Raw genomic sequence first — 57,671 nt, 5'->3', positions numbered from 1 at the left:
GAGCCTTTTAAGGGGTGGTCGCAATAATATTTCGGTAATGTTTTTTCTTCAATCAATAGGCTCAATAGTGTACGCAGTTTATTCATATTTTTACCGTGTTTTTCTACTTTGCGTACGTCACGCTTGAATTGTACTGAACGAATAGGTGTCAGCATATCAGATACCCAAGTCTTTAAATAGCGCGTCTGCGTTTTCGAATGTTTTACCTTTTCCCTCGTCTAGTTCTTTTATGGCTTTGCGTGTGGCGCTATTGGGTACTTTGACATCGAAAGGTAAGCAGCCTTCTTCAGCTCCACGCAAAAATGTCATGCGGATGAGATCTGAAGCACTTAAACCCATACGCTCTAGGGTGATCATTGCTTGTTTTTTCATTTCAGTGGGGATACGGGCGCGAACGATAGAGTCAGCTTTCATGGTAAATTCTTCATTCATTAATCTTTATTATGAGGTAGCTACATTGTAGCTCTAAGTTAACTTTTTATAACTAAAAACACTTTGGACTTCTGGTTTTGCTAAAAAAATACCCCGAAAAGAACTCTTGATTCGTAATAATTGAGGAAAATCATAAAAAGATTTGTTTGAATCAGAAGAAATATTTTTTCTCTAACAGGACTTTTTTGATGCTTACATCCTTTGGTAAAATTTTACGCAAACTTCGCATTGATCACTCCGAACGTCTCTTAGATATGGCTAAGAAATTAGACATATCTGTATCATTTCTATCTTCTGTAGAAATTGGCAAAAGATCTGTTCCTGTAGGACTGGAGGAAAAGATCATAGAGCTCTATGGTTTAGATAAAGCTATGGCTTCTCTCTTAAAAAAAGCAGCCTATTCTTGTCGAAAAAGCATCATAATAAAGCCTTCTACTCCGTTGCAACGTGAAACTGCTGGCATGTTTGTTAGAATTTTAGAGGATTTAGAAGCATTCAAACCATTATTAGAAATGATTAGCGAAGCGCAAAGAAAAGAAAATGCTACTGTTGTAGAGAAATGTTAAAAATCCTATTCCCCAATTTTTATTTACGCATCCCGAACCTTAAAAAAGATATATAATATCAATAACTTAATAGATATATAAAGTTACATGGTGGGCGTGACAGGGATTGAACCTGTGACCCCTACGATGTCAACGTAGTGCTCTCCCGCTGAGCTACACGCCCATTTAATAACGTTGCATACATCACATAGAATGACAAACGTCAATGCCTAATTTAATTTTCTATTTAATTCGTCACGAATAACTTAGAAACATAGCTCCTTTTAAGCAGCTATAAGTATCTTTTCAACTTCATTAACAAGTTCACGCAAGTGAAACGGTTTAGAAAGCACTTTTGCATCAGGAGGGGCATCGCTATTTGAATTGAGTGCAACTGCTGCGAAACCTGTAATAAACATCACGCGTAAATCAGGATCAATTTCAGTAGCGCGTCGTGCCAATTCGATACCGTCCATTTCCGGCATCACAATATCAGTAAGTAGAAGGGAAAACGGTTCTTCCTGTAAACGTTCATATGCGCTCGCACCGTTATCGAAATCGGCGACTTCGTAGCCTGCACGTTCTAAAGCTTTCGCTAGAAAGCGACGCATATCGTTATCATCTTCTGCGAGCAGGATTCGTTTCATGATTATATTCCAATAGCTCCATTCGTCAGAGTTTTTTGCCACATCAATTATACAATATAGAGTATTTATAAAAAAGATGATAAAATGCTCATAATTGGAATGAATAGCAAAATGGTTAATTTTTGCCTTCTTGTCAAGGATATAGCATATTCGTTGTAAGTTAGTTAAATTCGATCTGAATATTTTAAGCGCAATTTCTGTTTCTTTTTAATTTTTCCATTTTGGTAAAAGCTTCGTTGAAGAAGTTGTGGGAGTATCCATTTCAGAAACTGTTTATATTGAAGAAAACAAAAAAGACGTACGAAAAAGATGAGTTTTTATAACTGTTTGTTTTATGTATACTTTTATAAACGTACCATTATATAATATAAAAAAATTAATAATAAACAAGCAATGTAGTAAATTATCTGCATTTTTATTATTTTTATATTGTTAATTATATTTTTTATTAGTAAATATCAATTTATAGATAAATTATCATAGAAAATAAATGCATCGAAGGCAGCCCAAAATTGTTTCTTGTAACTTTCTTCATGCATGACTGTATCAAGTTCAGCACCTGTAATGGTGATACTGTCTGTTAGTCGTGTGTGTTGGCATAACTGTCGCACCTCAATGTTATTCGCAATGTTGTTTTGATTGGCGAGAATAAACAGTGTTGGGATTTGCAAATGTCCGTGAAATATATTTTTTTTCATAGAGGAAATTGCATTCAGTACGGATGCCATCCATCGAGATGTTGGGGACTTTGTTTGTTTGTGTTTTTTTCCACTTTTAGCTGGTACGAATCCCAAGCCTATATCAGAAAAAAATTGTGTTAATTTATGTTGGAAGCCATTTGTTTTATTGCCCAACGGTGCAAAAAGGGGAGAAACGCAGAGCATTTTCTTAAACTGGTGATTAAGAAGATCCAGTCCGCTAAGTGCTATCAATCCTCCTATACCGTAGGTTAGCATATAGTAAGGTGGTGGACAACTAGGATAAATGACATTTCTAAGAAATTCATTTAAGTCATTAATATCATTGTTAATATCGAAATAATGATATCGGCTCTGTTTTCTTGTATTGAATGGTGAATTTTCTCGTCCAAACCAGTCAAATATTGCAGTATGAAAACCACGTTTAGAAATTTCATTTATTGATAAAAAATATTCTTCTAAAGCATTTGTATGGTTTCCGAGAATAACAATTGTTCCCTTGGATTTTTCCATATCAGGGTATGTTGTCATAACACGAACTCCGCGATCCATGGCTATTTTAAGATAGCTATTACGGATATTGGGAGAAACAGAATCGCAATTTGTGTGATAAAGAAATGTTTCCAATTGATAACCTTTGCAGTGTATTTTGCAACTTAGTGAAGTGAGATAACGAGAGGACTCAATATATAATGATAAAGAAGGATTAAGAAACAGTTATGTTGTTTTGTATGTTTTTACAAATTCGAGCGTAAAAGAGTTGAAATAGGATAGAACAGTTACCAGATAAATGATGCGGTCGCTACTCTGGGCCGTTGGTTCACGGACAGTTTGCCATTCGGAAACTTAGTGAGTCAATTAATTGTAGTCGCTCTAAAGGAGGGCAATACTATGCGTCAAGTAGATTTTTCACCATTTTATCGTTCAACAGTAGGTTTTGATCATCTTTTTAACTGGTTTGATTCTAGGACTCAACTTGAGGATGTTTCTTCTTATCCACCTTATAACATTGAGCGTTTAACTGAAGATTCTTATAGAATTTCTATGGCTGTTGCTGGTTTTTCTCAAGATGAAATCGATATCGAAACGCATTGCAATCAGCTGATCGTTAAGGGGCAGAGAAGTCCTGAAAATGATGATGAAGAACGAGAATTCCTTTATCGAGGTATTGCGTCACGTGCTTTTGAGCGGCGTTTCCATTTAGCTGATCACGTTAAAGTTATTGGAGCAGAGCTTGGTGATGGACTTCTTCATATTCAGCTTAAAAGAGAAACGCCAGCTGAATTAAAACCAAAAAAGATAGCTGTGCAGACATCAATATCTGCCATGAAAAATGATAATAATCATACTATGAGTAAAGCAAATTTAGAAGTTGAGAAAACTGAATGATTATTAATTCCTTCTATCTTATTATTGAGGTAGAGAAATAACGCGAGACAGAGGTCTCGCGTTTTATATATTTTCTATCAAAAAAAGAGCTATTTGAATAAAACTACCTATTCCTAGTTTATAGCAATTATTCTACCATATATCGCTGTACATTGAGGAAATGAAACAGATTTTTAAAGCTTCATACCTGCTAAAAGACAATCGTTTCATTCACTGTAGTTTGACAGTAGGTTTTATACTAAGTAGGAAGAGGTGAGATTAGGTAGGAATACGTAGTAATTTATTGTTTTTATGACTATTTTTTATCATTAATGCGCGTTTTTTCAAAATGGGTTTTGACACCTAAAATTACAAAAAAAAGTAGCAAAAATCAAAATTTGGCAGCAAAAATGATAGAAGGCTTTGAAAGGTCTTTGAAAAAGCTTTGAAGATTTTTAAAAAGTCTGTGAAAGCTTAGAAAATTGAACTCTACACTTTAGATCAAGAGGCGGCAGAACTTTCGAGAAAAGAATCAGATGTCTCTCGCACAAATTTTACAATCAAATCTTCTCGTCCGTTAAGTCGTGAAACTGTGGACATGTTTGTTAGACGTTTAAATGTTTTTTCACAAGAGGATTTAGAAGCATTCAAAAAAATATTAGAGAAATTAGCGAAGCGCAAAGAAAATGCTACTGTTGTAAAGAAATGTTAAAAAATCCTATTTTCTTACTTTTATTTAGGCATCCCTCACTTAAAAAAACACGTGAAACATCAATAAGTTAATACGGATATAAAGTTATATGGTGGGCGATGAGAGACTCGAACTCCCGACATCCTCGGTGTAAACGAGGCGCTCTACCAGCTGAGCTAATCGCCCAATGCAATGACCAGCAATTGAATAGACACTCCTTAAGGAAAAATTTTTACAAACGCAAGAATAAAGATAGCATTTGATGATTTTTTTAAAAAAATGCATAAGTCTTCTTGACATAAACGAATGAACACCTTACACGACCGCTTATACCAATAATGAATTGGTTCAAAAGAAGTGCGCGGGTGTAGCTCAGTTGGTTAGAGTGCTGGCCTGTCACGCCGGAGGTCGCGGGTTCGAGCCCCGTCACTCGCGCCATTTCGTAACTCCTTCATGAGATTTCTGTCTTGAACAAAAATATCAGTTATATAGCTGTTAGAGTGCTAGCTTTTAAAATGTTTTTTCGAATTTAGATTCTTTCGTTTTTTATAAGAATAGGACTTGCGTCTTTGTTCTCTCTGCGTTACCTATGCGGGTAGGAAAAGCATCGCTCGGAATGTGCTCCAAGCAGTGTGAGCGGGATTAACAGTGCAGTTATTATAATTACTTATTTAATTTAACGATGTGGAGTAATTGCGTTAATTCGGATCATTTCATTAAGGTGGAAGAGGATTATGACTCATTTATTGGGCTCTTATTTACCAGTTTTAATCTTTATCATTGTTTCAGCAGTTATTGCGGGAGTTCTTTTAATTATGCCCTATATCGTGGCTTATCGCTCTCCTGATCCTGAAAAATTATCAGCTTATGAATGTGGATTTAATTCGTTTGATGATGCGCGCATGAAGTTTGATATTCGTTTTTATTTAGTATCGATTTTGTTTATTATTTTTGATCTTGAGGTTGCTTTTCTTTTTCCTTGGGCTGTTTCATTTGAATCAATAGGTATGTTCGGCTTTTGGTCGATGATTGTGTTTCTAGCGCTTTTGACAATTGGATTTATATACGAATGGAAAAAAGGAGCTCTTGAATGGGATTAATATCTAACAATTCAACGATTACCGCTCCAAAACCAAAAGGGGTTATCAATCCAAATACGGGCGAGTTGATAGGTTCTGACGATGAATTCTTCCGTGATATTAATGCTCAATTATCGGATAAGGGCTTTTTAGTTACTTCGGCAGATGCTTTAATTACTTGGGCGCGTACTGGTTCTTTAATGTGGATGAGTTTTGGTTTGGCTTGTTGTGCTATTGAAATGATGCAGTGTTCAATGCCTCATTACGATAATGAGCGTTTTGGATATGCGCCACGCGCGTCACCCCGCCAATCAGATGTAATGGTGGTAGCGGGTACTTTAACAAATAAAATGGCACCTGCTTTAAGGAAAGTGTATGATCAAATGCCAGAGCCGCGTTATGTGATTTCTATGGGATCGTGTGCCAATGGTGGGGGGTATTATCATTACTCTTATTCAGTTGTACGTGGATGTGATCGTATTGTACCTGTGGATATTTATGTTCCAGGGTGTCCACCTACGGCGGAAGCATTGCTATATGGTATATTATTGTTGCAGAAAAAAATCCGTCGTACTGGTTCTATAGAGCGATAGGGAGCTTTATTCATGGTGAATGAATCATTAGTTGAACTTGCTACCTATTTGAAAAAAAAGTTAGGGGATAAACTTGAAGAAACGATTTTTGCATTTGGTGAATTAACTCTTATATCGCGTCTTAATGCGATTACGGATGTTTTAATGTTTGTTCGTGATGATTCTCGCTGTCAGTTTATTAATATTACAGACATTAGCGGTGTTGATTATCCTTCTCGTGATAAACGTTTTGATGTTTCTTACCAATTATTATCTCCTCGCGAGAATTTGCGTTTGCGTGTAAAGGTCCGTACAGATGAAAATACCCCCGTTGCTTCTGTATGCTCGATTTATCCCGGAGCCGAGTGGTATGAGCGTGAGGCGTACGATATGTACGGAATTTTATTTTCAGGTCATCCTGATTTAAGACGGATTTTAACTGACTATGGATTTGAAGGACATCCTTTGCGTAAAGATTTTCCAGTGACAGGATTTGTTGAATGTCGCTATGATAATGAAGCAAAGAGGGTGATTTATGAACCTGTGGTTTTGCGTCAAGAGATGCGCAGTTTTGATTTTCTTTCTCCTTGGGAAGGAGGGGAATATGTATTGCCGTGTGATGAAAAAGTGGATGTCAAGAAATGATATTTGGAGCTCATAGGGTTCCATAATAAAAGTAATAGAATTGTAAAATAATTAAGTATTTTAGTATGATAAAGTTTTTTATTAACATTTGATATGAAGTAAAAAACTTAAGGGGTTGATTGTGGCTGAGGTCAATGTTCGGAACTTTAATATCAATTTTGGACCGCAGCATCCTGCTGCGCATGGGGTTTTGCGTATGGTTCTGGAATTGGACGGTGAAGTTGTTGAGCGTGTAGATCCACATATTGGATTATTGCATCGCGGTACCGAAAAATTAATGGAAACAAAAACTTATCTTCAAGCTGGTCCTTATCTAGATCGTTTGGATTATGTTGCTCCTATGAATCAGGAGCATGCTTTTGTGCTTGCTATTGAAAAATTATTGGGTGTTGAGGTGCCCAAGCGAGGACAGTTAATACGTGTTTTGTTTTCTGAAATTGGGCGCATACTTAATCATTTACTTAATGTAACAACACAGGCAATGGATGTTGGTGCTTTGACTCCACCACTTTGGGGGTTCGAGCAACGTGAAAAATTGATGATTTTTTATGAGCGCGCATGTGGTGCACGCCTTCATGCAAATTATTTTCGCCCTGGTGGTGTGCATCAAGACTTACCAGAATCTTTAATTGAGGATATTGGTAATTTTATTGATCCGTTTCTTCTTGCTCTTGGTAAACTGGATGCGCTTGTGACGCCAAATCGAATTTTTAAGCAGCGTAACGTGGATATTGGCATAGTGAGTATTGATGAAGCTTGGGCACGTGGTTTTTCTGGAGTTATGATTCGCGGAGCTGGTGTGCCATGGGATTTGCGTAAAAGCCAACCTTATGAATGTTATGATGAAATGGATTTTGATATTCCTGTAGGTAAGAACAGTGACTGTTATGATCGTTATCTGATTCGTATGGAAGAAATGCGCCAATCAGCAAAAATTATGCGCCAATGTGTGGATCGTTTGCTTGGTGCTGAAAAAAGTGGACCAGTCTCGAGTTTGAATCGTAAAATTGTGCCCCCAAAGCGGTGTGAAATGAAAAGTTCGATGGAAGCACTTATTCATCATTTCAAGCTTTATACGGAGGGTTTTCATACTCCTCCTGGTGAGGTATACGTCGCTGTGGAAGCTCCGAAGGGTGAGTTTGGAGTTTATCTTATTTCTGACGGGACTAATAAGCCTTATCGTGTTAAGTTGCGCGCTCCTGGTTTTGCTCATCTTCAAGCCATGGATTTTTTGACTCGAGGTCATATGTTAGCGGATGCTACAGCTATTTTGGGGTCAATAGATATTGTTTTTGGGGAGGTTGATCGCTAATGTCTGTGCGCCGTCTTGCAGATGATATTTACCAACCTGCGGAGTTTTCTTTCACAAAAGAAAATCAGATATGGGTAAAAAATACCATAGAAAAATATCCTGTAGGACGTGAGCAATCCGCTGTAATTCCATTATTAATGCGTGCTCAAGAGCAAGACGGTTGGGTAACACGTGCTGCGATTGAGCATATTGCTCAAATTCTTTCCATGGCTTATATTCGTGTTTTGGAAGTTGCGACTTTTTATACTCAGTTTCAGCTTCAACCAGTTGGAACAAGGGCGCATATTCAAGTTTGTGGTACAACTCCTTGTATGTTACGTGGTTCTAGTGAATTGATTAAAGTTTGCCAGAAAAAAATTCATCATGAACCTTTTGTTACCAATAAAGATGGAACATTATCGTGGGAAGAAGTGGAATGCCTTGGCGCTTGTGTAAATGCTCCTATGGTTATGATTTTTAAAGATACTTATGAAGATCTTACAGCTGAACGTCTTGAAGAAATTATTGATGCATTTGAAGCAGGTAAAGGTTCTGAGATAACAGTTGGTCCGCAAAGTAGTCGTAAATCATCGGAGCCAATTAGCGGTTTAACTTCTTTAATTGATGCGGATGCAGAAAAAAAGAAATTACACAAATTATTCAGAGAATAAAGAATGATAAGAAAATGGGAGTATAATAGGTATTTTTTCTTGAGAAGTTGTCTATTATTCAATCTATTGAAGCAACATCTGGCTAAAAATGAAAAGCTTTGAGCAGTTGTTTAAGAATTGCGTTTGAGGAAATGCTAAAATGTTATGGGCTATAGGAAAGAAGATGGGGTATGCTGGCGGATAAAGATCGCATTTTCACCAATATTTATGGTTTGAAAGATAAATCATTGAAAGCTGCAATGTCACGTGGGCATTGGGATGGTACTAAGGCAATTATTGAAAAAGGCCGTGATTGGATCATTAATGAAATGAAGGCATCAGGTTTGCGTGGTCGTGGTGGTGCTGGTTTTCCTACTGGAATGAAGTGGTCTTTTATGCCTAAAGAGAGTGATGGTCGTCCCCATTATTTGGTTGTGAATGCTGATGAATCGGAACCTGGAACATGTAAAGACCGTGATATTTTACGGCATGAACCTCATACTTTAATTGAAGGATGTGCACTTGCTACTTTTGCGATGGGGGCAAATGTTGCTTTTATTTATATTCGTGGTGAATATATTCGTGAACGTGAAGCACTTCAAGCTGCTGTTGATGCGTGTTATGATGCGGGCTTACTCGGTAAAAAAACAAAATATGGGCATGCATGCGATATTATTATTCATCATGGTGCGGGTGCTTATATTTGTGGCGAAGAAACGGCTCTTCTCGAAAGTCTTGAAGGGAAAAAGGGACAACCGCGGCTTAAGCCGCCATTCCCCGCAAATATGGGAATTTATGGCTGTCCAACAACAGTAAATAATGTAGAATCCATAGCTGTTGTTCCAACAATTTTGCGTCGGGGTGCTTCGTGGTTTTCCTCAATTGGGCGTGCAAATAATGTTGGAACGAAATTGTTTATGGTTTCTGGGCATGTTAATGCACCTTGTACATTTGAAGAAGCCCTTGGTGTGTCTTTCCGCGAATTAATTGAAAAACATACAGGCGGTATTCGTGGTGGATGGAATAATCTTTTAGCAGTTATTCCAGGAGGTGCTTCTTGTCCAGTCGTTCGTGGTGAGGATATGATCGATGCGATCATGGATTTCGATGGGATGCGAGATGTTGGATCTTCTTTTGGTACAGGTGGTGTGATTGTTATGGATAAATCGACTGATATTATCAAGGCAATTTGGCGTATAGCCGCTTTTTTCAAGCATGAAAGCTGTGGGCAGTGTACACCATGTCGTGAAGGTACGGGTTGGATGATGCGTCTTTTGGGGCGTATGGTTGAAGGAAAAGCGCAAAAACGCGAGATTGATCTTTTGTTTGAAGTATCTCAACAAGTTGAAGGACACACTATTTGCGCACTCGGTGATGCAGCCGCATGGCCTATACAGGGATTGATACGTAATTTTCGTTCAGAAATTGAGCGTAGAATTGATGATTATACGCGAAATATAGTTCAAAGAAAAAATATTGCTTTGGAAGCGATTGGGTAGAAAATTTTGTTTTTAAAGTAACAGAATGCAAGTTATGAGTGGATTATCTGCAGGCTGGATAAGTGATGATAAATATCAAAGTTGATGGTAAAGAGATTGAGGTTCCTGATTATTATACGTTGCTTCAGGCAGCTGAGGCAGCTGGTGCGGAAGTACCCCGTTTTTGTTTTCATGAATCTTTATCAATTGCTGGGAATTGTCGCATGTGCTTAGTTGAAGTCAAAGGCGGTCCTCAAAAACCTCAAGCTTCTTGTGCCATGGGAGTTCGTGATTTACGCTTAGGCCCTAATGGTGAAGTACCGGAAATTTTTACCAACACGGAGATGGTTAAAAAAGCGCGTGAAGGTGTTATGGAGTTTCTTCTCATCAATCATCCTTTGGATTGTCCTGTATGTGATCAAGGGGGAGAATGCGATCTTCAGGATCAAGCAATGCTCTATGGGCGCGATTGTTCTCGTTATACAGAAAATAAGCGTGCGGTAGAAGATAAGTATATTGGACCACTTGTGAAAACTGTTATGACACGGTGTATTCATTGTACACGTTGTGTGCGTTTTACGACGGAAGTGGCGGGGATTTCTGAGCTTGGTTTGATAGGTCGTGGTGAAGATGCTGAAATTACGACATATCTTGAAAAAGCAATGACATCTGAGTTACAAGGAAATGTTATTGATCTTTGTCCAGTGGGAGCTTTAACTTCAAGACCCTATGCATTTCATGCACGTCCATGGGAATTAGTAAAGACGGAATCAATTGATGTGATGGATGCGATTGGTAGTGCTATCCGCATTGATAGCCGCGGTCGTGAAGTGATGCGGATTATGCCGCGTACGAATGAGGATATAAATGAGGAATGGATTTCTGATAAGACGCGTTTTATTTGGGATGGATTACGCACTCAGCGCCTTGATAAGCCATATGTGCGCAAAGATGGAAAGTTTCAACCTGTAAGTTGGACAGAGGCTTTTGCAACAATTAAAATGGTGATTTCTAAAACCTTGCCAGAAAAAATTGGGGCAATTGCAGGAGATCTTGCATCTGTAGAAGAAATGTATGCACTTAAAACATTGCTGCTTTCATTAGGGTCAAAGGTTTTTGATTGTCGTCAAAGAGGAATGGCTTTATCCTCTGAATTAGGGCGCTCGAGTTATATTTTTAATCCAACAATTGTAGGTATTGAGCAAGCTGATGCATTGCTCATCGTGGGATCTAATCCGCGTCATGAAGCCGCTGTTTTAAATGCACGTATTTTCAAGCGCCAAAGAATGGGACAATTTCCCATTGCATTAATTGGAGAAAGGGTCGATTTACGTTATCCATATTTTTATCTTGGAGATGGTACTGATGCATTGAGTGCTCTTATTCGTGGTGAAGATGCATTTTTAAATGTATTAAAAGAAGCAAAAAAGCCACTTATTCTTATTGGAGAGGGAGCTCTTTCAGGTAAAGAAGGTTTGTCTGTTTTAAAAAACCTTGCAAAATTAGCTGATAGCGTTGGAGCTCTTAACGAAGAATGGAATGGGTTTGGTGTTCTTCACAATGCAGCATCGGCTGTTGGGGGGTTGGACATTGGTTTTATTTCTGAATTTGGGGTTGCAAATATTATTAAAACCAGTGAAGTTCTGTTTTTGCTTGGTGCGGATGAAATAGAATTAGCCAATACAGAAGCTTTTACAATCTATATTGGGAGCCATGGTGATAATGGTGCACATGCTGCTGATGTTATTTTGCCGGCGTCAGCTTATACTGAAAAATCAGGACTTTTTGTAAATACAGAAGGACGTGTCCAAATGACAAATCGGGCGGGTTTTGCTCCAGGTGAAGCAAAGGAAGATTGGGCTATTTTACGTGCTTTATCAGATGTTTTAGGACGAAAACTTCCTTTTGATTCGCTTTCTCAATTAAGACAGAGTTTGTTTAATGATTATCCACATCTTTGTTCCATTGATGATATAGAGCCTTCTGGTATAAGTAATCTTAAAGCGCTTGGTTCACAAATGATTGCACTGGAGAGACAAGCATTTACTTCTATGGTTAAAGACTTTTATTTGACAAATCCGATAGCACGTGCTTCTGCAGTTATGGCTGAATGTTCATCTTTTGCAAAAAATCGTACTGTGTAAGCCGTAGAGTAAGGGCAAAGGAAAAGGAATAGTGATGTATGATTTCTTTATGACTTGGTTATTGCCATTGCTCATTATAGTTGGAAAAACACTCCTCCTTTTAGTTGTTCTTTTGGTCTTAGTTGCGTATCTTCTTTATGCAGACAGGAAAATTTGGGCGGCAGTGCAATTGCGGCGTGGTCCTAATGTTGTTGGCCCATGGGGGTTATTACAGTCTTTCGCGGATTTAATTAAATTTGTTGTTAAGGAGCCTATTATACCTGCTGGTGCTAATAAGGGTGTTTTTCTTTTGGCACCTTTTATTTCTGCTACGCTTGCTTTATCAACTTGGGCTGTTATTCCAGTCAATGAAGGCTGGGCAGTTGCAAAAATTAATGTTGGTTTGCTTTATATTTTAGCTATTTCGTCTCTTGAAGTTTATGGCGTTATTATGGGAGGATGGGCATCAAATTCAAAATATCCTTTCTTAGGAGCTCTTCGTTCAGCTGCACAGATGGTTTCTTATGAGGTTTCCATAGGATTTGTACTTGTGACTGTCATTTTGATAAGTGGTTCATTGGATCTCACAACTATTGTTCATAAACAAAGTCATGGGTTTGGTACAGCTCTTGGTCTTCCTTTTAGCAGTTTTCTTGATTGGAATTGGCTCGTTCTTTTTCCAATGTTTATTATATTTTTTATTTCTGCACTCGCAGAAACAAACCGTCCTCCTTTTGATTTAGTGGAAGCAGAATCTGAACTTGTTGCTGGTCATATGGTGGAGTATTCTTCAACGCCTTATATGCTCTTTTTTCTTGGAGAATATGTTGCTATTGTTTTAATGTGTGCATTAACAACTATATTATTTTTAGGGGGGTGGTTGCCTCTTTTGGATGTTTGGTGGCTTAATTGGGTTCCTGGTGTCATTTGGTTTGTTCTAAAAGTTTGCTTTGTATTTTTTTGGTTTGCTATGGTTAAAGCATTTGTTCCACGTTATCGCTATGATCAGCTCATGCGCCTCGGTTGGAAGGTATTTCTTCCCCTTTCATTGGCGATGGTTGTGATAACCGCTAGTTTTTTAAAATATATTGGTTTCGCTTAAGAGGAGGTTTTCCTGTGTCAGGTCTTATTCAAGCAGCAAAATCACTCCTTCTTTTGGAATTTGTGAGTGCTTTTTTCTTAGCAATGCGTCAGTTTTTTTCACCAAAGCCTACGATCAATTATCCTTATGAGAAGGGCTTTGTTTCTCAGCGTTTCCGAGGAGAACATGCGCTACGTCGTTACCCAAATGGTGAAGAGCGTTGTATTGCTTGTAAATTATGTGAAGCGATTTGCCCTGCGCAAGCTATTACAATTGAAGCAGGACCGAGGCGCAATGATGGTACACGTAGAACTGTTCGTTATGATATAGATATGGTTAAGTGTATTTATTGTGGTTTTTGTCAAGAAGCTTGTCCAGTTGAAGCTATTGTGGAAGGTCCTAATTTTGAGTTTGCAACAGAAACGCGTGAAGAACTTTATTATGATAAAGAAAAGCTTTTAATGAATGGAGATCGCTGGGAGCGAGAAATTGCTCGAAATATATTGGTGGATGCACCTTATCGTTAAGTGTATCATTGAGTGAGGTGTCGGATAATTTTTCCGATAAATTGTAATCTGGTATGAAATTTTATACCTATTGTTTGGTTAATTGAGGAGAAGCCTATGCTAACGGATCTAGCGGCGGCATTTTTCTATTCATTTGCTTTTATTATGCTTGCAAGTGCAGTTATTGTTATTACAGCACGCAATCCTGTGCATTCAGTTTTGTTTTTAATATTAGCATTTTTTAATGCTGCAGCTTTGTTTTTGCTTGCAGGAGCAGAGTTTTTGGGGCTTATTCTGCTTGTTGTTTATGTTGGTGCTGTAGCAGTTTTGTTTTTATTTGTGGTTATGATGCTTGATGTTGATTTTGTTGAATTAAAAACTGGTGCACTTCGGTATGCTCCTATTGGAGCTCTTGTTGGTGGTATTGTTGCTGTAGAATTGATTGTTGTTTTTGTGAGCAACCGTTTTTCTCCAGCCCTTAGAACACACATTACACAACCTATGCCAGATTTAGTGCAACGAACGAATACACAGGCGTTAGGGGACGTCCTTTATACGGATTATGTTTTCTATTTTCAGATTGCTGGGATAATTTTGTTGACTGCAATGATTGGTGCGATTGTTTTAACACTCCGTCATAAATCAGGTGTTAAGCGACAATCTATTGCGGTGCAGGTTTCTCGGACAGTAGAAAATGCAATTGAAATCAAGCAAGTTGAATCAGGCAAGGGTGTTTAAGGGGGAGGCTATGCACATTGATATTACACATTATCTCATTGTTTCTGTTTTGATGTTTACAATCGGTATTGCTGGAATTTTTCTCAACAGAAAGAATGTGATTATTATCTTGATGTCCATTGAGCTTATATTGCTTTCAGTTAATCTCAATTTTGTTGCGTTTTCAGCATTTCTTCATGATCTTGTTGGTCAAATATTCGCTTTATTTGTTTTAACGGTAGCTGCTGCCGAAGCCGCAATTGGTTTAGCAATTCTTGTCGTTTTTTTCCGCAATCGTGGTTCTATCGCAGTTGAAGATGTTAATGTGATGAAAGGCTAACCAGTGATGTATTATACGATTGTCTTTCTTCCACTTTTGGGCTTTTTGATTGCTTCTATAGGTGGGAAAGCTATAGGGGATCGTGCTAATGAATTGATAACATGTAGCTTTATGGTGGTAGTTGCTATATTTTCGTGGGTAGCATTTATTGATATTGCCCTTGGTCATGCTCCAGTTGTTGATATATTAGTGTTACATTGGCTCACTGTTGGTAGTTTAACTTTTGATTGGTCTTTACATATTGATACATTAACAGCTGTTATGCTTATTGTTGTAAATAGTGTTTCGGCATTAGTGCATATTTATTCAGTTGGTTATATGCATCATGATCCTTCAAGGTCTCGTTTTTTTTCTTATCTTTCTTTATTTACATTTATGATGCTTATGCTGGTGACAGCCAATAACTTGATTCAGATGTTTTTTGGATGGGAAGGTGTCGGGCTCGCTTCTTATTTGCTCATTGGCTTTTGGTTTCAGCGAGATTCTGCTAATAAGGCCGCAATGAAAGCTTTTGTGGTTAATCGTGTTGGAGATTTTGGTTTTCTCTTAGGAATTTTTAGTATTTTTGTTTTATTCCAATCGGTTGATTTTGCTTCTATTTTTGCAAAAGCAGCAGATAATAGCTTCGTACAAAATATGACATTTTTAGGTTGGAAGTTTAATGGACAGACGGCAATTACTGTTACATGTCTTTTATTGTTTATTGGTGCAATGGGAAAATCAGCACAATTTCTTTTACATACATGGCTCCCTGATGCAATGGAGGGACCAACACCTGTATCGGCACTGATTCATGCCGCAACAATGGTGACAGCTGGAGTTTTTATGGTTGCACGTATGTCCCCAATTTTTGAACTTTCTTCAACTGCTTTGACAGTAATTGTTATTGTTGGAGCAACGACTGCGTTTTTTGCAGCCACTGTGGGGTTAGTGCAGAATGATATTAAGCGTGTTATCGCTTATTCTACATGTTCACAGCTTGGTTATATGTTTGTTGCATTAGGTGTTGGAGCTTATGGAGCAGCTGTTTTTCACCTTTTTACGCATGCTTTTTTTAAAGCTTTATTATTTCTTGGTGCTGGCTCTGTAATTCATGCAGTCTCTGATGAACAAGATATGCGAAAAATGGGCGGGTTACGCAAGCATATAAGGGTAACTTATTGGATGATGATGATAGGAACAATTGCATTGACAGGTGTTGGGATTCCAGGAACACTTTTCGGAACTGCTGGTTTTTTTTCTAAGGATGCAATTATAGAATCCGCTTTTGCATCACATAATATTGCTTCAGGATATGCTTTTTATCTTCTTGTTTTTGCTGCTCTATTAACAAGTTTTTACTCATGGCGGCTTATATTTATGACATTTCATGGTAAACCACGAGCTACTGTTGACGTTATGCATCATGTTCATGAATCGCCTTCTGTTATGTTGATTCCACTCTTTATTTTATCTGTTGGCGCAATGTTTGCTGGTGTTGTTTTTCAACCTTACTTTTTTGGTGATTTTTATGATGCTTTTTGGAAGGGAGCGTTATTTACAAGCCGTCACAATCACATTCTTCATGAAGCCCACCATGTATTTAATTGGGTAAAATGGTCGCCATTTATAGCAATGATTTTTGGATTTATGTTAGCCTATTTATTCTATATTTCTTTTCCTTCTCTTCCTAAAAAGTTGGCTGGAGTTATGCCAAGAATGTATCATTTTCTCTACCAAAAATGGTATTTTGATCAATTATATCATTTTTTGTTTGTTCGTTCTGTTTTCAGAATTAGTTTCTTTTTTTGGAAGGTAGGAGATGGTAAAATTATTGATGGTCTAGGTCCGAATGGTATTGCAGCGCGTGTTGTTGATATTACAAATAGAGTTGTTCGGATGCAGACAGGCTATCTTTATCACTACGCATTTGCAATGCTTATAGGTGTTGCATTGCTGATCACATGGATGATGATCGGGGGCATAAACTGATGATCGATTGGCCTATTCTTTCCACGGTTACATTTTTACCACTTGTTGGTGTGCTTCTGATTTTATTTATCAAAGATGACAGCGAGGCAGCACGGCATAATATACGTAATGTAGCATTTTTTACGACTGTGTTTGTTTTTATTATCTCCTTAATTATTTGGGCAGGGTTTGATAGTACAAATCCTAATTTCCAAATGGTTGAGAAATTCAATTGGTTAGGTAGTGGTATTCACTATCATATGGGCATTGATGGTATTTCGGTTCTTTTTGTAGTTCTTTCAGCTTTTCTTTTGCCTTTCTGTGTTTTAGCAAGTTGGGAAAATATTAAAGATAGATTAAAAGCTTATATGATTGCGTTTCTTCTTCTTGAAGTCGCTATTATTGGAGTCTTTTGTGCTCTTGATGCAATGCTGTTTTATGTTTTTTTTGAAGGCAGCCTTATTCCAATGTTTATTATTATAGGTGTTTGGGGTGGGGCACGTCGTGTTTATGCAAGTATAAAGTTTTTCCTATACACTTTACTTGGTTCAGTTCTTATGCTGGTTGCTCTTATGACTATGTACTGGGAAGTTGGAATACTTGATATACCGACTCTACTAAATTATCAGTTTCCCGAGCATATGCAAATGTGGTTATGGCTTGCTTTTTTTGCTTCTTTTGCGGTAAAAATGCCGATGTGGCCTGTTCACACATGGCTCCCTGATGCTCACGTGGAAGCACCAACAGCTGGTTCGGTTATTTTAGCCGGTGTCTTACTCAAATTAGGCGGTTATGGTTTTCTTCGTTTTTCTTTACCAATGTTTCCTATTGCTTCAGCTGATTTTGCTCCTTTGGTTTTCACATTATCGCTTATCGCTATTATCTATACGTCACTGATTGCACTTGTACAAAATGATATAAAAAAACTTATTGCGTATTCTTCAATAGCGCATATGGGATACGTGACAATGGGTATTTTTGCTGCAAATGAACAAGGTATCCAAGGTGCTATTTACCAGATGTTATCTCATGGAATTGTTTCCGCAGCTTTATTTCTTTGTGTTGGAGTTATTTACGATCGTCTACATACACGTGAAATTTCGGCTTTTGGCGGTTTAGTAAATAACATGCCCAAATATGCTGTTGTTTTCTTGATCTTTACTATGGCCAATGTAGGTTTACCTGGAAGTTCAGGATTTTTGGGTGAGTTTTTAACCTTAATAGGCGTTTTTCAAGTGAATAAATTGGTTGCTGTTTTTGCTACAACTGGCGTTATTTTATCGGCTGCTTATGCGCTTTATCTTTATCGGTGTGTAGTTTTTGGTTCTTTGGATAAAGAAAATTTAAAAGTACTTATTGATCTTTCTTCAAGAGAAAAATTCATCCTGTATCCGATGGTTATTCTTACAATATTTTTTGGTATCTATCCAATGCCTATTCTCAAAGCGACGGCGTTTTCTGTAGAAGCCCTCATCAATAAACTGCATTAGATAAGGGAAGAATGCTCATGCAAACTGAAATAATAGCCCAATTAGTATTAATTCTTCCAGAGATTTTAATAGCATTGGGAGGGGTAGTATTGCTTTTGATTGGTGTTTATTCCAATACACGTTCTTTTTTAACGGTGATTGGTTTGGCCATTGCTCTTCTTGTTGCCGCTATTGTTATTATCGTTGTTTTTCCGAAAAGTGGTTTATTTCAAACCAATGCGCTCATTATAGACTCTTTCGGCCGTTATATGAAAATTTTAACGCTTATTGGTGCACTCTTTGCTCTTATTATGTCTGTTGGTTTTACTTGTGCGCAAAAGCTTGATATATTTGAATTTCCAGTGCTCGTTCTTTTAGCAACCCTTGGCATGATGCTGATGATTTCAGCTGGTAATATGTTATCGCTTTATATGGGATTAGAACTACAATCTTTAGCTTTGTACGTTTTAGCCGCAATCAACCGTGATAATATCAAATCTTCTGAAGCAGGTATAAAGTATTTTGTTTTAGGGGCGTTGTCTTCAGGATTACTGCTTTATGGCATTTCTTTACTTTATGGTTTCACCGGTCAAATTGGTTTTCACGAAATTGCTCTTGCTTTAAAAGGTAAGAATTTACAATTGGGGGTTATTTTGGGAATTGTTTTTATTTTAGCGGGTTTGGCTTTTAAAATTTCTGCAGTTCCGTTTCATATGTGGACGCCGGATGTTTACGAAGGGGCGCCGACACCTATTACAGCATTTTTTGCTGGTGCGCCTAAAGTTGCTGCGATGGCCTTAATTATTCGTGTTATTGTTACGACCTTTATTCCACTAAGTAGTACTGATGGTTCTATGCCGGCATGGCAGCAAATTTTGGTGTTTATGGCGATCGCGTCGATGATACTTGGTGCATTCGCGGCAATTGGCCAGATCAATATTAAGCGTTTAATGGCTTATTCATCAATCAGTCATATGGGATATGCACTTGTTGGTTTAGCTGCTGGAGATATTCTTGGGATAAAAAGTGTTATTCTTTATATGACTATTTATCTTGGCATGACGCTTGGTTCATTTGCTTTTATTCTTGGGATGCGGTCTAATGGTAGAAGTGTTGAAAATATTTATGATCTTTCAGGGTTAATAAAGACTAATCCGTTTATGGCTGTTGTGATGACAATACAACTTTTTTCTTTAGCAAGTATTCCGCCCATGGCTGGTTTTTTTGGGAAATGGTATACATTTTCGGCTGCCGTTCATGCTGGACTTACTCCACTTGCTATCGTTGGGATGATAGCGTCTGTTGTCGGGGCTTTTTACTATTTGCGAGTCATTAAAATTATGTGGTTTGATGACGCAAAAGCGCATTTTGCTGTTTTATCGAAAGAGCTTCAATTTTGTCTCGGCCTTTCTGCATTTTTCATTTTATTTTATACGCTTTTTGGCATTTTATTCACTGAATTAGCAGAAAAAGCAGCGGCCGCATTGTTTTAATGAATATGGTTTATATCTTATCAGATTTTGCACAAAAGCAAGGATACACAGTTGAATCTTACGAAAGTGTTGCTTCAACAAATCTCATTGCACAACAAAAGGCACAAGCTGGTCATCAAGGCTATTTATGGGTTGTTGCGCAGGAGCAAATACAGGGAAGAGCAAGAAGAGGTAGGATATGGTATAGTCCGAAAGGGAATCTTTATTCTAGTCTTTTATTAGTTGATGGTATTGTTCATCAAACTTCTGCTCAACTTGGTTTTGTTGCCGGAGTAAGTATGGTAGAGGCAGTAAAACAATTTATAAGAGATGAAAAGCAAACAGACAGTATTGTCCGTTTAAAATGGCCAAATGATATTTTGCTAGGAGGAGCTAAAAGCTCTGGAGTTTTGCTTGAAATTTTTAGATTGACACCACAACAGTACGCATTGATTATTGGTATTGGAATGAATGTAAAGTATCATTATAAAAATGCACCGTATCCTACTTCAAGTTTGAAAAATATTGGTTTACATGTTGAAACAGAACAGTTATTTACGGTTTTGACGGAATATTTTTCTAAAAATTACCTTCTTTGGAAACAACCAAAAGGATGTGATATAATCCGCGAAAAATGGCTTTTATACTCTACGCATCTTGGACAGCATGTCAAAATAGTTAATGGTGAAAAAATCATCGAAGGTTTTTTTGATGGTATTGATAGTGATTTCAACTGCATTGTAAAACAAAAAAATGGTCAGCAAACTATCATAACTGCTGGAGATGTTCATTTTGGTTTGGCTGCTTCTGCTAATGCAGGTCGTGATTAATTTATAAAATCTTATTTTATCATCAGAGTATCTTAATGCTTTAGGAGATGTTTATGGTTGCCGCCAACGAAAATGAATTTGTTTTTTTACCTTTAGGAGGAGTAGGTGAAATAGGGATGAATCTGGCTGCTTATGGATTCGGTCCTAAAAATCTTCGTGAATGGTTACTTGTTGATATGGGGGTTAGTTTTGCTGGTCCTGAATTGCCAGGAGCAGATCTTATTTTACCTGATATTCGTTTTCTAGAAAGCGAAAAACATAATATATCTGGTCTTGTTTTGACTCATGCTCATGAAGATCATTATGGTGCTGTTCTTGATTTATTACCAAAGCTTAAAGTTCCGCTTTACTGTACTTCTTTTACAGCAGGACTATTGGAGAGTAAAAGACAATCAGATTTTGAATCTCATAAAATCTCATTTAATATTTTTCAAGCTGGTGATTGCTTTCAGGTTGGTTCCTTTTCAATTGAGGCTATAGCCGTTAATCATTCGATTCCGGAATCTGTATCTTTGGCACTTACAACATCTTTAGGAACTGTGATTCATACTGGTGATTGGAAAATAGACCATACACCTTCGCTTGGTCCTGTAACAGATGAAAAACGGTTTCGCGCTTTAGGCAATAAAGGTGTTTTAGCCTTACTTTGTGATTCTACAAATGCATGTCGGGATGGTGAATCACCGTCAGAACAGCAAGTTCAGAGAAGCTTTTCTGAAATTATTTCGAAAGCTGAAGGGCGCGTTGCGTTTGCAACTTTTGCCTCTAATATTGGTCGGATACGTTCAATTGCTCTTGCTGCTGAAGCTGTTGGTCGCCAAGTTCTTGTCATTGGGCGCTCTCTTAAGAGAAGTATTATGGTTGCAGAAGAGCTTGATTATATGAAAGGCTTAGCACCATTTATTACGGAAGATGATTATGCGCATATTCCACGAAAAAATATTGTTTTAGTTGTGACGGGGAGTCAAGGTGAACCGTGTGCTGCCCTAGCTAAATTATCACGAAATGGAATGGGAAAGATTATGCTTTCTGCTGGTGATACCGTTATTTATTCATCACGAAGTATACCAGGAAACGAAAGAGCTATTCTTGAAATACAAAACCGTTTTATAGATTTAGGAATTAAAACGATCACAAATGAAGATGCACTTGTTCACGTTTCTGGTCATCCTCGTCGTTCAGAGCTTTTACAAATGTATGATTGGATAAAACCACAGATACTTGTTCCTGTCCATGGTGAAGCAATGCATCTTACTGCTCATGCGGTTTTAGCGCGTCAAGCAGGTATTAAAATTGTTAGGAATATTAGAAATGGTAGTATATTACGTCTTGCTCCAGAGCCTGTAGCAGTCATTGATCAAGTTCCTGTTGGTCGCATATATAAAGATGGTTGTCTTATTGGTAATGAAGATGAATTAGGAATTCGCGAACGTCGTAAACTAAGTTATGCTGGTTATGTTGCTGTTTCCCTCCATATGAACAGCAAGGATGAATTGTTAGGTGATATTGGTTTAATCACATTCGGATTACCTGAAAAGAATGGGAAAGAGGAAAGTTTGAAAAATATTCTTTTAGATATTGTAGGAAATACACTTTATAATATTCCTCGCATTAAACGGAAAAATAATGAACTTGTTCGAGAAGCAACACGGCGTGCAGTGAGAGCGGCTGTTAATGAAATTTGGCGAAAAAAACCTGTCTGTACAGTTTTTTTACATCGGTCGAAATAACGCATTTTAATATCACGTTATTTTCATTTTTAATGAAAAGAAGAAAAAAGAAAATTGTCAGATCATTTTATCGTTAAAAATAAGCCCAATAAGGAACAAAGCACATAAATTTTTCAACAATATGATCGTTATATTTGCAAGCATTCAGAATGTAGCTATAGATGAGTATATACTATATTTAAATTGTTCTAATATGATAGGCCTGATTAGGAGTTAATTATTTCAATGCGTCTTTCTCAATATTTTCTTCCACTTTTAAAAGAGAATCCTAAGGAAGCAGAGATTGTTTCTCATCGATTGATGTTGCGTGCAGGTATGATTCGCCAACAAACATCAGGGATTTATTCTTGGCTTCCCTTAGGTAAAAAAGTGCTTGATAAAGTTTGTAAGATTATTCGTGAGGAACAAGGGCGAGCTGGTGCTATAGAAATATTAATGCCTACAATTCAATCTGCGGAACTTTGGCGTGAAAGTGGTCGTTATGATGATTATGGTTTGGAAATGCTCCGTATTAAAGATCGTCAAAAGCGTGATTTGCTTTATGGTCCGACAAATGAAGAGATGGTAACAGATATTTTTCGTTCTTATATCCATTCTTACAAAGATCTTCCGCTCAATTTGTACCATATTCAATGGAAATTTCGTGACGAAATCCGTCCACGTTTTGGTGTGATGCGTTCACGAGAGTTTTTAATGAAAGATGCTTATTCTTTTGATCTTGATTATGAAGGTTCTCAAACATCTTATAATCGTATGTTTATTGCTTATTTACGTACTTTTTCTCGTCTTGGCTTAAAAGCAATTCCTATGCGTGCTGATACAGGCCCAATTGGTGGTGAACTTAGTCATGAATTTATTATTTTGGCTGAAACAGGAGAAAGCGCTATATTCTGTGATAAACAATTTCTTGAATTTACTGCTCCGCACAGTTCAATTGATTTTAATGATAAAGCTGTTTTAGCTAATATCGTTAAACAGTGGACATCTTTTTATGCAGCGACAGAGGAAATGCATAATGAAGAAGAGTGGGCTAAAGTTCCTGATAAAAATCGTCTTTCAGCTCGTGGTATTGAAGTAGGGCATATTTTTCACTTTGGCACGAAATATTCTGCTCCGATGGGAGCAAAAGTTATGGGACAAGATGGAAAAGAACATGTGGTTTCTATGGGTTCTTATGGTATTGGGCCTTCTCGTCTCGTTGCGGCAGTTATTGAAGCTTCTCATGATGAAAATGGTATTATTTGGCCAAAGTCGGTAGCGCCGTTTGATTTTGGTATCATCAATATGAAACCAGATGATGAGGAATGTACGCGTGTGTGTGAAACTCTTTATCAAGAATTAATACATGCTGGTTTTGATCCATTATTAGATGATAGAAATGAACGTCCTGGCTCAAAATTTGCAACAATGGATTTAATTGGTTTACCAACACAAATAATTGTTGGGCCTAAAAGCATTGCGCAAAATGAAGTTGAAATGAAAGATCGCAAAACGGGTATTAAAAAAGCTCTAACGGTTGAAGATGTACTCAAACAATTTTCTGTGATTTGATAGGAAATATTATGAAGAGGCTGAGAAGTAAATGGTTTTCATCTTATGAGTGGATGATTGCTTTCCGTTATATGATCCCCAATAAAAAACATGCCGTTGCATCTGTTATTTCAATCATTTCTCTCATTGGAATTATGTTAGGGGTGTTTGCTCTTGTTGTTGTTATGGCGGTGATGAATGGTTTTCGTACAGAACTTCTCAATCGTATTCTTGGTATGAATGGACACCTTATTGTTCAGGCAGTTAATTCTGGATTTTCCGATTATAAGACACTTATTTCCTCTTTAGAATCTGTGAATGGTGTAAAATTTGCTTTACCTGTTATTGAAGGTCAGGCGCTTGTTCAGGGTGAACTTGAAGGAGGATCTGGTGCATTAGTTCGTGGTATGCGTAAACAAGATTTAGAAAAACTTAAAACAGTATCCCAAAATATTAGGTTAGGTTCACTTGCTCAATTTGATAAAGAGGAAGGTGTTGCAATTGGAAGTGCTTTAGCATCAAAATTGGGGCTTACCGTTGGGAGTAATCTTCGTATTATTACACCAGATGGTGATGCGACTCCTTTTGGAGTTACGCCACGTGTTAAGGCTTATAAAGTTGCTGCTATTTTTGAAGTGGGCATGTCTGAATATGACTCAATATTCGTTTTTATGCCTCTTCACGAAGCGCAAATGTTTTTTAATTTAGGAGATCAGGTGAAGTCTTTAGAATTATTTCTGAATAATCCTGATTCTGTTGAAAAAATAAAACCAGTTGTAGAGAAAGTTGTTAATCAACAGATTTATTTAATTGATTGGCGTGAACGCAATCAGGCTTTTTTTTCAGCCTTACAGATTGAACGGAATGTTATGTTTTTTATTCTTTCTCTTATTGTTCTTGTTGCTGCTTTAAATATTATTTCAGGGTTAATTATGCTTGTAAAAGATAAAAGCCATGATATTGCAATTTTACGTACGATGGGCGCACAACAAAGTGCAATTCTGCGTATATTTATCGTCACTGGTATGATGATTGGATTTATCGGAACAATATTGGGGTTAATTTTTGGTGTTATAGCAACCGCAAATATTAATCATATTCAGGATTTTGTATCTTGGTTATTTAATGTTGATGTTTTTAATCCTCAACTTTATTTTTTAACAAAATTGCCTGCGCAAATCGAGTGGGGACAGACAGCTATGGTTGCTGTAATGGCTCTATTTTTGTCATTTCTTGCAGCACTTGTTCCGGCATGGCGAGCTGCTAAACTGGATCCTGTACAAGCTTTAAGGTATGAATAATGACAGCTATTTTAGAGCTTGTAGAGATTGAGAGACATTTTTTTGAAAGTAATAGACCTCTCATTATTTTAGATAAAGCGAATTTTATTCTTAATCGTGGGGAACTTGTAGCACTTGTAGCACCATCTGGCGCTGGAAAATCTACACTTCTTCATATTGCTGGATTATTGGAAAAACCGACGGCTGGTGATGTGATGTTACGGGGAATTTCTTGTGCAAAGCGTTCTGATAATGAGCGAACAGCTATCAGACGACATGACATCGGTTTTGTCTACCAATTTCATCACTTGCTTCCGGAATTTACGGCTTTAGAAAATGTTATGATCCCGCAAATGATAGCAGGATTTAAAAAGTCTATAGCAGAAGATCGTGCACTTAAATTGCTGACATATCTGCGTGTTTCTCATCGCGCTAATCATCGCCCATCAGAATTATCCGGCGGCGAACAACAACGTGTTGCTATTGCACGCGCAGTAGCAAATGGTCCTTCAGTTCTTTTGGCTGATGAGCCTACGGGGAATCTTGATCCTGTAACTTCAGCTTATGTATTTCAAGCCTTATCTGCGCTTGTTCGTCAATCTGGTCTTTCTGCTCTTATTGCAACGCATAATTACGCTTTGGCTAAACAAATGCATCGTCGAATTACGCTTAAAGAAAAAAAGATTATTGAACTTCCCTAGGTTAAGATACAAAGTTTATTTTACCAATTGAAAACGGAATTTATATCACTTTTTACTTAATTCAAGGAGACTTTCATGACAGGTTTTGTCGTTGATGAAAATTCGTTAGACGTGCGCCGTCGCCGATTGGTTTTTCGTGCATGGCACCGCGGTATTCGTGAAATGGATTTAATTTTGGGACACTATGTAGATTTTCATATTGCTGGGATGAATGCTAAAGCGATTTCTGAACTTGAGTATATTATGTCTTTTGATGATCGCGATTTGTTGGCATGGGTTACGGGAGAAATTTCACCACCTTCTAAAGTTGATAGTCCACTTTTTCGCGACGTTATAAACTATCATGTTTGTATAAATTTAAATTGATCTCTATGCCTATATTTAAAAAAATTATCTTCCCCCAAAACATTTCTGCCCATATCAGCTTTGATGGAATTACTGATGGATTTGAAGCCTTTGCACTTGCCAAATTGAGTTCAGAAATTGCACAAAATAAACCACTTATTTATGTTGTCCGTGATGGAACAAAAATTGCTCATTTACAGCAAGTTTTAAACTTTATTGAGCCAAATTTGCCTGTGCTTCAATTTCCTGCTTGGGATTGTTTGCCCTATGACCGAGTATCACCTGGGATTGCTGTTATGGCACGCCGGTTCTCAGCTTTGGCACATATAGCAAATTTACGTAAGAATCCATCTTCTGCAATTATATTAACAACAGCAAATGCGATTATTCAAAAACTACCCCCTCATGAAATAATTGAGAATCAGATGCTTCATGTACGTGTTGGTCAGCGCGTGAATATGGAGCATTTAATTCAATTTTTAGAATTCAATGGTTTTGAACGCGTTACAGTTGTTCGAGATGTTGGTGAATTTGCTGTGAGAGGAGGAATTCTTGATATTTTTTCTCCCATTGACATTGAACCTTTACGGCTTGATTTTTTTGGTGACACTTTGGAAACCATTCGCGTATTTGAAACAGCAACACAAAGAACAACAAATAAAAGAACTGAATTTTCGTTACACTCGATGAGTGAAGTTGTTCTTACACCTGAGCGTGTAAGCCAATTTAAAAGCAATTATATTCGTACATTTGGTGCGTCACAAAAAAATAACATGCTTTATGAAGCTCTTTCTCAAGGGCGACGTTTTTCTGGTATGGAACATTGGTTACCTTTTTTTTATGAGAAACTTGACACTTTTTTTGACTATTGCGGTAACTTACCTATTGTCTTTGAATATTGCATAGAAGAAGTGCTTATTGAGCGCTATCGCCTTATTGAAGATTATTATGATGCACGCAAAGAGCTTGAAACTGATAAAAAGAATCCTGCTTCTTACCATCCAATAGAGCCTGAACTTCTTTATTTAACACCAGAGCGTGTTTTAGAGTGCGCGCAACAATCCGGACAGCGTATTGATTTTACGCCTTTTAATATTCCACAAACTTTTGAACAAACTGTTGTTCACGCGAATATTAAACTAGGATATGACTTTGTGAAGGAGCGTAATGCACAAGAAAAAAATGTTTTTTCAAGTGTCGTTCACCATATTACTTCATTACGTGCTGCGGGCAAGAAGGTTCTCTTAGCTTGTTGGAGCGAAGGTTCAATGAATCGTTTGTTGCAGGTTCTTGATGAGCATGGATTAAAAAAAATAGAAATTGTCAAATCATTACAAACTGTAAAAGCAACGCCCAGAGATCATATAACTGCTGCGGTTATAATGATTGAGCATGGTTTTGAGACTGAAGATTTTGTTATTGTAGCAGAACAGGATATCCTAGGTGATCGATTAATAAGATCTCCACGACGGCGTAAACACAACACAAATTTTATCTCTGAAATTTCTGCTTTAAACTCTGGTGATATTGTTGTGCATATTGACCATGGTATTGGACAATTTGTTGGTCTTAAAGCCATTACAACCACTGGAATTTTACGAGATTGTCTTGAAATTAAGTATGCCGAAGGTGATCGACTTTTTTTACCCGTTGAAAATATCGAGCTTCTTTCACGTTACGGATCGGAAGGAACAGATGTAACGTTAGATAAATTAGGTGGAGTTGCTTGGCAAGCGCGTAAAACACGACTAAAAAAACATTTATTGGAAATGGCAGATCAGTTAATCCGTATAGCCGCAGAGCGAGCTACGCGATCTGCACCTGCTTTGATTCCACCAATTGGACCATTTGATGAATTCGTTGCATGTTTTCCTTATGAAGAGACGGAAGATCAAATGGATGCAATTGAGGCGGTTTTAGATGATTTGGCATCAGGAAAACCAATGGACCGCTTAATATGTGGCGATGTTGGTTTTGGAAAAACAGAAGTTGCTATTCGAAGTGCTTTTGTTGCAGCATTAAATGGATATCAAGTTGCTGTTGTTGTGCCGACAACTTTGCTTTCACGACAACATTACAAAACTTTTATTTCACGCTTTCAAGGATTACCTATTAAAATTGGTCATGCTTCAAGGCTTGTAAAAACTAAAGAACTTTCACAAGTGAAAAAGGGAATTGCAGATGGTACGATTGATATTGTCATTGGAACGCATGCATTATTAAGCGATGCAGTTAATTTTTCACGATTAGGACTTCTTATCATTGATGAGGAGCAGCATTTTGGTGTAAAACACAAAGAGCGGTTAAAAAAGCTTAAAAGTGATATTCATGTTCTTACCCTTTCAGCGACTCCTATACCTCGAACTTTAGGGTTAGCATTATCAGGGGTACGCGAACTTTCATTGATAACGACTCCACCCATTGATAGAATGGCGGTACGTACTTTTATTTCACCGTTTGATTCACTTGTTATACGTGAAACATTGCTTCGAGAATATTATCGTGGTGGTCAAAGTTTTTATGTTTGTCCTCGTATTTCTGATCTTACTTCTGTCGAAGAATACCTCAAAATACATGTCCCCGAACTTAAATTTGTTGTAGCTCATGGACAAATGCCAGCTGGGCAACTTGATGATATTATGAATGCATTTTATGATGGGCAATATGATGTTCTTCTGTCAACCACCATTATTGAATCAGGTCTTGATATTCCAACAGCCAATACTTTAATCGTACATCGTGCTGAGATGTTTGGTCTTGCTGCTCTTTATCAATTGCGTGGTAGAGTAGGGCGTTCAAAACAACGTGCTTACGCACTTTTTACCTTTCCTTCTGGTAAAATTTTAACACCTGCTGCTGATCGTCGTCTTAAAGTTTTACAATCTCTTGATACGTTGGGAGCTGGTTTTCAATTAGCAAGTCATGATATGGATATTCGCGGTTCAGGTAATTTCTTAGGTGAAGAGCAATCGGGGCATATTAAAGAGGTTGGATTTGAGCTCTATCAAAAAATGCTTGAAGAAGCCATTGCTGAGTTAAAAGATGGCGAGCAAAACGAAGATAAGCAATGGTCACCTCAAATTTCACTTGGTACGACTGTGATGATACCAGAAAGTTTTGTACCTGACTTACCATTACGTATGGGGTTGTATCGTCGTTTAACAGAACTTGATAATTTAGAACAAATTGATGAATTTGCAGCAGAGTTAATTGATCGCTTTGGTCCTTTACCCCTTGAAGTTCAATATCTTCTTAAAGTTTTTTATATCAAAACATTGTGTCGGAAAGCACATGTAGAAAAATTGGATACTGGACCAAAGGGTGTTGTTATACAGTTTCGCGATAATTATTTTGCAAACAGTGTTGCTCTTGTTCAGTGGATTGAAAAACAAGGATCTATGGCAAAAATTCGACCAGATCAAAGTATCGTTCTTATTCGTGATTGGACAACAGTCGATGAAAGACTCGCTGGATCAGTGACTGTTATGACACAGCTTGTAGAAATGGCAAAACAACATTCTGCTTAAATTTTTTATTGATTCAAAACTATATAGCTCATTTTCTCTAAAGTAATTGAATCATAATTTCAAAATGAAAAAGCAAAACCTTGTAGGCAACAATTCCATTTGTTGATAGAGTCTTTTTCTCAAAGAAGTTCCTATGCTTTTGAGCGGTTAATCGAGCCATCCCAATAACCTTTTGTTCTGGTATAGATATTATTGAATAAGGTGATGCCTAATCCATTTAAACTCAAAAAGTATTGATAAAATTTGTCTTACTTTTTTAGTAATATGCCTTTCACGAACAGCTTAGAAATTATAGAAATGTTGCTAACGATTTGGATTTGTTTTAATAAAAATATCAATTATGCCCTTTTAAAAAGCTTTAAAGCATGCTATACTCCCGCGGAGATGTTCAATTCGAATAATAATAGAGTTGTTTATTTTTTTATAACGAAGAGATTTTATCGTTCAGTAATGGGTATTGGGCTTGTAGATCATTTGTTTACCCAATTTATAATACGCTTAATGATATAAAAATGGGTCTTTCTTTTTAAGAAATTTGATTATGTATCAGCGTTTTCAACTATTCTTGGCTTTTCATTTTAAAGAAGTACCTTTGAATTTTTTAAAATTTTATTTTAGTATGCTTATTTTTTAATTAAAATTTTTGCCGAGAAACTATAAAGTATAAAAGCTTCATCATGGAAGCATACTATTGTTAGTTCGTAATAAGACGAGAATGTTGTCCGTTAAAGAACAGTCACTTTATAGTTATTCTAAAATTGCACATGACAAATCGATTTAATCTACCAAATGTTATGACAACACCATAGACATTTTCACCTTTTCGATTTGCATCAGAAGATGCATGAAGAAAAATTTAAATTTATCCGATAAGTTAGAAGTTCTATGCGTTGCACTACCTGATACTAGAGATTCATGGTTGAAAATAAAAATTATAATAGAAAAATTTAAATTAAAGAAAATCGTAGAATAATATAGAAGTTTACTTTAATTATATTGCAATATTAATTTATTTATGCAATCTTGACTTATTCTATTGCACTAAGATACTTATTAGTAAATTTCATAAAAGACAAATGATATAAAAAGGGGGATGTTATATATGGGTGCATAAGAGTTTAATTGGCTGTTTCTAGCCTTTTTTCCAGATTTGACTTTTCCCTTTATATTGAAGTAAAAAGTATAAAAGAGGGTGTCATTTCATTGGTTTAATTTAATACACTTGATTGAAATTATATTTAATATTCCTAATGTTGGGGTTATTGTAAAAGCGCGTTGAAAGGATTAACTTAATCATGTCGCATAAAAATGTTTGTTCTATTGTTTCAGTATTAGCTGGAGCTGCTGCCCTTTTCCTTATAATTCATCCTTCTGCGGGTGCGCAGACTTTATCTCAAGGTTGGTATAAGGTTTGTAGCAAGCAGCGTGATGTTGATGTTTGTAATACAATGAACACTGTTGTATCAAATACTGGACAGCCTTTGACGGCTTTTAATCTCGTTGAAATAAAAGGAAAACAAAATGAAAAACGTATAGGCATTCAAGTGCCTACAGGCCGTTTTTTACCAGAAGGTGTTCATATTCAAATAGGGGATAACTTCTCTAAAAAAATTCCTTATGTTATTTGTAATGGGCCAAGTTGTATTGCCAATGATGTTTTAGATGATAAACTCATTGCTGCTATGAAAGGTGGTTCGAAAATGGTTGTAACTACAATTAATTTCCGTGGTTCAGCGAACCCTATTGAATTTTCTCTTAATGGATTCACAGCTGCATACACAGGTCCTGGTATGGAGGAAAAAGATTTTCAACAAGAACAAATAAAGTTACAACAAGCCATTCAATCAAAGCAAAAAGAGATTGAAGAGCGTATGCGGGCTGAGCAAGAAAAAGCTAAACAAAATTAATAAATACGTAACATAAGAAAGCATTTATTATGTTTACTTATTCAAACCGTCGCAAATAATTTGCGGCGGTTTTTTTTTATTAATTTTTTAAAATAGTTTTGCGTTTCCACCAACCAATACGCTCAGTTTTTGGAGCATCATTAGGCATTGATGATATAACAACAGAATGATTGGTTTTCTCCTCAATCTTAGAGGAAGTTGCTTCGATAGATTTCTCACTTACAGTTTTTTTCTTTGATGTTTTATCTATTGGGGATGATTCTTTAGAGAGTGATTTTTTACGTGTTGATTTTTTGCCACCTGTAGGAGTTTTCTCTACCTCCTCAGAAGCAGATTTAACTACTTTTTTTGTTTTGTTTTTATGTACCGAGTTAGCTGTAAATTTTTCTTCAAGAAGTTCTGGTGTTGCTATATCCTGATTGCTCTCAGGGGAGAACTTTTTTTGCATGGCTTTTGAAAAACGTTTTTTAGGTTTAGCATCCGTATCAACTTTTACAGCCTCATCTTGTTGTACAACTAGATATTGTGTATCATTTTTCTTTTCTTCAAATTGAACAGATTCAGCAACTGGAATACGACGCTTACGATGCGCTATTTTCATTTCTTCCAAAGACTGCTTAGCAAAATCTCCTACTGGTTCTGCATAAGGAATACGAGGTTGATAAAAACTATTATCTTGATTACGACGACCACCACGACGTCCTCGACGACGAAATCGACGATGAGACTCATCATTTAACATGTTGTCTTTTTTATGAGCAGTAGAGAGAGAATTGTCATTTTCACCTTGGCGATTCTTACGCCGCCGTTTCTGGTTTGTCTCAACGGGAATTGTATCTTCAGTAGATTTGCTGTCGGTGAAGATTGCATCTTCTTCTTTACTGTCATCTTCAAAGATTAATGGCGGCTGAGAAACCGACTCTGCTATTGTACCCTTAGAAATAATGCAATGTTGTGTTCCAATGCTATCATCTGCCACAATACTAATATTAAGTTTAAAGCGTGCTTCTAGATTAACAAGAATATTGCGTTTATAATTTAACACATAAAGCGCTGTTGTTACGGGAGTGCGTACAGTAATGTTATGTTGCGGATTATGAAGAAGATACTCTTCAATTGAGCGCATGACGTGTAAAGCAATTGATGATTCAGAACGCACACTTCCTGTTCCAGCGCAATGCGGGCAGGGTTGTGTCGTACTTTCTAAAACTGAGATGCGAATACGTTGACGACTCATTTCCAAAAGGCCGAAGTGTGAAATATGGCCAACTTGAATACGTGCACGGTCGCTTTTTAAACAATCTTTCAACTTTTTTTCAACCAGTTTTACATTACGCTCTTCAAGCATGTCAATGAAGTCAATCACAATCAAGCCAGCAAGATCACGCAAGCGTAACTGACGCGCTATTTCTTCTGCGGCTTCAAGATTGGTTTGTAATGCTGTTTTTTCGACAGAGAGTTCTTTAGTTGAGCGTCCAGAGTTTACATCAATAGCAACAAGCGCTTCTGTTTGATTAATAACAAGATAACCACCAGATTTTAAAGAAACTTGCGGGTGCAACATTTTATCAAGTTGAATTTCAATATTATTGCGCGCAAAAATAGGAATATAATCACGGTAAGGTTGTACAACTTTTGCATGACTTGGCATGAGCATACGCATGAAGTCTTTTGCTTCACGATATCCTTGGTCACCAGAAACAAGAATTTCATTGATATTCTTATTATAAAGATCTCTTATTGAGCGTTTTATAAGGTTGCTTTCTTCATGAACAAGGCATGGTGCTGTGGATTTGAGTGTTAAAGCACGAACAGTATCCCATAGACGTGTGAGATATTCATAATCACGTTTAATTTCAGCTTTTGTTCTATTGGCTCCAGCGGTTCTTAAAATAACTCCCATACCCTTGGGAACTGCTAATTCTTTTACAATTTCTTTCAGACGTTTGCGATCTTGTACATTCGTGATTTTTCGTGAAATACCACCACCACGTGCTGTATTGGGCATTAAAACAGAATAGCGGCCTGCTAGGGATAAATATGTTGTGAGTGCAGCACCTTTATTGCCACGCTCTTCCTTGATAACTTGCACCAATAAAATTTGACGCCGTTTAATTACTTCTTGAATTTTATACTGCCGTCCTTGCTTTCGCTGATAGGCGGGAAGTTCTTCACGGATATCCTCTGCACCAACCATTTCGATATCATCACGAGAAATATTTGTATCAAATGCTTCTTCTATATCATCAATCGTTATTGCATCGGGTGTCATATCATTTTCAATATCCGCTGCCACGACATTGCTACGCTCGTCTTTTTTTGTTTTTCTGGGGCGTTTTTTATTTCTGTTCGTTTCTTCAGTAAAATCATCTACATAATTTTCTTTTACAGCAGCTTTTTCCTCTTCTTCAAGAAGAGCGAGACGATCAGCAATAGGAATTTGATAATAGTCGGGATGAATTTCAGAAAATGTCAAAAAACCATGGCGGTTGCCACCATATTCGACAAAAGCCGCTTGAAGTGATGGTTCTACACGCGTAATACGTGCTAGATAAATATTCCCTTTGAGCTGTTTTTTATGTTCTGATTCAAAATCAAGTTCCTCAATTTTGTTGCCGTGAACGACAACAACACGTGTTTCCTCTGGATGAGAGGCATCTATAAGCATTTTGTTTGACATAAGTTAAAATCCTGAAGGCGACATGCGCAACTTTATTCAGACGAACAACGTAATTATTCGTAAATATAAGAGGCTGTCTGCCATAAAAGGGAGGTACCAGCAAAACAGAACGGGACACTACGTACAGATACGTGATTTCACGTGTAGCGTTTTTTATCATCATCTCCATCTGTTTTATATGACTCATAATTTTTGTAAGTCTCCGGTAAAATAATCTTTAAAATAGTTCAGATGTCCGAACCAGCGAGTCTTAAATAACGCAATCCCAGTTTTTGTGACACAAAAATTTTTTATCCACAAAAAGCCTAAATGTGTAACATGCAATAAACCTTCTAAAGATAACTTAATATGGACTACAGATAATTTAAATGGTTACCATAGACTAGGAAGCGTAAATATTCTTTTATGTTGATATCATGGTTTTGGCAAGTAACAATATAAATACCGAGCATTATAATTATAATGTCTTTAGTTGCCTTAATTGCATTTTTTAGATGTTAAAGTGGAAGGGCTTAATATTTATTGGAAAATATGGAATAAATTTGATGCATTGCTTTGTATATGGTTAAAATCAGTTGATGCTAAGATAGAATATAGAGTGTTTTTTATGATAAGAGGGTTTTCTACCAAAAAGCCGAAAGTAGCTTGTTGGGATGTTATGTTATGCATCTCATATTATTTATTATTTTTTTTTATATTCCTAACAAACACCCAAGCTGAAAATGCCTTAAAACTTGTTAATTTGCGGATTATTGGTGATAGTGCACACACGCGTATTATTGCGTTTTTTAATGCTGAACCAAATGTTCATTTACAGATTTTGGATAAGCCGGCGCGTTTAGTTATAAATTTACCTACGGTTGATTTTTCAGAGCAAAATACATCTTTAAAGAAACAGGCTACATTATCAAGCATGTTATTAGACGTGCGTTACGGTTTTGCTGATATACGAACTTCACGCATTATTTTAACAAGCAAAATTGCTTTTATTGTTGAAAAAAGTACGATACAAAAATTAGAGAATGGTTTATGGCAACTACTGATTGATATTAGTAAAAGTACTCAAGAAAAATTTGATAGCATATTTAAAAAACAGCAAAGAGCCAATTTAGATGCAAAAACGCAACTAATGCAAACGCGTAATTTTCGTGTTATTCTTGATCCTGGACATGGTGGAATTGACGGTGGTGCGCGGGGTGTTGGTGGCATTTTAGAAAAAGATATAACTCTAGCCTTTACACGTGTTCTGCAAGATGAGTTAAAAAAAGATTCTCATATCACTGTTTCTTTAACGCGCGATTCTGATGTCTTTTTGAGATTAAGTGAAAGAGTTAAAAAAGCACAAGAATTTGGTGCTGATCTTTTTATATCCATTCATGCAGATACCATTAATGTAGATTCTCTTCGTGGAGCTACAGTATATACCATATCAGACAAAGCATCTGATGCAATTGCAAAATCTTTAGCTGAAAATGAAAATAAAGTTGATCTGCTTGATGGTTTTCCTGCAGATGAATTGCTTGAAGTTACAGATATCTTAATCGATCTCACGCGACGTGAAACACATGCATTTTCGGTGAATTTTGCTAATAGTGTTATCTCAAATTTATCAAAAGGTAATATCAATTTGATAAATAATCCTCATCGATATGCTGACTTTCAAGTTTTAAGAGCTTCAGATATACCTTCTGTATTGATAGAAATAGGGTATTTATCAAATAAAGAGGATGAAAAATTATTAAATAATCCCCAATGGAGAAAACAAATGGCTGCGTCTATTGCTCGTTCTATTCGTCAATTTGCTGAATATAGGCAGAAAATTATGCGACCTCTTTAAATTTGTGAGAAAATAGAGTATCAGTGTGAACTTCTAGGTAAAAAATAGAAAACAGTTTTTTCTTTATCTCAGTTTAATAGTGGTATCCGCCTAATGTTGATGAGATAACGTGTTTTTTCTTTGATAAATTCTGAAGAAAGCGATAGCCGTTTCGATGATGATTTTTTTTAGATATCTTCTTAGTTTTGTTATTATTCTTGGATTTTGGAAAACAGTAATACAGGAGGCAATAGCAAAGGAACAGGAAAATGTACTTCCTGATTATGAAGTTCTTTCGCTCTATGAACCGCCTGTAATGACACGCGTCCATGCTGCTGATGGTAGCCTTATGGCAGAGTTTGCAACAAAACATCGCCTCTATTTACCAATTCAATCAATACCCAAAATTCTTAAAGAGGCTTTTATTTCTGCTGAAGACAAAAATTTCTATCATCATTTTGGTTTAGATCCCGAAGGACTTTCTCGAGCCTTAATCAATAATATCCGGAATATTGGTTCTGGAAAACGCCCTGAAGGGGCATCAACCATTACACAACAGGTCGCTAAAAACTTCCTTTTAAGTTCAGAAACAACATTAGAGCGTAAATTAAAAGAAGCTATTTTGGCGATGCGTATTGAGAGGACCTATTCAAAAGATCATATTCTTGAGCTTTATCTAAACGAAATTTATCTCGGCCGTGGCACTTATGGTATTGCGGCAGCTTCTTTGACTTATTTCAATAAATCCGTCAATGATCTTACTTTAGAACAGTGTGCTTATTTGGCTGCTCTTCCAAAAGGTCCGGCGAATTATGATCCGTTCAAAAATACAAAACGTGCTGTTAGTCGGCGTAATTGGGTTATAGATCGCATGATTGCAAATGGATATGTAACGCGTGAACAAGGTGAAAAAGCTAAAACAAAGCCCTTAGGAACAACAATGCGCGGCAGTGATAGCTACGTTTTTGCTGCTGACTATTTTACTGAAGAGGTGCGTCGCCGTTTAATGTATCGTTATGGGGCCAAAACACTTTACGAAGGAGGGCTTTCAATTCGTACAACGCTTGATCCACATTTACAACTTTTTGCGCGACGCGCTTTACACAATGGGTTAACTAAATTTGATCATTTACAAGGTTGGAGGGGAGCTTATGGGCATATTGAAAAAAAAGATGATTGGGGCATAGAACTTGCAAATATCGCAGGGCTAAGTGATGTTCCTGAATGGCGTTTAGCCGTTGTTCTTTCTACTAGTGCCAATAAAGTAGAGATTGGTTTACAGCCAAAGCGTGAAGCTTCAGGCTTATTATCAAAAAAACGGGAAACTGCTATCTTATCTGAAGCTGATTCAAAATGGGCATTAAATATTGTAAAAGAAAATGGCTCTCGAAGAGTTGTTCAGAACCTATCTCGCGTTCTGCAAGTTGGAGATGTCATTTTTGTTGAAAAAGTATCCAATACAAATAATATTTATCGTTTACAACAAATCCCAAAGGTTGAAGGTGCAGTTGTTGCTATGGAACCCCATACAGGGCGAGTTCTTGCAATGGTAGGAGGATTTTCTTTTGCAGCATCTGAGTTTAATCGTGCAACGCAAGCTTATCGTCAGCCTGGTTCTGCTTTCAAGCCTTTTGTGTATGCAGCGGCACTCGACAATGGATATACACCAGCATCAGTTGTTTTAGATGGTCCCATCGAAATTCGCCAATATAATGGTGAAGTTTGGCAACCTAAAAATTATGGAGGTACATTTGCAGGACCTTCAACGCTGCGTTATGGCATTGAACATTCCCGTAATCTTATGACAATACGACTTGCTTATGATATGGGAATGCCTCTTGTAGCTGAATATGCAGAGCGTTTTGGTATTGTAGATAAATTACAGCCTTATTTACCCATGGCCCTAGGAGCTGCCGAAACAACAGTTTTACGAATGGTTACAGCTTATTCAGTTATTGCCAATGGGGGGCGCTCTATTAAACCGTCCCTGATAGATAGAATTCAAGATCGTTATGGGAAAACGATTTATCGTCATGATGATCGTATCTGTGAAAATTGTCATGCTCAGTCATGGGATAATCAAAGTGAACCTATATTGATCGATGAACGAGATCAAGTTCTTGACCCTATGACGGCTTATCAGATTACATCAATGATGGAAGGGGTTGTTCAGCGAGGTACAGCTGCACGTTTACGTTACCTCAATCGACACATTGCTGCTAAAACAGGAACTACTAATGATTCTAAAGATGTATGGTTTATGGGGTTTACCCCTGATCTTGTCGTTGGTATTTTTGTTGGTTACGATCAACCCGCACCGTTAGGATACAACGGTACAGGGAGTTCATTGGCAGCTCCTATTTTTGGTGAATTTATGGCAGAAGCACTGAAAGGAAAGCCAGATGTACCATTTAGAATGCCAGAGGGTATGATTTTAATGCCTATTAATCGTAAGACAGGTATGCTCGCGGAAAGAAGAGATCATGATGTCATTATAGAAGCATTTAAGCCAGGAACTGGACCTGCTGATATATACCAAGTAATTGGTAGTATGGATTCTTTTCAAGAAGGTGTACCTTCAGGAACAACTTCTCCACAGGTCAACAAAGCTCTTGAAAGTGGTACGGGTGGGCTATATTAATCGGCGAAAAACTCCTTTGCTATAAGTAGCTGAAGGAGAATATTTTTATCTGTTTTTTCGTAGTGTAGCTACGGTAAATAGATTGGTGCGATCAGGTCATCCATTTTTATAATCTGTAAGTCTGTAAAAATGTCTAAAAATATAAATTAAAAAGATTGTAAAAAAATAAAAACTATGGTGTTAAATTATGCGAGCAGAAATAGAAACATTAGTCGACGAAATCCAAAAAGCAATTAAGTTGCTAAGGGGGCATCTTTGACTGGGATCAGTCGCTAAAACGTCTTGAATATCTCAATCAAAAAGCGGAAGACCCAACACTTTGGGATAATGCACAACAAGCGCAAGATATGATGCGTGAACGTCAGTATCTTGGTGATTCAATCAATAGCATTCGATCATTTACAAAAACACTCGAAGAATGCATTGAATTAATTGCTATGGGAGAAGAAGAAAGTGATATCGAAATTATCTCTGATGCAGAAAATTCAATACGTAATCTTAAGAGTGAGATAGATAAAAGACAAATTGATGTGCTCCTTTCCGGAGAAGCTGATTCGAATGATACTTATCTAGAAGTTCATGCTGGTGCAGGAGGTACGGAAAGCCAAGATTGGGCTTCTATGTTGTTACGCATGTATACGCGCTGGGCTGAACAGCATAAAATGAGGGTTGAGATATTAGAAATTCACGATGGAGAAGAAGCAGGAATAAAATCAGCGACTCTTCTCGTAAAAGGACATAACGCTTATGGTATGTTGAAAACAGAATCAGGCGTTCATCGTTTGGTACGTATTTCACCATTTGATTCAAATGCGAAGCGTCATACCTCTTTTGCAAGCATATGGGTTTATCCAGTCATTGATGATAATATTGAGGTTGATGTTTCAGAGGCAGATGTTCGTATTGATACATATCGCGCATCAGGAGCCGGAGGGCAGCATGTTAACACAACAGATTCCGCAGTTCGCATCACGCATATAAAAACAGGTATTGTTGTTCAATGTCAAACGGAGCGTTCTCAACATAAAAATCGAGCGACTGCGTGGTCTATGTTGCGAGCAAGACTTTATGAAGAAGAACTCAAAAAGAGAGAAGAAGAAACAAATGCTGTTGAAGCTTCTAAAACAGAAATCGGATGGGGACATCAAATTAGATCTTATGTTCTTCAACCCTATCAGCTTGTCAAGGATTTACGCACAGGTGTTGAAAATACTGATCCACAATCTGTACTTAATGGCAATTTAGATGTATTTATAGAAGCAACACTCGCTCAACGCCTTTATGGAAAAAGCCAAAAAGTTGAAGATACAGATTAATGAGATACAACATTTCCCAAAATCTTATGAATTCATCATTTGGCGCATTAAATTCAGTCATATATCTAGATTCATTAAAGCCTATGGGAGGTTGTTCTTGCATCTTATAGTTACTCGAATAAAAAAACTTATAAACCATTACGATGTAAAAGTGTAGCAGCAGCTAACACCTCTTCAGCATGTTTAGGTACGCTAACTTTACGCCATTCTTCTGCTATCTTTCCAGTTGCGTCAATCAGAAAAGTGCTTCGTTCAACACCCATATATTTGCGCCCATACATGCTTTTTTCAACCCAAACACCGTAAGCTTCAAGTGTCGTTTTTTCTTCGTCGGAAACAAGGATAATATCGAGTTCGTGTTTTGTTTTAAACTTATCATGTTTTTTTACATTGTCTGGAGATATTCCAATAATAACAACCCCAATTTCATCAAATTTTGTTTTTAATCTGGTAAAATCAATCGCTTCACACGTGCATCCACTGGTGTCGTCTTTCGGATAAAAATATAAAACAACGAACTTTCCTTGAAGATCAGAAAGACACAATTTCCCTCCACCATCGCGTGGCAAATTAAAATCAGGAGCAAGGGTGCCTTTCATCAATCTTGTCATTTTTTGTCTTTCTTTTTTTCGTAAGTATCGCGCATAACAAGACAGAAAAGAAGTGACTCTTCAATTTTCTAAAATAAATTTATGCCGAAAATTTTTATTTCTCTTGTAGAACTCATTATATATCATGAAGACTAAATTGGAAAAATAAATTTAGCGTAAAAAATCATAAGCATTATGTAACAAAAGAACACAAAAGTTAGAGAAAGAAGACAAATAATTATAAAGAAATTAGACTGGTTTCAGTATCACGTGTTTTTTCTTACCGAAGGAAAGTTTAATTATTCCTGATACGTTAACATCTTCTTCAAAAATAAGACGTGTTTCATCTTCAATGATTTTGTCATTAATACGTACACTTCCACCTTGAACATGTCGGCGCGCTTCACTGTTAGATTTGGCTAGTTCTGCTTGAACTAAAAGAGTTAGTAAACCAACACCCGTTTTTAATTTTGCTGCATTAATTTCAACAGTTGGAAGATTTTCCCCGTGTGCTTTTTCTTCAAAAGTTTTACGAGCAGTTTCTGCTGCCTCATTCGCAAGACTATGTCCATGCAACATTGCTGTAATTTCTGTTGCAAGAATTTTCTTTGCTTCGTTAATTTCAGTCCCTTGCAATGCAGAAAGTTTGAGAATTTCATTCATTGGCAATGTGGTATAGAACTTTAAAAATCGTGTAACATCAGCATCTTCTGTGTTTCGCCAATATTGCCAAAATTGGTAAGGAGAAAGCATATCTGCATTAAGCCATACGGCGCCATTCAATGACTTACCCATCTTGGCACCAGAAGAAGTTGTCAGCAATGGTGAAGTTAATGCATATAACTGTGTTGTTCCTAACCGATGTCCTAATTCAATTCCGTTGATAATATTGCCCCATTGGTCAGAGCCTCCCATTTGCATACGAAGACCATAGCGCTTATAAAGTTCAACAAAATCATAAGCTTGTAGGATCATATAATTAAACTCTAAAAATGACAAAGAATGTTCACGCTCAAGTCTCAGCTTAACAGAATCAAATGACAACATACGATTGACGGAAAAATGTTTTCCTACATCACGCAAAAATTCTAAGTAGTTCAAATTGCATAACCATTCAGCATTATTGACAATGCATGCATCATTATTTTTATCACCAAATGTTAAATAGTTAGCAAATACCTTTTTAATACTAGCGATGTTTGAAGCAATATCATCTTGTGTGAGAAGCCGTCGCGCTTCATCTTTGAAGGAAGGATCACCAATCAACCCCGTTCCCCCACCCATCAAAGCAATGGGGCGATGTCCGGTTTTTTGTAACCAATAAAGCATCATGATTTGAAGAAGACTTCCGGCGTGTAGACTTGATGCTGTAGGATCAAATCCAATATAAGCGCTTACAACTTCTTTTGAAAAAAGATCATCTAAGCCTTTTTCATCCGAAATTTGGTGAATAAAGCCACGTTCATTCATAATGTGTAAAAAATCAGATTTAAAGGCAAACACGAATTTTATTTCCTGACTAATATTGCATTCGTTTATATAATGAGGGGTTAGTGTACTCTCTCTACCATAAATAATGCGTATCTCACAAGAGAACGGAAAATATTGGTAACGAAAGATAATGAAACACTATTTTGCTTATATATTTTAAGGAGGACTTCTTCTCATTGAGAGAGAAGATATTGTTTTTCTTCCTAAACGCAGGTGGGTGTAAAAAACTAGAAAACAGTGTAAAAAAACAAAAAGGCACTTTAGTTATCAAAATGATTTCTTTCATTTTTATAAATTTCTAATGCTTTTAGGTAAGTGAAAGTATTTCAGGTGGAGGAGTAAGAAATTCACCTGTAATATGATTATCTAAATATTGTGCACATCGTTCAATGAGCTCTTTATTACATCCGCTAAAAAAGTGGTTAGCACCTTCCAGTATTTCTTGTGTAATGGTAATGCCTTTTTGTGTTTTTAATTTATCCACAAGCGTTTGTACATCTTTTGGAGGAGAAACTTTATCGATATCACCGTGAATGATAAGTCCAGAGGAAGGACAAGGGGCAAGAAATGAAAAGTCATAAACATTAGGTTGAGGAGCAACAGATATAAAGCCCTCAATTTCTGGTCGACGCATTAAAAGCTGCATACCAATCCAAGCACCAAATGAATATCCAGCTACCCAACAATTTTTAGAATCAGGATGCTGTGTTTGTACCCAATCGAGTGCAGCAGCAGCATCTGAAAGTTCTCCTATTCCATAATCAAATTCGCCTTGGCTACGGCCAATACCACGAAAGTTAAAACGTAATGTAGTAAAGCCACGTTGTTGGAACATGTAAAAAAGATCATAAACAATTTTATTGTTCATTGTTCCACCAAATTGGGGATGAGGATGTAAAATAATCGCAATTGGTGCATTTCTTTGTTGTGAAGGTTGATAACGTCCTTCCAGCCGACCTGCGGGACCATTAAAAATAATTTCTGGCATTAAATGCTCCTTAAATGCTATAAAGGCTCTCATTGACCTTGGTCGACTTTTACCATAGAATCTTTTAGTTAATCACTAGATATTCTTTTTTAAGTGCATTTTTCAAGCAAATTGCACTATTTTTTTAATCAATACATAAGATGAACGATTGTTATGTAAAATGGTTGTAAGACGCCGATATTTTGATCATAATGCAACAACACCGCTCAAGAAAACGGCGCGGGTAGCATTGCTGGAAGCCTTAGAGATCTTTGGTAATCCGTCATCTGTTCATGCGGAAGGACGTGCTGCTAAAGCTTTATTACAAAAAGCGCGTCGACAAATCGCTAAAAACCTCAACACACACCCAGATCATGTTGTATTTACGTCTGGTGCGAGTGAAGCAGCAATGACTTTATTAACACCCTTTTATAACATGGGAAGCTCTAAAATTCAATTTTCTCATCTTTACATTGGGGCTACTGAACATCCATCTGTTGCAGAAGGGGGACGCTTTTCTAAAGAATGCATCAGCACAGTTGCTGTTGATCAAGATGGTCTCATTAAACAAGATATATTAGCCTCTCTCTTAAGCGTTCACGATAAAACACAAGGACTTCCTCTTGTTGCTATTCAAGCCGCAAATGGTGAAACTGGTGTTATTCAACAAATAAAAGAAATAGCTGCTATCGTTCGGGATTCTGGAGGCATTCTTATTGTTGATTTGACACAATATGTAGACAAAAATTTTGTTGATATTAATCAGATGGGAGGAGATTTTTTTATACTATCTGCGCATAAAATTGGCGGTCCTAAAGGAACAGGTGCTTTTGTTTCATATGGCAACCTTTTGATGCCATATCCTCTTATTGTAGGAGGAGGGCAAGAAAAAGGTTTACGTGGAGGAACAGAAGGACTGCCGCTTATTGCTGCTTTTGGAGCAGCGATGGCTGATTGTTTTACCCCAAAAGAGATAAAGCAGTTAATATATTTACGCAATAAATTAGAAGATGGAATACAAAAAATGTGTAGTGATGTTGAAATTTTTGGCAAAAGAGTTCAGCGTTTGCCAAACACAACTTATTTCACTGTGCGCAATATAAAAGCTGAAACTCTGCAAATTGGTTTTGATTTGGCTGGGTTTTCTGTATCTGCAGGTTCTGCTTGTTCTTCTGGAAAAGTAAAACAAAGTAGTGTCTTGGAAGCAATGGGGCATTATGTTCCCAATGGAGCAATTCGCATTTCAATAGGAAGGTGTACAACTTCTAAAGATATTGATGATTTTCTATTGTTTTTTTCTCAGATTATTAGTAACAGGTAAGGGGTGGAATTTATCATTTGATAATTATAAATTAGAATTATTAAAAATAAGCTTGATTGAGATTTTCCTACTTTCCATATAATCTAAGTAGTGAATTGTTCACTTTGATTTTGTGAAAAACAAGATTTTTAGTCACCGGTTCTTGACACCAAAAAATGGAGAAAGTTTATGCCGGCAGTACAAGAAACAATACGCAAAGTGCGTGAAATAGATGTTGATCAATATAAATATGGGTTTGAAACCAATATTGAAACAGATAAAGCTCCCAAAGGTTTAGATGAAAATATTATCAAATTTATTTCTGCTAAAAAACATGAACCGGAATGGATGTTGACATGGCGTTTGCAAGCTTTTCACCGTTGGTTGACAATGCAAGAGCCTGATTGGGCGCGTATTGAATATCCCAAAATTGATTTTCAAGAGCTTTATTATTACGCGGCTCCTAAAAACCATACAGGGCCAAAATCTTTAGATGAAGTAGATCCTGAATTGTTGGCAACCTATGAGAAACTTGGCATTCCTCTCAAGGAGCAAGAAATTTTGGCAGGAGTAAGAAAACAATCTGATCCCTCTACTTTTGATGATAGTATTTATGCATCAGGACAAGTAGCTGTTGATGCGGTTTTTGATTCTGTTTCTGTTGTGACGACATTTAAAAAAGAATTGGCACGTTCTGGCGTTATTTTTTGCTCTATTTCAGAAGCAATTATAGAACATCCTGATCTTATTAAGGAATATTTAGGAGCAGTTGTACCAGCGGGTGATAATTATTATGCCGCCTTAAATGCAGCCGTTTTTACAGATGGTTCATTTGTTTACATCCCAAAAGGGGTTCATTGCCCTATGGAGCTTTCAACTTACTTTAGGATTAATGAGCGTAACACAGGACAATTTGAACGTACACTCATTATTGCCGATGAAGATTCTTACGTTTCTTATCTTGAAGGCTGTACAGCACCTCAACGTGATGAAAACCAACTTCATGCTGCTGTTGTTGAACTTATTGCGCTGAAAAATGCAGAAATTAAATATTCCACAGTACAAAATTGGTATCCTGGTGACAAAGAAGGTAAGGGCGGTATTTATAATTTTGTAACGAAGCGAGGAGATTGTCGAGGGGATAATTCTAAGATTTCATGGACACAAGTTGAAACCGGTTCTGCGATTACTTGGAAGTACCCATCCTGTTTACTGCGTGGTGATAATTCACGTGGGGAATTTTATTCTATTGCCGTTGCAAATGGTCATCAACAGATTGATTCTGGTACTAAAATGATTCATTTAGGGAAAAATACATCAAGTCGTATTGTTTCGAAAGGTATTTCTGCTGGTTTTTCAAATAACACATATCGGGGGCAAGTTACAGCACATCGAAAAGCGAAGAATGCACGTAATTTTACGCAATGTGACAGTTTATTAATTGGTAATGATTGTGGTGCCCATACAGTACCTTATATTGAAGCAAAAAATGCAACAGCACAATTTGAACATGAAGCGACGACATCAAAAATTTCTGATGATCAGCTTTTTTATGTTATGCAGCGGGGAATTTCTGAGGAAGAAGCAATAGCGTTAATTGTGAATGGTTTTGTAAAAGAAGTTATTCAAAAACTTCCAATGGAATTTGCTGTTGAAGCACAAAAACTCATTGGTATTAGTCTTGAAGGTAGCGTTGGATAATTGTTTAGGTAAGAGCGTATTTAACGTAAAACAGTCAAAACAGGATTTAATTATGTTAGAGATAAAAAATTTACGTGCTCGGATTGTTGGGACCGATACAGAAATTATTCGCGGTCTAAACTTAACGGTTCAAGATGGTGAAGTTGCTGCTATTATGGGACAAAATGGAGCTGGAAAATCGACTTTGTCTTATTTGCTTGCTGGTCGCAATGATTATGAAGTGATAGAAGGTGATATTCTTTATAATGGGCAATCCATTTTAGAAATGGATCCAGCAGAACGTGCCTCATACGGTATTTTTCTTGCATTTCAATATCCAATGGAAATACCTGGAGTGGCAACTATGGAGTTTTTAAAAATTGCGATGAATTCTCAGCGCAAAGCGCGTGGTAATGAAGAACTTAAAATTCCTGAATTTATAAAATATGTTAAAGAGATTTCTTCAAAACTTGAAATAGATATGAACATGCTAAAGCGTCCATTAAATGTAGGTTTTTCAGGTGGAGAAAAAAAACGAGCTGAAATTTTACAAATGGCGCTTCTTGAACCTAAACTTTGTATTTTAGACGAAACAGATTCTGGTTTAGATATTGATGCGCTAAAAATTGTTGCAGATGGAGTTAATAAACTTCGGGATTCAAAGCGTTCATTTTTGATTATTACCCATTATCAACGCCTGCTTAATTATATTGTCCCTGATACGGTACATGTTCTTTATAAAGGACGCATTATTAAAAGCGGCGATAAATCGTTAGCGCTCTATTTAGAACAAAATGGATATGCTGATATTATCCGTGAAGCGGCTTGAGGTCATTGAATATGAGCATGAGCGCACAGCAAGAATTGTTAAAGGTTGAAAAAGATATACTCAATAATTTTAACCGATGTATAAGCAATTTACCCGGCGATAAGACAGTCCGTAAGAGAGCTATGGAATTGTTTCAAAATACACGGCTCCCTTCACGTAAAATCGAAAGTTGGCACTATACGAATCTTCGTACGTTATTGAAATCTGTTAGTGATTTTTCAGAAGTAAATGATAGGAAATTTGTTGATTCCTTGTTTCCAGAAAAGGTTGTTTTTTCTATTAAGAATGGCAAATCATCTACAAGGTCAAACATAGCAGATATTACAGTAAAAAATCTTGCAGATGCATTAAAAGAAAATTCTGTAAAAATAGATCAAATTATTTCTGATGAAGATTTTATTGGGCAATTAAACACAGCTTTTGTTACGGATGGTTGGCTTTTTCACATCCCTGAGAATACGAAGTTAACTGTTCCCATAGAATTACAAAATATTCAAATGGGTGGGCAATCCCATATTTTTTCAGACATAAAAATTGATAAAAACAGTCAAGCTGTGTTTGTTGAACACCAGATTGGCAATGATGAAGATACCTTTGTCAGTTCTATATTTTCTTTGGATATTGCTGCTTATAGTGATATTACGTGGATAATTATTCGAAATCGTGGTTTCAGTTCTACACAGTTTGGCCGATTTCGTGCGGTTCTTGGTCAAGGAGCTAAATTATCGCTTTATGTGATTAATATAGGTAGCCAACTTAATAGACAGGAAATTGATATTGAATTACAGGGGGAGGAGGCCGATTTTCAATTACGAGCAATAAATTTGCTATCTGGGCAAACGCATAGCGATCTTACAATGAACGTTCGTCATGTTGAAGAAAAGTCAACCTCAACCGAAATTATACGCAATGTGGTTACGGATAAAGCAGTTGGTGTTTTTCAAGGAATAATACGCGTTGCTCAAAAAGCGCAAAAAACAGATGCACGCATGGCTTGTAATAGCCTTATTCTTTCAGATGATGCGGAATTTAACGCAAAACCTGAATTAGAAATTTTTGCTGATGATGTTGCATGTGGTCATGGTGCGACGGTTGCCAATATTAATCATGATCATCTCTTTTATCTCATGGCGCGCGGCATCCCTTTTAAAACAGCTTGTGCACTTTTAATTAAAGGGTTTGTCTTCGAGCTTATTGAAGACATTACGCAGGATAATATTCAAGCTATTTTGGGAAATATTATTAGTACGTGGTTAGAAAAAAATGTTTAAGGTACAAAATGGGAAATGACGTACAAACATTAAATTATGATGTAGAAGCAATTCGGCATGATTTTCCTCTTTTGCACCATAGTGTTTATGGCAAGAGATTGGCTTATCTTGATAGTGGTGCATCTGCTCAAAAGCCGCAAGCTGTGCTTGATGCGATGAATAATTTCTACCAATGTTGTTATGCAAATGTGCATCGAGGAATGCATTTTTTATCAAATGCAGCAACACAATCTTATGAAGATGCTCGTGAAACAGTTCGTGCTTTTTTAAATGCTCAAACAGTGAAAGAAATTGTTTTTACGAAAAGTGCAACAGAAGCTATTAATACCGTTGCTTACGGTTGGGGGATGTCCAAATTGAATAAAGGCGATGAAATTGTTCTCACTATTATGGAACATCACTCCAATATTATTCCTTGGCATTTTATTCGTGAACAAAAAGGTGTGAAACTTGTGTTCGTACCAGTGGATAAGAATGGTACCTTACATATTGAAGATTTTAAAAATGCTTTGACTGATAGAACGAAGCTTGTTGCTGTTACGCATATGTCTAATATATTGGGGACTATTACTCCTGTTAAAGAAATTGTTAAACTAGCACACCAAAATAGTATTCCTGTTCTTGTCGATGGTTCTCAGGCTGCTGTACATTTAACAGTTGATGTGCAAAACCTTGATTGTGATTGGTACGTCTTTACGGGACATAAGCTTTATGGTCCTACAGGCATTGGCGTTCTTTATGGTAAAGAATATAGGCTAGAAGAAATGCATCCTTTTCAAGGAGGAGGGGAAATGATTGAGGATGTAACTATTGATAAAGTTTTTTATAATGCTCCCCCCTATCGTTTTGAAGCGGGCACTCCTCCCATAGCTGAAGCCATTGGATTGGCAGCTGCTATTAATTATATACAGAAAAAAGATAGAAATGCTATTCATGCACATGAAACAGCACTTTTATCCTATGCACATGAAGGACTTGAAACAGTTAAATCATTGCATATTTATGGCCGTTCTCTTCATAAAGGTACTATTATATCTTTTGAAATAGAAGGCATTCATGCGCATGACATTGCTATGTTTATTGATAGGCAGGGTGTTGCCATACGTGCAGGAACGCATTGTGCACAACCTCTATTACAACATTTTGGTTTAATATCTGCTTGTCGTGCATCATTAGCCATGTATAGTAATCATACAGACATTGACCAGTTAGTGGAAGCATTAGAAAAAGCAAGGACATTTTTTAATGGCTAAATCAATTGCAGAGCATCATTCTACAGAAGAATCTGTTGAAACTGTAAGCGAAAATAAAAAAGCTTACATATCAGCAATTCCAGCAGATGAAATTGATCGTATGACCAATGATATTATTGCTGCTCTCAAAACAGTTTATGATCCGGAAATTCCTGCTGATATTTATGAGTTAGGATTAATTTATCGTATTGATATTGAAGATGATCGTTCCGTAAAAATTGAAATGACACTCACAGCACCAGGATGCCCCGTTGCAGGTGAAATGCCAGGCTGGGTAGAAAATGCTGTAAGCGCAGTTGAAGGCGTTTCGCATGTTGAAGTCACTATGACTTTTGATCCACCATGGACACCTGATTGTATGTCAGAAGAGGCGCAAGTTGCTGTAGGATGGTACTAAAGTACTATTCACAAATACGTTATTTATTTTTCATAAGTATTTTTATTTGAGAACGATTATATGCGTTACAATAAACACAAATTAGAACTCACTTGGATTGGAAAAGAAAGACGTCCAAAACTGGAGCCTCGTATTTTATTGGAAGATACTGAAAAATCTTATCATGCGTCGCATCAAGTGTCTCCTCAGGATATTTTTGATAATAAACTCATTTTTGGTGACAATTTGCTTGCACTCAAAGCGCTTGAACAAGAGTATACAGGTAAAGTAAAATGTATCTATATCGACCCACCTTATAATACTGGCAATGCTTTTGAGCATTATGAAGATGGTTTAGAACATTCCATATGGCTAAGCCTTATGAGAGATAGACTAGTGCTGTTGCACATATTATTGGCAGAAAATGGTGTGCTTTTTATGCAGTTGGATGACAATGAAATACATTATGCAAAAGTGTTATGTGATGAATTATTTGGACGTAATAACTTTGTTGCTAATCTTATATGGCATAAAAAAAGAGGAAAGGATAATTCTTCTCGTTACTTTAGTACAACCCACGACCATATCTTAGTTTATGCAAAAAACTCTTCAAAGTTTTATATCAATCGAGTTGAATTAGATGATGCAACAAAAAAAGCATATTCAAATCCAGATAATGATCCAAGAGGTGAATATCGTGTTCTCGGATTGTGGGCTAGACAGCAGGGCGGATCTGAATTTGAATATACTACTAAAACAGGAAAGTTTTTTTCTAAACGCCTTTGGCTTGTTAATTTAGAAAGTATGCAACAGTTAGATAGAGAAGACCGTCTTATCATCAAAGGTAATAATTTATACCGTAAATTTTTTCTTTCAGAAAATAAAGGAAGTATTCCGGAAACTATCTGGATAGGTCTTTCCAACAATGCAAATGCCAAAGATGAATTGAAAAGAATATTTACTGACCATGTAATAGAACTATTTAATACTCCAAAACCTGAACATCTTCTTCAAAGAATTATTGGAATAGCCACCAATCCTGGTGATCTTGTATTGGATTCCTTTGCGGGTTCTGGTACTACCGGTGCGGTTGCACATAAAATGGGGCGCAAGTGGATTATGATTGAACTTGGTGAACATTGTCATACCCATATTATTCCTCGTTTGAAACAAGTAATCGATGGCACTGATCAAGGTGGTATATCTAAAAATGTAAATTGGCAAGGTGGTGGTGGGTTCCGCTATTACCGTCTTGCGCCTTCTCTGTTACAAAAAGATCCTTGGGGACAATGGATTATTAGTCGCGAATATAATGCGGCCATGCTTTCAGAAGCTATGTGCAAACATATGGGATTTACCTATGCACCTGATGAAAACCATTATTGGATGCAAGGTTATTCAACTGAAACGGATTATATTTATGTAACAACCAATGCCATGGTACATGAACAACTACGTGTTATCAGTGAAGAGGTAGGACCTCAGCGTACTTTGCTTATTTGTTGCTCAGCCTTTGATACGAAGCCAGAATCTTTTGAGAATCTAACACTTATTAAAATACCCCGTGCTATATTAGAAAAGTGTGAGTGGGGGAGGGATGATTACAGTTTAAATGTAGCGAATCTTGAACCAATGGCTGTAGTAAAAGAATCCCCAAAAGATAAAGATACCGTGCAAACAGAATTAGATTTGTTTGAATAAAGAGTAAAAAGCGGAGTTTTTCATGAACGCTGTTGAAAAAAGGATTTCTGCTCGCTTATCGTTGCGCTATCCTCAACATGAAGCCTTAAATATTTTGGTGCGAATTTTAGATAATATCAAACTTTCTAAAAATGCTGATTTAGTTGCGGATCTGGAAGTAATCAAAGATCTCTATCCTTCTGTACAAGATTTTGAACGCGATTTTCCTTCTTTTTGTTTTGCCTTAGCTACGGGGGTCGGAAAAACACGACTGATGGGTGCTTTTATCAGCTATCTTTATTTAACAGGTCGCAGTCGCCATTTTTTTATCTTGGCACCCAATTTGACTATTTATGAAAAATTAAAACATGATTTTAATCCTCAAAGTCCAAAATATGTATTCAGTGGAATTAGTGAATTTGTAGCAAATAGACCGATAATTATTACGGGTGAAGATTATGAAAGCGGTAAAGGAGTCTGCTCTGATGCACAGCAATTTCACGGGCAACAGCGTTTGTTTGAAAATAGTGATACAGCTTTCATCAATATTTTTAATATTTCCAAAATTAACACAAAAGATAATAAAAAAGGAGCTGCAAAATCCAGTGTCCCACGAATTAAACGCTTGCAAGAAACTATTGGAGAAAGTTATTTCGATTATCTCGCAAATCTTCCTGATTTAGTTTTGTTGATGGATGAAGCGCACCGTTACCGTGCATCTGCGGGCGTTTCGGCCATTAATGAATTAAAACCTGTTTTAGGCATAGAACTTACAGCGACACCGAAAACAATAGGTACAAAACCAGTAGATTTTAAAAACGTTGTTTACGGCTATTCACTTGCAGAGGCTATGAGAGATGGGTTCGTGAAAGAGCCAGCTGTTGCTACACGTAAAGACTTTCAACCAAAGAATTATACGCTTGAACAATTGGAGCATATTAAACTACAAGATGCAATTCATACGCACGAAAACGTGAAAGCAGATTTAATTGTTTATGCTAATGATTATAAAAAGAAATTCATTAAACCTTTCATTTTAGTTGTAGCTCAAGATACAGAACATGCGCGAGAATTACGTAATTTATTAGAATCTGATGATTTTTTTGCGGGTACTTATAAAGGAAAAGTTATAGAAATTCATTCAAAACAGTCGATTACAGAAGAAGATAAAAATATTCAAAAGCTGATTGCAATTGAAGATCCTAGTGAGCCAACGGAAATTGTTATTCATGTTAATAAATTGAAGGAAGGATGGGATGTAACCAATCTTTATACCATCGTGCCATTGCGTGCATCTGCTTCAGAAATTTTAACTGAGCAAACAATAGGTCGTGGATTACGTTTGCCTTATGGTCGTAAAACCGGCATAGAAGCTATTGATCGTTTGACAATTATTGCACATGATCGTTTTCAAGATATTATTGATCGTGCCAATGATCCAAACTCAATTATTAAAAAGCATATTGAGATTGGAATAGGGGGTGATATATCATTTGAAAAATCAGATATACTCACAGTGCCAAGCCTAGCACAAACAGAATCTATACAAACGATGGTAATACGTCATTCCGATATAAACGGAGCATCTGATTTACAAGATGTCATGTTACATAATACAGCTCCATCTCTATCAACTCCCGAAGAGAAAAAAATTGCTGATATCACGTGGAATGTTATTAAAGGATATGAAAATTTACCGAGTTCTCTATCACTTTGCTCCACTGCCATACAAGAAAAAATCAGTAATGAAGTTATAGCAACCGTGCACGCTTCAAAGGATGCCCTTATTTCTGATACCACAAAGGTAGAGGCTGAGGCTTTGGTGCCAAAAATGGTTGCAAACCTAACAAAAAAATTAGCAGAATTTATAATAGATATTCCCAATATTGTGCTTATTCCCTCTGGTGAGGTTACTTATGGTTTTTCTGATTTTGACTTGGAAAACCTAGAAAGTTTAAATTTGCAACCTATTAGTAAAGAGCTTTTAATTCGAGAATTACGCACACATAAAAGCATTTTTCTTACCTCTGAAAATGAGTATCTCAAAGAGCCTCATCTTGAAAATTATATCATTCGTAGTTTTATTGATAATGACTTTATAGATTATGACAACCATACACCATTATTACGAAAATTAGCGGGTCAGTTGGTGCAGCATTTCCAATCTTATTTACCAAATGATGCTGCCGTTGAGAATGTATTGATTCACTATCAGCATCAACTTACTGCTTTTATAGTTGCTCAATTAAAGTCACATCAGTGGGAAACACAGCGGGATTATGAGGTTAGAGTTACAAGGGGATTTACAACCTTACTGCCTATTCACTACACACTACCACAAGGCTCATCTCCGATTGATTTTCGTTGTATTCCTTCTATTAAAAGCGACATTAGAACACTTGTATTTGGGGGCTTTACAAAATGCTGTTATCCTTTGCAAAAATTTGATTCTGTAGAAGGGGAATTACGGTTTGCCCAAATATTAGAAGATGATATTCAAGTATTGAAATGGATGAAACCAGCTCGAAACTTTTTCAAAATAGCATATGATAAAGAATCAAGTTATGAACCAGACTTTGTTGTAGAAACAAGGGATGCCAAATATCTTTGTGAGCCCAAAAAAACTTCCGAAATACAAAATTCTATTGTTTTGAAAAAAAGAAATGCAGCAGTTCAATGGTGTTGTCATGCGACCAATTATGCTGTTATCCATGGTGGAAAGCCATGGCATTATATCCTTATCCCACATGATGCTATTAAGGCAAACAGTAGTTTTGAAGGGTTGTGTGCAGAATTTACCATTTCAAGCGCTAGATTTAAAAGTAAATAAATTTTTCAACTTGTGGATGATAAGCTAGTATAATTCCTTAACATTATTTAATTTTGTTTTATATTTTATCTTTTTTGTTTAAGTTATTGAAAAGTAAAAGAAAAATAAATTCAATTTAGAAAGATATAATAAACTATTTATTGTTCTTTTTCTTGTAAAATTTGTATACAATGGAATAAGTATAAGTAGGGAATAAAATGGGCAATTTTACGTATGACTCTGGACTTAACAAATACTACTTTTAGTTTTTTAAAACAAAATCCGACAAAAAAATTTACAGCTCGAGAAATTGCTCAATGGATATTCGAAAATCACCCTGAATCCTGTCGTGAAAAGCAAAAGTGTTCGACTGCAATAGTCACTCCTCTTGATAATGATATGGCTCTTATTCAGCAAATCGTTGCTGAAATAGGATCTAAACGTCCATACTTGCAAAAACGTCATCCCGAAATCAAAACCACTGAAGGACGCCCACGACAGTATTATTTTATGCAATCAACAGATAGTGCTGAAATTGATGAAATAGAGAGCATTACGACTTCTAAAATAAATGATTCTGTTAAAGAACATGATCTTTATCCATTATTATCTAAATTCTTATGGTCAGAGCTTAAAGTTTACAGCAAGCGTATTGACGAAAAACGCTCTCGTAATAAAAATGGCGCTGGCGGAAACAAATGGCTGTATCCAGACCTTGTCGGGATGCAAGATTTAAGTTGCGAATGGCATCGTGAAATTAAAGACTGTGCTTTACAATATTTTGATAAAAAGACAAAACTTTGGTCTTTTGAAGTAAAAATTTTTATCAATCGCTCAAATTTACGACAAGCATTTTTCCAAACGGTTAGCAATTCTTCATGGGCTAATTTTAGTTATCTAGTTGCTAGCGAGATTTCAGGTGTTGATACGCTAAAAGAACTTCGGACTCTTTCAAGTTTACATGGAATTGGATTTATAAGACTTGATAAGGAAAACTTTTCCGAGAGCCAAATTATGCTTCCTGCAAAAGAGCGTAATGAAATTGATTGGGATACCGCTAATAGATTATTAGAGGAAAACAAAGACTTTTTTCATTATATTAAACTCATTCGTCAATTTTATCAAACTGGTGAGATTCGCCAATCTGATTGGGGCCATTATTCCCCATAATATACTTCAAGGTTTCTATCATTCTCAAAATTTTTGATTTATCTCTGATCGCTTTTCTCCCACTATTAGCGTAAAATTGCTAATTACATTTTGAAAATGTGCTCATTCATATCCCTTAAAAAAAGTTTTACTAACTCCTGTTTTTTCAAAGTAATAACAAATTAACATCATAAGGGAAGAGTTTTTGCTTTATTACGAAAATGTTTTGTTTGCACTATAAAGGGTTAATTAAAAATCTTAATTGCTAATATATTAAAAATAAGCTCTTTTATCTTTTACAAAAATGTCAATAGACTTTAGATAACTCCTGATAGGCTTACTCTTTAATAATACCACATGCTAAACGATTCCCACCTCCGCCAAGGGGTAATGGCTTATCGGATTGATTGTCTCCTCCTAAATGAATCATTAACGAGTGCCCTTTAATCTCTGAGAGTTTTTTAATTCGTGGAGCAAGAACACTCATTGTTGAGTGCCCTTTATCATCGACATAAAGTGCCGGTAAATCACCAAAGTGGCCATTAACGTTATAAGGTCCAAGATGTTTGTTAGTATGACCCGGATCATAATGTCCACCCGCAGCACCACCAATTACATCACCTTTCGTATCACATGAAGGGTTTATATGCACATGAAAACCGTGTAACCCCTCTGGCAAAGTAGATAAATTGGGCACAAAAATCAAACCATGTATGTTTTCTTCAATTTCAATTGTGCCAATAGGCTTTTTTACGTTTCTGTTTTCTAGCTTATAAAGCTCTACTTGCACAGATTTTGCGAATACAATAGTATCACAATCTATAAATGCTAAAAAAGACAGTAAACATAAAATATTTCTATTTATATAAAACATTTTATTTATTTTAAATGACCTTTAATAATTCTATGTAATATATATTTTATAAAGAATGCTTTTTATGGAAAGCACGATTAACAGAAAAAAATTGTAAGCTCAAAATATCACTCTTTTTTACCTCTAAACACATCTAGAAATCTTCCCTATCTTATATAGAAAGTATTTTATAGATCAGTATTTATATCGCGGATACATTTCTTCAAGAGATGCTTCTAAAAAAGCAGATTTTGTTAAAGTGTTGTAAGAAAAATTAAATCAAGAAATTTTGACAATTTATCCAGTACGTTATCCATAATATAACCCGGATTTTATAAAATATAAAACATATAACTTGTTGCTTATCTTTATTTTAGCAAAATATTTCTATTCAAAGCAAAGTTAAATGACACAAATTTTCTACTCATTATGAAATTTATAAGAGAAATAACTATCGTGATATATATAAATCTCTTATAAAAACACAAAACGTACCAACCAAAATACCCATTATTGATCCTATTATTGCACCCATTATCGTTCCGGCGAAAAATGCTATACTTATACCTCTTGCGATAATTGGACCAAATCCTGGCAAGGCAATATAACCATAAGCTGCGAGGATTGCCGCAATTGCTCCTGATACGCTACCATTTAAACTCCCAATAAAAGCGAGTTCTTTAATAGAATGACAGATTTTTTTGAAAAAGGTTTTTTCACAGTTATTAGAACCCAAATTGCTATAAGCTTTCAAATCAATCATATTTTTTTCTTTCATTTTGCATGCTAACTGTCCCAGAATAATCAACTGATACGAGAAAGGAATATTTTTTAGATTCTATCAAAGCGCGCCAAATTCCTTTATCATCTAAACGTAATCGTTTGATATTCGTGAAACCATTTTGCATAAGACAGTTTTTAATTTGCGAAGCAGTAAATGAATTTTGCCCTGGTTTAGTGATATCTTTGATAAAGCTATACGTAGAAGTTTGACAATAGGGGACATAAAAAATTTTACTTATTGAATCTGTGACAAGAAACGAGAGACATATTATTATCATAAAAAAAATACTTGTTTTTAAAATTTTAGTTAATCTCATCTTATCACTATCTTTTGAAACGATATTTCATTAACCTTTATATTGCTAACGAGTTCCAAAAAATATTTTATTTTCAATATTATACTTAACAACACAAATTTTTGAAGATTTATGTTAGTCAATTAAAATTGTTTTTTTATTTTCTTATAAGAAAAAGTGACGTGAGCATCTTTTGTTAACAGTTTTAGCTATCTCGTTTTTTATTTTAAAATATAATTTTATAGTATTTATATTATAACTTATATAAAACGATACTTATAACGAGT

At 36.4% G+C, this 57,671-nt stretch carries 46 protein-coding genes, 3 tRNA genes and 1 pseudogene (1 of these 50 running past the window's edge); 37 read left to right on the top strand and 13 right to left on the bottom strand.

Annotation, left to right across the window (positions count from 1 at the left end):
* Positions 1-155: pseudogene (locus MCO_RS11250) on the bottom strand (type II toxin-antitoxin system YafQ family toxin) (it extends 118 nt beyond the left edge of the window).
* A gap of 1 nt (position 156) precedes the next feature.
* Positions 157-414: a type II toxin-antitoxin system RelB/DinJ family antitoxin gene (locus MCO_RS06645; protein ID WP_040299008.1), complete on the bottom strand. Its 258-nt coding sequence runs from the start codon at positions 412-414 to the stop codon at positions 157-159.
* 206 nt (positions 415-620) lie between these two features.
* On the opposite strand from MCO_RS06645, the gene MCO_RS06640 reads away from it, so the two are divergent.
* The gene (locus MCO_RS06640) at positions 621-998 is read left to right on the top strand and encodes a helix-turn-helix domain-containing protein (protein WP_007553373.1); all 378 of its coding nucleotides are present in this window, start codon (positions 621-623) and stop codon (positions 996-998) included.
* An 88-nt stretch (positions 999-1,086) separates the two neighbouring features.
* Here the strand turns inward: MCO_RS06640 and MCO_RS06635 are convergent.
* From MCO_RS06635 to MCO_RS06625, 3 genes are all read right to left on the bottom strand, one after another.
* Positions 1,087-1,161 (bottom strand) — tRNA-Val (locus MCO_RS06635).
* Between the two features lie 100 nt (positions 1,162-1,261).
* The gene (cpdR, locus tag MCO_RS06630; protein ID WP_004858948.1) at positions 1,262-1,624 is read right to left on the bottom strand and encodes a cell cycle two-component system response regulator CpdR; all 363 of its coding nucleotides are present in this window, start codon (positions 1,622-1,624) and stop codon (positions 1,262-1,264) included.
* Between the two features lie 458 nt (positions 1,625-2,082).
* Positions 2,083-2,949, bottom strand: coding sequence for a serine aminopeptidase domain-containing protein (locus MCO_RS06625; protein ID WP_007553372.1), 867 nt, complete (start codon positions 2,947-2,949; stop codon positions 2,083-2,085).
* Between the two features lie 264 nt (positions 2,950-3,213).
* On the opposite strand from MCO_RS06625, the gene MCO_RS06620 reads away from it, so the two are divergent.
* Entirely contained in the window at positions 3,214-3,711 is a 498-nt protein-coding gene (locus MCO_RS06620) for an Hsp20 family protein (RefSeq protein WP_007553371.1), read from the top strand.
* A 780-nt stretch (positions 3,712-4,491) separates the two neighbouring features.
* On the opposite strand, the gene MCO_RS06610 is transcribed toward MCO_RS06620, so the two are convergent.
* Positions 4,492-4,567, bottom strand: a tRNA-Val gene (locus MCO_RS06610).
* A gap of 175 nt (positions 4,568-4,742) precedes the next feature.
* Here MCO_RS06610 and MCO_RS06605 point away from each other — a divergent pair.
* From MCO_RS06605 to MCO_RS06490, 23 genes are all read left to right on the top strand, one after another.
* A tRNA-Asp gene (locus MCO_RS06605) sits at positions 4,743-4,819 on the top strand.
* A gap of 296 nt (positions 4,820-5,115) precedes the next feature.
* Positions 5,116-5,481: an NADH-quinone oxidoreductase subunit A gene (locus MCO_RS06600; RefSeq protein ID WP_007553370.1), complete on the top strand. Its 366-nt coding sequence runs from the start codon at positions 5,116-5,118 to the stop codon at positions 5,479-5,481.
* On the top strand, positions 5,472-6,053 hold the full coding sequence (locus MCO_RS06595) for an NADH-quinone oxidoreductase subunit B family protein (protein WP_007553369.1): 582 nt from the start codon (positions 5,472-5,474) through the stop codon (positions 6,051-6,053). The genes MCO_RS06600 and MCO_RS06595 overlap by 10 nt, the downstream gene beginning before the upstream one ends.
* A gap of 15 nt (positions 6,054-6,068) precedes the next feature.
* The gene (locus tag MCO_RS06590; protein WP_196794034.1) at positions 6,069-6,677 is read left to right on the top strand and encodes an NADH-quinone oxidoreductase subunit C; all 609 of its coding nucleotides are present in this window, start codon (positions 6,069-6,071) and stop codon (positions 6,675-6,677) included.
* A gap of 121 nt (positions 6,678-6,798) precedes the next feature.
* The gene (locus MCO_RS06585; protein WP_007553367.1) at positions 6,799-7,989 is read left to right on the top strand and encodes an NADH-quinone oxidoreductase subunit D; all 1,191 of its coding nucleotides are present in this window, start codon (positions 6,799-6,801) and stop codon (positions 7,987-7,989) included.
* The gene (gene nuoE, locus MCO_RS06580) at positions 7,989-8,639 is read left to right on the top strand and encodes an NADH-quinone oxidoreductase subunit NuoE (protein WP_007553366.1); all 651 of its coding nucleotides are present in this window, start codon (positions 7,989-7,991) and stop codon (positions 8,637-8,639) included. Before MCO_RS06585 ends, nuoE begins: the two co-directional genes overlap by 1 nt.
* Positions 8,640-8,809: 170 nt before the next feature.
* Entirely contained in the window at positions 8,810-10,117 is a 1,308-nt protein-coding gene (gene nuoF, locus MCO_RS06575; RefSeq protein ID WP_007553365.1) for an NADH-quinone oxidoreductase subunit NuoF, read from the top strand.
* Between the two features lie 65 nt (positions 10,118-10,182).
* Positions 10,183-12,240, top strand: coding sequence for an NADH-quinone oxidoreductase subunit NuoG (gene nuoG, locus MCO_RS06570; RefSeq protein WP_007553364.1), 2,058 nt, complete (start codon positions 10,183-10,185; stop codon positions 12,238-12,240).
* A gap of 34 nt (positions 12,241-12,274) precedes the next feature.
* Positions 12,275-13,321 (top strand): NADH-quinone oxidoreductase subunit NuoH, encoded by a 1,047-nt coding sequence (gene nuoH, locus MCO_RS06565; RefSeq protein ID WP_007553363.1) that lies wholly within the window; start codon positions 12,275-12,277, stop codon positions 13,319-13,321.
* Positions 13,322-13,335: 14 nt separating this feature from the next.
* Positions 13,336-13,827: an NADH-quinone oxidoreductase subunit NuoI gene (gene nuoI / locus MCO_RS06560; RefSeq protein WP_007553362.1), complete on the top strand. Its 492-nt coding sequence runs from the start codon at positions 13,336-13,338 to the stop codon at positions 13,825-13,827.
* Between the two features lie 96 nt (positions 13,828-13,923).
* Complete coding sequence (locus tag MCO_RS06555) at positions 13,924-14,544, top strand: NADH-quinone oxidoreductase subunit J (RefSeq protein WP_007553361.1); 621 nt, start codon at positions 13,924-13,926, stop codon at positions 14,542-14,544.
* Between the two features lie 10 nt (positions 14,545-14,554).
* On the top strand, positions 14,555-14,863 hold the full coding sequence (gene nuoK / locus MCO_RS06550; RefSeq protein WP_007553360.1) for an NADH-quinone oxidoreductase subunit NuoK: 309 nt from the start codon (positions 14,555-14,557) through the stop codon (positions 14,861-14,863).
* A gap of 6 nt (positions 14,864-14,869) precedes the next feature.
* Complete coding sequence (nuoL, locus tag MCO_RS06545) at positions 14,870-16,834, top strand: NADH-quinone oxidoreductase subunit L (RefSeq protein WP_007553359.1); 1,965 nt, start codon at positions 14,870-14,872, stop codon at positions 16,832-16,834.
* Positions 16,834-18,303: an NADH-quinone oxidoreductase subunit M gene (locus MCO_RS06540; RefSeq protein WP_007553358.1), complete on the top strand. Its 1,470-nt coding sequence runs from the start codon at positions 16,834-16,836 to the stop codon at positions 18,301-18,303. Before nuoL ends, MCO_RS06540 begins: the two co-directional genes overlap by 1 nt.
* Positions 18,304-18,320: 17 nt before the next feature.
* On the top strand, positions 18,321-19,775 hold the full coding sequence (nuoN, locus tag MCO_RS06535; protein ID WP_007553357.1) for an NADH-quinone oxidoreductase subunit NuoN: 1,455 nt from the start codon (positions 18,321-18,323) through the stop codon (positions 19,773-19,775).
* Positions 19,775-20,584: a biotin--[acetyl-CoA-carboxylase] ligase gene (locus MCO_RS06530; RefSeq protein WP_007553356.1), complete on the top strand. Its 810-nt coding sequence runs from the start codon at positions 19,775-19,777 to the stop codon at positions 20,582-20,584. Before nuoN ends, MCO_RS06530 begins: the two co-directional genes overlap by 1 nt.
* 53 nt (positions 20,585-20,637) lie before the next feature.
* On the top strand, positions 20,638-22,314 hold the full coding sequence (locus MCO_RS06525) for a ribonuclease J (RefSeq protein ID WP_007553355.1): 1,677 nt from the start codon (positions 20,638-20,640) through the stop codon (positions 22,312-22,314).
* A gap of 225 nt (positions 22,315-22,539) precedes the next feature.
* On the top strand, positions 22,540-23,865 hold the full coding sequence (gene proS, locus MCO_RS06520; protein WP_007553354.1) for a proline--tRNA ligase: 1,326 nt from the start codon (positions 22,540-22,542) through the stop codon (positions 23,863-23,865).
* 11 nt (positions 23,866-23,876) lie between these two features.
* Positions 23,877-25,145: a lipoprotein-releasing ABC transporter permease subunit gene (locus tag MCO_RS06515; protein WP_007553353.1), complete on the top strand. Its 1,269-nt coding sequence runs from the start codon at positions 23,877-23,879 to the stop codon at positions 25,143-25,145.
* A complete protein-coding gene (locus MCO_RS06510) occupies positions 25,145-25,825 on the top strand; it encodes an ABC transporter ATP-binding protein (RefSeq protein ID WP_007553352.1) in 681 nt (226 codons plus the stop codon). Before MCO_RS06515 ends, MCO_RS06510 begins: the two co-directional genes overlap by 1 nt.
* Before the next feature lie 75 nt (positions 25,826-25,900).
* A complete protein-coding gene (locus MCO_RS06505) occupies positions 25,901-26,191 on the top strand; it encodes a succinate dehydrogenase assembly factor 2 (RefSeq protein ID WP_007553351.1) in 291 nt (96 codons plus the stop codon).
* A 5-nt stretch (positions 26,192-26,196) separates the two neighbouring features.
* Positions 26,197-29,697 (top strand): transcription-repair coupling factor, encoded by a 3,501-nt coding sequence (gene mfd, locus MCO_RS06500; protein WP_007553350.1) that lies wholly within the window; start codon positions 26,197-26,199, stop codon positions 29,695-29,697.
* 1,295 nt (positions 29,698-30,992) lie between these two features.
* Positions 30,993-31,604 carry an invasion associated locus B family protein gene (locus MCO_RS06490; protein WP_007553349.1) on the top strand — a complete coding sequence of 204 codons (612 nt, stop codon included), beginning with the start codon at positions 30,993-30,995 and terminating at the stop codon, positions 31,602-31,604.
* 79 nt (positions 31,605-31,683) lie between these two features.
* Here the strand turns inward: MCO_RS06490 and MCO_RS06485 are convergent, their stop codons facing one another.
* The gene (locus MCO_RS06485; protein ID WP_007553348.1) at positions 31,684-34,284 is read right to left on the bottom strand and encodes a ribonuclease E/G; all 2,601 of its coding nucleotides are present in this window, start codon (positions 34,282-34,284) and stop codon (positions 31,684-31,686) included.
* A 607-nt stretch (positions 34,285-34,891) separates the two neighbouring features.
* Between MCO_RS06485 and MCO_RS06480 the strand changes: the two genes are divergently transcribed.
* From MCO_RS06480 to prfB, 3 genes are all read left to right on the top strand, one after another.
* Positions 34,892-36,121, top strand: a complete 1,230-nt coding sequence (locus tag MCO_RS06480; protein WP_040298989.1) for an N-acetylmuramoyl-L-alanine amidase — start codon at positions 34,892-34,894, stop codon at positions 36,119-36,121.
* A gap of 154 nt (positions 36,122-36,275) precedes the next feature.
* Positions 36,276-38,741, top strand: coding sequence for a penicillin-binding protein 1A (locus MCO_RS06475; RefSeq protein WP_007553346.1), 2,466 nt, complete (start codon positions 36,276-36,278; stop codon positions 38,739-38,741).
* Positions 38,742-38,928: 187 nt separating this feature from the next.
* Positions 38,929-40,057, top strand: a protein-coding gene (gene prfB, locus MCO_RS06470; RefSeq protein WP_155799352.1) for a peptide chain release factor 2 whose coding sequence is annotated in 2 segments (ribosomal slippage) — positions 38,929-38,997 and positions 38,999-40,057 — 1,128 coding nt in all. Because the reading frame shifts where the segments join, the coding sequence is not laid out codon by codon here.
* Positions 40,058-40,185: 128 nt separating this feature from the next.
* Here the strand turns inward: prfB and MCO_RS06465 are convergent.
* The 3 genes from MCO_RS06465 to MCO_RS06455 form a co-directional block, all read right to left on the bottom strand.
* Entirely contained in the window at positions 40,186-40,668 is a 483-nt protein-coding gene (locus MCO_RS06465) for a peroxiredoxin (RefSeq protein ID WP_007553343.1), read from the bottom strand.
* Positions 40,669-40,896: 228 nt separating this feature from the next.
* Complete coding sequence (tyrS, locus tag MCO_RS06460) at positions 40,897-42,150, bottom strand: tyrosine--tRNA ligase (protein ID WP_007553342.1); 1,254 nt, start codon at positions 42,148-42,150, stop codon at positions 40,897-40,899.
* A gap of 295 nt (positions 42,151-42,445) precedes the next feature.
* Positions 42,446-43,126 carry an alpha/beta hydrolase gene (locus MCO_RS06455; RefSeq protein ID WP_007553341.1) on the bottom strand — a complete coding sequence of 227 codons (681 nt, stop codon included), beginning with the start codon at positions 43,124-43,126 and terminating at the stop codon, positions 42,446-42,448.
* Positions 43,127-43,286: 160 nt separating this feature from the next.
* On the opposite strand from MCO_RS06455, the gene MCO_RS06450 reads away from it, so the two are divergent.
* The 9 genes from MCO_RS06450 (at position 43,287) to MCO_RS06410 (ending at position 55,473) form a co-directional block, all read left to right on the top strand.
* Positions 43,287-44,426: a cysteine desulfurase family protein gene (locus tag MCO_RS06450; protein ID WP_007553340.1), complete on the top strand. Its 1,140-nt coding sequence runs from the start codon at positions 43,287-43,289 to the stop codon at positions 44,424-44,426.
* A gap of 168 nt (positions 44,427-44,594) precedes the next feature.
* The gene (gene sufB, locus MCO_RS06445) at positions 44,595-46,106 is read left to right on the top strand and encodes a Fe-S cluster assembly protein SufB (RefSeq protein ID WP_007553339.1); all 1,512 of its coding nucleotides are present in this window, start codon (positions 44,595-44,597) and stop codon (positions 46,104-46,106) included.
* Between the two features lie 52 nt (positions 46,107-46,158).
* The gene (gene sufC / locus MCO_RS06440) at positions 46,159-46,914 is read left to right on the top strand and encodes a Fe-S cluster assembly ATPase SufC (RefSeq protein ID WP_007553338.1); all 756 of its coding nucleotides are present in this window, start codon (positions 46,159-46,161) and stop codon (positions 46,912-46,914) included.
* Positions 46,915-46,925: 11 nt separating this feature from the next.
* Entirely contained in the window at positions 46,926-48,185 is a 1,260-nt protein-coding gene (sufD, locus tag MCO_RS06435) for a Fe-S cluster assembly protein SufD (protein ID WP_007553337.1), read from the top strand.
* An 8-nt stretch (positions 48,186-48,193) separates the two neighbouring features.
* On the top strand, positions 48,194-49,438 hold the full coding sequence (locus MCO_RS06430; RefSeq protein ID WP_007553336.1) for an aminotransferase class V-fold PLP-dependent enzyme: 1,245 nt from the start codon (positions 48,194-48,196) through the stop codon (positions 49,436-49,438).
* Positions 49,431-49,835, top strand: coding sequence for an SUF system Fe-S cluster assembly protein (locus MCO_RS06425; RefSeq protein ID WP_007553335.1), 405 nt, complete (start codon positions 49,431-49,433; stop codon positions 49,833-49,835). Before MCO_RS06430 ends, MCO_RS06425 begins: the two co-directional genes overlap by 8 nt.
* Positions 49,836-49,895: 60 nt before the next feature.
* The gene (locus MCO_RS06420) at positions 49,896-51,515 is read left to right on the top strand and encodes a site-specific DNA-methyltransferase (protein ID WP_007553334.1); all 1,620 of its coding nucleotides are present in this window, start codon (positions 49,896-49,898) and stop codon (positions 51,513-51,515) included.
* A 22-nt stretch (positions 51,516-51,537) separates the two neighbouring features.
* Complete coding sequence (locus MCO_RS06415) at positions 51,538-54,324, top strand: DEAD/DEAH box helicase (protein ID WP_007553333.1); 2,787 nt, start codon at positions 51,538-51,540, stop codon at positions 54,322-54,324.
* A 213-nt stretch (positions 54,325-54,537) separates the two neighbouring features.
* Complete coding sequence (locus tag MCO_RS06410) at positions 54,538-55,473, top strand: COG2958 family protein (RefSeq protein ID WP_007553332.1); 936 nt, start codon at positions 54,538-54,540, stop codon at positions 55,471-55,473.
* A gap of 316 nt (positions 55,474-55,789) precedes the next feature.
* Here MCO_RS06410 and sodC read toward each other — a convergent pair whose 3' ends face one another.
* From sodC to MCO_RS11245, 3 genes are all read right to left on the bottom strand, one after another.
* A complete protein-coding gene (sodC, locus tag MCO_RS06405) occupies positions 55,790-56,326 on the bottom strand; it encodes a superoxide dismutase family protein (protein ID WP_007553331.1) in 537 nt (178 codons plus the stop codon).
* Positions 56,327-56,756: 430 nt separating this feature from the next.
* Positions 56,757-57,083 (bottom strand): hypothetical protein, encoded by a 327-nt coding sequence (locus MCO_RS06400; RefSeq protein WP_007553330.1) that lies wholly within the window; start codon positions 57,081-57,083, stop codon positions 56,757-56,759.
* Positions 57,061-57,405: a hypothetical protein gene (locus tag MCO_RS11245; protein WP_007553329.1), complete on the bottom strand. Its 345-nt coding sequence runs from the start codon at positions 57,403-57,405 to the stop codon at positions 57,061-57,063. The genes MCO_RS06400 and MCO_RS11245 overlap by 23 nt, the downstream gene beginning before the upstream one ends.
* Positions 57,406-57,671: the final 266 nt, after the last annotated feature.

This window comes from Bartonella sp. DB5-6 (assembly GCF_000278115.1).
Taxonomy (GTDB): Bacteria; Pseudomonadota; Alphaproteobacteria; order Rhizobiales; family Rhizobiaceae; genus Bartonella; species Bartonella refiksaydamii.
Note: the sequence above shows the minus strand (reverse complement) of the source record. Positions and strands in the feature narration are given on the sequence as shown.

Coding starts and splice junctions, on each gene's coding strand:
- MCO_RS06645 (WP_040299008.1), bottom strand. CDS start 414: ATGAAAGCTGACTCTATCGTTCGCGCCCGTATCCCCACTGAAATGAAA.
- MCO_RS06640 (WP_007553373.1), top strand. CDS start 621: ATGCTTACATCCTTTGGTAAAATTTTACGCAAACTTCGCATTGATCAC.
- cpdR (WP_004858948.1), bottom strand. CDS start 1,624: ATGAAACGAATCCTGCTCGCAGAAGATGATAACGATATGCGTCGCTTT.
- MCO_RS06620 (WP_007553371.1), top strand. CDS start 3,214: ATGCGTCAAGTAGATTTTTCACCATTTTATCGTTCAACAGTAGGTTTT.
- MCO_RS06600 (WP_007553370.1), top strand. CDS start 5,116: ATGACTCATTTATTGGGCTCTTATTTACCAGTTTTAATCTTTATCATT.
- MCO_RS06595 (WP_007553369.1), top strand. CDS start 5,472: ATGGGATTAATATCTAACAATTCAACGATTACCGCTCCAAAACCAAAA.
- nuoE (WP_007553366.1), top strand. CDS start 7,989: ATGTCTGTGCGCCGTCTTGCAGATGATATTTACCAACCTGCGGAGTTT.
- nuoF (WP_007553365.1), top strand. CDS start 8,810: ATGCTGGCGGATAAAGATCGCATTTTCACCAATATTTATGGTTTGAAA.
- nuoG (WP_007553364.1), top strand. CDS start 10,183: ATGATAAATATCAAAGTTGATGGTAAAGAGATTGAGGTTCCTGATTAT.
- nuoH (WP_007553363.1), top strand. CDS start 12,275: ATGTATGATTTCTTTATGACTTGGTTATTGCCATTGCTCATTATAGTT.
- MCO_RS06555 (WP_007553361.1), top strand. CDS start 13,924: ATGCTAACGGATCTAGCGGCGGCATTTTTCTATTCATTTGCTTTTATT.
- nuoK (WP_007553360.1), top strand. CDS start 14,555: ATGCACATTGATATTACACATTATCTCATTGTTTCTGTTTTGATGTTT.
- nuoL (WP_007553359.1), top strand. CDS start 14,870: ATGTATTATACGATTGTCTTTCTTCCACTTTTGGGCTTTTTGATTGCT.
- MCO_RS06540 (WP_007553358.1), top strand. CDS start 16,834: ATGATCGATTGGCCTATTCTTTCCACGGTTACATTTTTACCACTTGTT.
- nuoN (WP_007553357.1), top strand. CDS start 18,321: ATGCAAACTGAAATAATAGCCCAATTAGTATTAATTCTTCCAGAGATT.
- MCO_RS06530 (WP_007553356.1), top strand. CDS start 19,775: ATGAATATGGTTTATATCTTATCAGATTTTGCACAAAAGCAAGGATAC.
- MCO_RS06525 (WP_007553355.1), top strand. CDS start 20,638: ATGGTTGCCGCCAACGAAAATGAATTTGTTTTTTTACCTTTAGGAGGA.
- proS (WP_007553354.1), top strand. CDS start 22,540: ATGCGTCTTTCTCAATATTTTCTTCCACTTTTAAAAGAGAATCCTAAG.
- MCO_RS06515 (WP_007553353.1), top strand. CDS start 23,877: ATGAAGAGGCTGAGAAGTAAATGGTTTTCATCTTATGAGTGGATGATT.
- MCO_RS06510 (WP_007553352.1), top strand. CDS start 25,145: ATGACAGCTATTTTAGAGCTTGTAGAGATTGAGAGACATTTTTTTGAA.
- MCO_RS06505 (WP_007553351.1), top strand. CDS start 25,901: ATGACAGGTTTTGTCGTTGATGAAAATTCGTTAGACGTGCGCCGTCGC.
- mfd (WP_007553350.1), top strand. CDS start 26,197: ATGCCTATATTTAAAAAAATTATCTTCCCCCAAAACATTTCTGCCCAT.
- MCO_RS06490 (WP_007553349.1), top strand. CDS start 30,993: ATGTCGCATAAAAATGTTTGTTCTATTGTTTCAGTATTAGCTGGAGCT.
- MCO_RS06485 (WP_007553348.1), bottom strand. CDS start 34,284: ATGTCAAACAAAATGCTTATAGATGCCTCTCATCCAGAGGAAACACGT.
- MCO_RS06480 (WP_040298989.1), top strand. CDS start 34,892: ATGATAAGAGGGTTTTCTACCAAAAAGCCGAAAGTAGCTTGTTGGGAT.
- MCO_RS06475 (WP_007553346.1), top strand. CDS start 36,276: ATGATGATTTTTTTTAGATATCTTCTTAGTTTTGTTATTATTCTTGGA.
- MCO_RS06465 (WP_007553343.1), bottom strand. CDS start 40,668: ATGACAAGATTGATGAAAGGCACCCTTGCTCCTGATTTTAATTTGCCA.
- MCO_RS06455 (WP_007553341.1), bottom strand. CDS start 43,126: ATGCCAGAAATTATTTTTAATGGTCCCGCAGGTCGGCTGGAAGGACGT.
- MCO_RS06450 (WP_007553340.1), top strand. CDS start 43,287: ATGGTTGTAAGACGCCGATATTTTGATCATAATGCAACAACACCGCTC.
- sufB (WP_007553339.1), top strand. CDS start 44,595: ATGCCGGCAGTACAAGAAACAATACGCAAAGTGCGTGAAATAGATGTT.
- sufC (WP_007553338.1), top strand. CDS start 46,159: ATGTTAGAGATAAAAAATTTACGTGCTCGGATTGTTGGGACCGATACA.
- sufD (WP_007553337.1), top strand. CDS start 46,926: ATGAGCATGAGCGCACAGCAAGAATTGTTAAAGGTTGAAAAAGATATA.
- MCO_RS06430 (WP_007553336.1), top strand. CDS start 48,194: ATGGGAAATGACGTACAAACATTAAATTATGATGTAGAAGCAATTCGG.
- MCO_RS06425 (WP_007553335.1), top strand. CDS start 49,431: ATGGCTAAATCAATTGCAGAGCATCATTCTACAGAAGAATCTGTTGAA.
- MCO_RS06420 (WP_007553334.1), top strand. CDS start 49,896: ATGCGTTACAATAAACACAAATTAGAACTCACTTGGATTGGAAAAGAA.
- MCO_RS06415 (WP_007553333.1), top strand. CDS start 51,538: ATGAACGCTGTTGAAAAAAGGATTTCTGCTCGCTTATCGTTGCGCTAT.
- MCO_RS06410 (WP_007553332.1), top strand. CDS start 54,538: ATGACTCTGGACTTAACAAATACTACTTTTAGTTTTTTAAAACAAAAT.
- sodC (WP_007553331.1), bottom strand. CDS start 56,326: ATGTTTTATATAAATAGAAATATTTTATGTTTACTGTCTTTTTTAGCA.
- MCO_RS06400 (WP_007553330.1), bottom strand. CDS start 57,083: ATGAAAGAAAAAAATATGATTGATTTGAAAGCTTATAGCAATTTGGGT.
- MCO_RS11245 (WP_007553329.1), bottom strand. CDS start 57,405: ATGAGATTAACTAAAATTTTAAAAACAAGTATTTTTTTTATGATAATA.